The 56651-nt window shown below is 70.0% G+C and carries 51 protein-coding genes and 1 pseudogene (1 of these 52 running past the window's edge); 25 read left to right on the top strand and 27 right to left on the bottom strand.

The window, feature by feature from the left end; all coding sequences use genetic code 11:
* A protein-coding gene (locus tag ACWD3I_RS43085; protein ID WP_451084347.1) for a hypothetical protein crosses the window boundary here: on the top strand, positions 1-499 show its end. The gene continues 1169 nt to the left of window position 1, outside the view; the window shows 499 of its 1668 coding nt (coding positions 1170-1668); its start codon lies off the left edge, out of view; it ends in the stop codon at positions 497-499.
* Between the two features lie 95 nt (positions 500-594).
* Here ACWD3I_RS43085 and ACWD3I_RS43080 read toward each other — a convergent pair whose 3' ends face one another.
* The gene (locus ACWD3I_RS43080) at positions 595-1530 is read right to left on the bottom strand and encodes a helix-turn-helix transcriptional regulator (RefSeq protein WP_365400259.1); all 936 of its coding nucleotides are present in this window, start codon (positions 1528-1530) and stop codon (positions 595-597) included.
* A gap of 184 nt (positions 1531-1714) precedes the next feature.
* Here ACWD3I_RS43080 and ACWD3I_RS43075 point away from each other — a divergent pair, with 184 nt between their 5' ends.
* The 3 genes from ACWD3I_RS43075 to ACWD3I_RS43065 are packed head-to-tail and all read left to right on the top strand — an operon-like array spanning position 1715 to position 4591.
* Positions 1715-3115 carry an MFS transporter gene (locus ACWD3I_RS43075; RefSeq protein ID WP_365400257.1) on the top strand — a complete coding sequence of 467 codons (1401 nt, stop codon included), beginning with the start codon at positions 1715-1717 and terminating at the stop codon, positions 3113-3115.
* Positions 3112-3492, top strand: a complete 381-nt coding sequence (locus ACWD3I_RS43070) for a DUF2255 family protein (RefSeq protein WP_365400255.1) — start codon at positions 3112-3114, stop codon at positions 3490-3492. The genes ACWD3I_RS43075 and ACWD3I_RS43070 overlap by 4 nt, the downstream gene beginning before the upstream one ends.
* Positions 3493-3547: 55 nt before the next feature.
* Positions 3548-4591, top strand: coding sequence for an NAD(P)-dependent alcohol dehydrogenase (locus ACWD3I_RS43065; RefSeq protein WP_365400253.1), 1044 nt, complete (start codon positions 3548-3550; stop codon positions 4589-4591).
* Between the two features lie 91 nt (positions 4592-4682).
* Here ACWD3I_RS43065 and ACWD3I_RS43060 read toward each other — a convergent pair whose 3' ends face one another.
* From ACWD3I_RS43060 to ACWD3I_RS43035, 6 genes are all read right to left on the bottom strand, one after another.
* Positions 4683-6488: an RICIN domain-containing protein gene (locus ACWD3I_RS43060; protein WP_365400250.1), complete on the bottom strand. Its 1806-nt coding sequence runs from the start codon at positions 6486-6488 to the stop codon at positions 4683-4685.
* A 47-nt stretch (positions 6489-6535) separates the two neighbouring features.
* The gene (locus tag ACWD3I_RS43055; protein ID WP_365400247.1) at positions 6536-8662 is read right to left on the bottom strand and encodes a beta-galactosidase; all 2127 of its coding nucleotides are present in this window, start codon (positions 8660-8662) and stop codon (positions 6536-6538) included.
* 46 nt (positions 8663-8708) lie between these two features.
* Positions 8709-9650 carry a carbohydrate ABC transporter permease gene (locus tag ACWD3I_RS43050; RefSeq protein ID WP_365400244.1) on the bottom strand — a complete coding sequence of 314 codons (942 nt, stop codon included), beginning with the start codon at positions 9648-9650 and terminating at the stop codon, positions 8709-8711.
* Positions 9647-10543 (bottom strand): carbohydrate ABC transporter permease, encoded by an 897-nt coding sequence (locus ACWD3I_RS43045; protein ID WP_365400240.1) that lies wholly within the window; start codon positions 10541-10543, stop codon positions 9647-9649. Before ACWD3I_RS43045 ends, ACWD3I_RS43050 begins: the two co-directional genes overlap by 4 nt.
* Before the next feature lies 1 nt (position 10544).
* Positions 10545-11936 carry an ABC transporter substrate-binding protein gene (locus ACWD3I_RS43040; RefSeq protein ID WP_365400237.1) on the bottom strand — a complete coding sequence of 464 codons (1392 nt, stop codon included), beginning with the start codon at positions 11934-11936 and terminating at the stop codon, positions 10545-10547.
* 400 nt (positions 11937-12336) lie between these two features.
* Positions 12337-13452 (bottom strand): LacI family DNA-binding transcriptional regulator, encoded by a 1116-nt coding sequence (locus tag ACWD3I_RS43035; protein ID WP_365400234.1) that lies wholly within the window; start codon positions 13450-13452, stop codon positions 12337-12339.
* A gap of 326 nt (positions 13453-13778) precedes the next feature.
* Here ACWD3I_RS43035 and ACWD3I_RS43030 point away from each other — a divergent pair, with 326 nt between their 5' ends.
* A complete protein-coding gene (locus tag ACWD3I_RS43030; RefSeq protein WP_365400231.1) occupies positions 13779-14162 on the top strand; it encodes a nuclear transport factor 2 family protein in 384 nt (127 codons plus the stop codon).
* Between the two features lie 51 nt (positions 14163-14213).
* On the opposite strand, the gene ACWD3I_RS43025 is transcribed toward ACWD3I_RS43030, so the two are convergent.
* Positions 14214-15341, bottom strand: coding sequence for a sensor histidine kinase (locus tag ACWD3I_RS43025; RefSeq protein WP_365400228.1), 1128 nt, complete (start codon positions 15339-15341; stop codon positions 14214-14216).
* Entirely contained in the window at positions 15334-16029 is a 696-nt protein-coding gene (locus ACWD3I_RS43020) for a response regulator transcription factor (RefSeq protein ID WP_365400225.1), read from the bottom strand. The genes ACWD3I_RS43025 and ACWD3I_RS43020 overlap by 8 nt, the downstream gene beginning before the upstream one ends.
* Positions 16030-16157: 128 nt before the next feature.
* Here ACWD3I_RS43020 and ACWD3I_RS43015 point away from each other — a divergent pair, with 128 nt between their 5' ends.
* Both ACWD3I_RS43015 and ACWD3I_RS43010 read left to right on the top strand, forming a co-directional pair.
* Positions 16158-16769: a M15 family metallopeptidase gene (locus tag ACWD3I_RS43015; protein ID WP_365400223.1), complete on the top strand. Its 612-nt coding sequence runs from the start codon at positions 16158-16160 to the stop codon at positions 16767-16769.
* 23 nt (positions 16770-16792) lie between these two features.
* Positions 16793-17911, top strand: a complete 1119-nt coding sequence (locus ACWD3I_RS43010; protein WP_365400220.1) for an endonuclease/exonuclease/phosphatase family protein — start codon at positions 16793-16795, stop codon at positions 17909-17911.
* Here ACWD3I_RS43010 and ACWD3I_RS43005 read toward each other — a convergent pair.
* Positions 17901-18521, bottom strand: a complete 621-nt coding sequence (locus ACWD3I_RS43005; protein WP_365400217.1) for a hypothetical protein — start codon at positions 18519-18521, stop codon at positions 17901-17903. The genes ACWD3I_RS43010 and ACWD3I_RS43005 overlap by 11 nt on opposite strands.
* Positions 18522-18771: 250 nt before the next feature.
* On the opposite strand from ACWD3I_RS43005, the gene ACWD3I_RS43000 reads away from it, so the two are divergent.
* Entirely contained in the window at positions 18772-19908 is a 1137-nt protein-coding gene (locus ACWD3I_RS43000; protein WP_365400214.1) for a sensor histidine kinase, read from the top strand.
* On the top strand, positions 19905-20558 hold the full coding sequence (locus tag ACWD3I_RS42995) for a response regulator transcription factor (RefSeq protein ID WP_365400211.1): 654 nt from the start codon (positions 19905-19907) through the stop codon (positions 20556-20558). The genes ACWD3I_RS43000 and ACWD3I_RS42995 overlap by 4 nt, the downstream gene beginning before the upstream one ends.
* 24 nt (positions 20559-20582) lie before the next feature.
* Here the strand turns inward: ACWD3I_RS42995 and ACWD3I_RS42990 are convergent, their stop codons facing one another.
* Entirely contained in the window at positions 20583-21548 is a 966-nt protein-coding gene (locus tag ACWD3I_RS42990) for a GNAT family N-acetyltransferase (RefSeq protein WP_365400208.1), read from the bottom strand.
* A gap of 320 nt (positions 21549-21868) precedes the next feature.
* Complete coding sequence (locus ACWD3I_RS42985) at positions 21869-22600, bottom strand: HAD family hydrolase (protein WP_365400205.1); 732 nt, start codon at positions 22598-22600, stop codon at positions 21869-21871.
* A gap of 280 nt (positions 22601-22880) precedes the next feature.
* On the opposite strand from ACWD3I_RS42985, the gene ACWD3I_RS42980 reads away from it, so the two are divergent.
* Positions 22881-23192, top strand: a complete 312-nt coding sequence (locus ACWD3I_RS42980) for a hypothetical protein (protein ID WP_365400202.1) — start codon at positions 22881-22883, stop codon at positions 23190-23192.
* A 395-nt stretch (positions 23193-23587) separates the two neighbouring features.
* Entirely contained in the window at positions 23588-24004 is a 417-nt protein-coding gene (locus ACWD3I_RS42975) for a hypothetical protein (protein ID WP_365400200.1), read from the top strand.
* On the opposite strand, the gene ACWD3I_RS42970 is transcribed toward ACWD3I_RS42975, so the two are convergent.
* Entirely contained in the window at positions 23976-24941 is a 966-nt protein-coding gene (locus tag ACWD3I_RS42970; protein WP_365400197.1) for a phosphotransferase family protein, read from the bottom strand. The two genes, ACWD3I_RS42975 and ACWD3I_RS42970, sit on opposite strands and share 29 nt — an antisense overlap.
* A 12-nt stretch (positions 24942-24953) precedes the next feature.
* Positions 24954-26129: an acyltransferase family protein gene (locus ACWD3I_RS42965; protein ID WP_365400194.1), complete on the bottom strand. Its 1176-nt coding sequence runs from the start codon at positions 26127-26129 to the stop codon at positions 24954-24956.
* A gap of 394 nt (positions 26130-26523) precedes the next feature.
* Between ACWD3I_RS42965 and ACWD3I_RS42960 the strand changes: the two genes are divergently transcribed.
* A complete protein-coding gene (locus ACWD3I_RS42960; RefSeq protein ID WP_365400191.1) occupies positions 26524-30252 on the top strand; it encodes an nSTAND1 domain-containing NTPase in 3729 nt (1242 codons plus the stop codon).
* Positions 30253-30416: 164 nt separating this feature from the next.
* On the opposite strand, the gene ACWD3I_RS42955 is transcribed toward ACWD3I_RS42960, so the two are convergent.
* A complete protein-coding gene (locus ACWD3I_RS42955; protein WP_365400188.1) occupies positions 30417-31592 on the bottom strand; it encodes a cytochrome P450 in 1176 nt (391 codons plus the stop codon).
* Between the two features lie 113 nt (positions 31593-31705).
* On the opposite strand from ACWD3I_RS42955, the gene ACWD3I_RS42950 reads away from it, so the two are divergent.
* On the top strand, positions 31706-32224 hold the full coding sequence (locus ACWD3I_RS42950; RefSeq protein ID WP_365400185.1) for a P-loop NTPase family protein: 519 nt from the start codon (positions 31706-31708) through the stop codon (positions 32222-32224).
* A 26-nt stretch (positions 32225-32250) separates the two neighbouring features.
* Here ACWD3I_RS42950 and ACWD3I_RS42945 read toward each other — a convergent pair whose 3' ends face one another.
* The gene (locus tag ACWD3I_RS42945) at positions 32251-33585 is read right to left on the bottom strand and encodes a diacylglycerol/lipid kinase family protein (RefSeq protein ID WP_451084346.1); all 1335 of its coding nucleotides are present in this window, start codon (positions 33583-33585) and stop codon (positions 32251-32253) included.
* Positions 33586-33909: 324 nt separating this feature from the next.
* On the opposite strand from ACWD3I_RS42945, the gene ACWD3I_RS42940 reads away from it, so the two are divergent.
* From ACWD3I_RS42940 to ACWD3I_RS42930, 3 genes are all read left to right on the top strand, one after another.
* Positions 33910-34284: a roadblock/LC7 domain-containing protein gene (locus ACWD3I_RS42940; RefSeq protein ID WP_365400179.1), complete on the top strand. Its 375-nt coding sequence runs from the start codon at positions 33910-33912 to the stop codon at positions 34282-34284.
* Between the two features lie 205 nt (positions 34285-34489).
* Positions 34490-34849, top strand: a complete 360-nt coding sequence (locus ACWD3I_RS42935; RefSeq protein ID WP_365400176.1) for an ArsR/SmtB family transcription factor — start codon at positions 34490-34492, stop codon at positions 34847-34849.
* A gap of 210 nt (positions 34850-35059) precedes the next feature.
* Positions 35060-36070: a formylglycine-generating enzyme family protein gene (locus ACWD3I_RS42930; RefSeq protein ID WP_365400173.1), complete on the top strand. Its 1011-nt coding sequence runs from the start codon at positions 35060-35062 to the stop codon at positions 36068-36070.
* Between the two features lie 114 nt (positions 36071-36184).
* Here the strand turns inward: ACWD3I_RS42930 and ACWD3I_RS42925 are convergent, their stop codons facing one another.
* Complete coding sequence (locus ACWD3I_RS42925) at positions 36185-37384, bottom strand: serine hydrolase domain-containing protein (protein ID WP_365400170.1); 1200 nt, start codon at positions 37382-37384, stop codon at positions 36185-36187.
* 494 nt (positions 37385-37878) lie between these two features.
* Here ACWD3I_RS42925 and denD point away from each other — a divergent pair, with 494 nt between their 5' ends.
* Positions 37879-38889, top strand: coding sequence for a D-erythronate dehydrogenase (gene denD / locus ACWD3I_RS42920; protein WP_365400167.1), 1011 nt, complete (start codon positions 37879-37881; stop codon positions 38887-38889).
* On the opposite strand, the gene ACWD3I_RS42915 is transcribed toward denD, so the two are convergent.
* Positions 38865-39176, bottom strand: a complete 312-nt coding sequence (locus ACWD3I_RS42915; RefSeq protein WP_365400164.1) for a hypothetical protein — start codon at positions 39174-39176, stop codon at positions 38865-38867. The two genes, denD and ACWD3I_RS42915, sit on opposite strands and share 25 nt — an antisense overlap.
* The gene (locus ACWD3I_RS42910; protein WP_365400162.1) at positions 39173-39991 is read right to left on the bottom strand and encodes a phytanoyl-CoA dioxygenase family protein; all 819 of its coding nucleotides are present in this window, start codon (positions 39989-39991) and stop codon (positions 39173-39175) included. The genes ACWD3I_RS42915 and ACWD3I_RS42910 overlap by 4 nt, the downstream gene beginning before the upstream one ends.
* Positions 39992-40061: 70 nt before the next feature.
* Here ACWD3I_RS42910 and ACWD3I_RS42905 point away from each other — a divergent pair, with 70 nt between their 5' ends.
* Positions 40062-40847, top strand: coding sequence for an AraC family transcriptional regulator (locus ACWD3I_RS42905; RefSeq protein WP_365400159.1), 786 nt, complete (start codon positions 40062-40064; stop codon positions 40845-40847).
* 74 nt (positions 40848-40921) lie between these two features.
* Here the strand turns inward: ACWD3I_RS42905 and ACWD3I_RS42900 are convergent, their stop codons facing one another.
* Both ACWD3I_RS42900 and ACWD3I_RS42895 read right to left on the bottom strand, forming a co-directional pair.
* Positions 40922-41275, bottom strand: coding sequence for a VOC family protein (locus ACWD3I_RS42900; protein ID WP_365400156.1), 354 nt, complete (start codon positions 41273-41275; stop codon positions 40922-40924).
* A gap of 50 nt (positions 41276-41325) precedes the next feature.
* Positions 41326-42426: a hypothetical protein gene (locus ACWD3I_RS42895; RefSeq protein ID WP_365400153.1), complete on the bottom strand. Its 1101-nt coding sequence runs from the start codon at positions 42424-42426 to the stop codon at positions 41326-41328.
* A gap of 337 nt (positions 42427-42763) precedes the next feature.
* On the opposite strand from ACWD3I_RS42895, the gene ACWD3I_RS42890 reads away from it, so the two are divergent.
* Positions 42764-43552 (top strand): heparin lyase I family protein, encoded by a 789-nt coding sequence (locus ACWD3I_RS42890; RefSeq protein WP_365400150.1) that lies wholly within the window; start codon positions 42764-42766, stop codon positions 43550-43552.
* 96 nt (positions 43553-43648) lie between these two features.
* On the top strand, positions 43649-44104 hold the full coding sequence (locus tag ACWD3I_RS42885; RefSeq protein WP_365400147.1) for a hypothetical protein: 456 nt from the start codon (positions 43649-43651) through the stop codon (positions 44102-44104).
* 17 nt (positions 44105-44121) lie between these two features.
* On the opposite strand, the gene ACWD3I_RS42880 is transcribed toward ACWD3I_RS42885, so the two are convergent.
* Positions 44122-45054 carry a LacI family DNA-binding transcriptional regulator gene (locus ACWD3I_RS42880; protein ID WP_365400144.1) on the bottom strand — a complete coding sequence of 311 codons (933 nt, stop codon included), beginning with the start codon at positions 45052-45054 and terminating at the stop codon, positions 44122-44124.
* A 165-nt stretch (positions 45055-45219) separates the two neighbouring features.
* Here ACWD3I_RS42880 and ACWD3I_RS42875 point away from each other — a divergent pair, with 165 nt between their 5' ends.
* The gene (locus ACWD3I_RS42875; protein WP_365400141.1) at positions 45220-46173 is read left to right on the top strand and encodes an alpha/beta hydrolase; all 954 of its coding nucleotides are present in this window, start codon (positions 45220-45222) and stop codon (positions 46171-46173) included.
* Positions 46170-48617, top strand: coding sequence for a glycoside hydrolase family 2 TIM barrel-domain containing protein (locus ACWD3I_RS42870; protein ID WP_365400138.1), 2448 nt, complete (start codon positions 46170-46172; stop codon positions 48615-48617). The genes ACWD3I_RS42875 and ACWD3I_RS42870 overlap by 4 nt, the downstream gene beginning before the upstream one ends.
* 221 nt (positions 48618-48838) lie before the next feature.
* On the opposite strand, the gene ACWD3I_RS42865 is transcribed toward ACWD3I_RS42870, so the two are convergent.
* The 3 genes from ACWD3I_RS42865 to ACWD3I_RS42855 all read right to left on the bottom strand — a co-directional run bounded on the left by ACWD3I_RS42865 (position 48839) and on the right by ACWD3I_RS42855 (position 51125).
* Positions 48839-49585: a DUF6069 family protein gene (locus ACWD3I_RS42865; RefSeq protein ID WP_365400135.1), complete on the bottom strand. Its 747-nt coding sequence runs from the start codon at positions 49583-49585 to the stop codon at positions 48839-48841.
* 5 nt (positions 49586-49590) lie between these two features.
* On the bottom strand, positions 49591-50589 hold the full coding sequence (locus ACWD3I_RS42860) for an RNA polymerase subunit sigma-70 (RefSeq protein WP_365400132.1): 999 nt from the start codon (positions 50587-50589) through the stop codon (positions 49591-49593).
* Positions 50590-50744: 155 nt separating this feature from the next.
* Entirely contained in the window at positions 50745-51125 is a 381-nt protein-coding gene (locus ACWD3I_RS42855) for a winged helix-turn-helix transcriptional regulator (RefSeq protein WP_365400129.1), read from the bottom strand.
* Positions 51126-51265: 140 nt separating this feature from the next.
* Between ACWD3I_RS42855 and ACWD3I_RS42850 the strand changes: the two genes are divergently transcribed.
* Complete coding sequence (locus ACWD3I_RS42850) at positions 51266-51673, top strand: RidA family protein (RefSeq protein ID WP_365400126.1); 408 nt, start codon at positions 51266-51268, stop codon at positions 51671-51673.
* Positions 51674-51739: 66 nt separating this feature from the next.
* Here the strand turns inward: ACWD3I_RS42850 and ACWD3I_RS42845 are convergent, their stop codons facing one another.
* Positions 51740-52228: a carboxymuconolactone decarboxylase family protein gene (locus tag ACWD3I_RS42845; protein WP_365400123.1), complete on the bottom strand. Its 489-nt coding sequence runs from the start codon at positions 52226-52228 to the stop codon at positions 51740-51742.
* A 2-nt stretch (positions 52229-52230) separates the two neighbouring features.
* Positions 52231-53307, bottom strand: coding sequence for an NAD(P)H-dependent amine dehydrogenase family protein (locus ACWD3I_RS42840; RefSeq protein ID WP_365400120.1), 1077 nt, complete (start codon positions 53305-53307; stop codon positions 52231-52233).
* A 305-nt stretch (positions 53308-53612) separates the two neighbouring features.
* On the opposite strand from ACWD3I_RS42840, the gene ACWD3I_RS42835 reads away from it, so the two are divergent.
* A complete protein-coding gene (locus ACWD3I_RS42835) occupies positions 53613-56162 on the top strand; it encodes a discoidin domain-containing protein (RefSeq protein WP_365400116.1) in 2550 nt (849 codons plus the stop codon).
* Positions 56163-56531: 369 nt separating this feature from the next.
* A pseudogene (locus ACWD3I_RS42830) lies at positions 56532-56651 on the top strand (DNA-directed RNA polymerase subunit alpha); the annotation flags it as partial.

Here is a 56651-nt window from a genome sequence, read left to right as displayed (position 1 = left end):
GGCCCCGCACGTGCCACTGATGCGGGGCTGGAACCAGCAGCTCGACGTCGAGCGGGGGCGGCTGTTCTACGACGGTTCGCTGGACGGTCCGCGCTACCACGCCTGGCTGCGCCACTGGGCGGTCGGTTACGTCGTCGTGCACACCGGTACTCCCGAGAGGTCGGCGGTGGGCGAGACCGACCTGATCGCGGCCGGGCAGGACTGGCTGGAGCCGGTCTTTCACGACCGGTACTGGAAGATCTACCGCGTCCGTGACGCCCGCCCGCTCGTGTCCGCTCCGGCCCACGTCAGGCACGGGGGAGAGGCGGACCTGTCCCTGTGGATGCCGCGCGCCGGGACGGTGACCGTGCGGATCGCGTACTCGCCGTGGCTCCGTGCCGAGGGGGCCTGCGTGCGGGCGAACGGCCTGTGGACCGAGGTGACCGTGCACCGTGCGGGCGAGTACCGGCTGACGTCCGAGTACGCCAGCGGGCGCTCCGCCGAAAGCGGCTGCGGATGATCACGAACCAGCGGACCGTACAGGCTGTACGACGCGGTCCGGACTGCCCGCTTTCCCGAGGACTGCGGTCGATCGGCTGAACGGTCTCGGGAGGGTCAGGTCAGGGGAGAGGCGGGGTCGTCCTCCACGGCCGCCGACCGGTCGTCGTGCGTCGGCGTCCTCTTCGTGGGCTGGTCCTGTCCGAGCAGGTCGAGCAGGACCATCGCGTCGTGATCGGCGGTGCCGGGCTCGGCGTAGTACGTCACCAGGCGGTGGCCGGGGGTGCCTTCCAGTTCCATGGACTGGTAGCCGAGGGTGAGGTCGCCGACCTCGGGGTGGTGGAAGGTCTTGCGTCCGTGGGTGTGGCCCTTGACGTCGTAGCGCTCCCACAGGCGGGCGAACTCCGGGCTCTTGAGGAGGAGTTCGCCGGCGAGCCGGGTGAGGTCGGGGGCGTCGGGATCGGTGCCTGCCAGGGCGCGCAGGCGGGCGACGCAGCCGCGGACCTGGGTGTTCCAGTCGTGGAAGAGGTCGCGCGCGGCGGGGTGGAGGAAGAGGTAGCGGGCGATGTTGCGTTCCTTGGCCGGCCAGTCCTGGATGCCGGGGAGGAGCCGCATGCCGCCGGGGTTGGTGGCGAGCAGGTCGTTGGTGCGGCTGACGAGGTGCGCGGGGTGGGGGCGCAGGCTCTCCAGGAGCAGCTTCATGCCGGGCCGGACGGTACGGCTGGGAGGGGTGGGCGGCTCGGGCGCACTGCGTGCGGCGCGGGTGGCCAGGCTGCGCAGGTGCTCGTGCTCGTCGTCCTCCAGCAGCAGGGCGCGGGCGAGGGAGTCGACCACGGACGCGCTGGGCCGGGTCTCCTTGCCGCGTTCCAGACGGACGTAGTAGTCGATGCTGATCCCGGCCAGGGTGGCCAGTTCCTCGCGGCGCAGGCCGGGCGTACGGCGCAGGCCGGCGCCGGCCGTCAGGCCGACCTCCTCCGGGGCCACCCGGGCCCGGCGGGCACGCAGGAAGCGCCCCAGCTCGGTGCCCCCACCGTTCTGCTGCTCGCTGTTCATACCGTCCAGTCTGCGGGCCCCTCGGCCTGTGAGGCATAGGCGTGGGGGGCCCTGGCACACCCCCGAACAGCGCTCCCCGGCACAGCTCGCCCTGCCACGCGACGTCTTCGGCGCGCAGGCTGGATGCCGGTTGAAGAACACATTCCGTACCGAGAACTCGCTTCGTGATTCAGGAGATCCACCTGTGTCCAGTCCCGTCGCGTCGGCCAAGCCGTCCGCCGACACCGCCATCGAGCAGAGCGGCACCGTGAACGGTGCCCGGTGGGCGCTGGCGGCCGCACTGCTCGGCTTCTTCGTGATGACGCTCGACGCCCTGATCGTCAATGTCGCCCTGCCCGAGATCGGGCGCGGCTTCGGCGGCGGCATGACGGGGTTGCAGTGGGTGGTGGACGGATACACGCTGATGTTCGCCGCGCTGCTGCTGTCCGCGGGGTCTGTCACCGACCGGATCGGTGCGCGGCAGGCGTTCGGGGCGGGGCTCGTGGTGTTCACCGTCGCCTCGGCGGCCTGTGGCTTCGCGCCGAATCTGGGCGTGCTGGTCGTGGCGCGGCTGGTGCAGGGTGCGGGAGCCGCGGTGATCGTCCCGGCCTCGCTGGCGTTGATCCGCGAGGCGTTCCCCGACCCGGCACGGCGTGCCCGGGCGATCTCGGTGTGGGCGATGGGCGGCTCGGTGGGCGCCGCGGCCGGTCCGGTGCTGGGCGGTGTGCTGAGCGAGCTCAGCTGGCGGATGATCTTCTTCGTCAATCTGCCGGTGGGTGTGCTGGCGCTGTTCCTGCTCGCCCGGACCGCCCGCTCACCCCGCCAGGGCGACGCCCCGTTCGACTGGACCGGGCAGATCGCCGCGGTGGCCGCCATGGGCGGTCTGACCTACGCGGCCATCGAGGCCGGCGCCGTCGGCCCGGGCGCTCCGCGCGTGCTGCTCGCCCTGGCGGTTGCCGTGGTCGCGGCGGTGGTCTTCGTGGCGGCCCAGGCGCGCGGCCGCAACCCGATGGTGCCGCTGGAGCTCCTGCGCGCCCGGACGATGGCGCTCTCGGCGACCATCGGGTTCGCGCTCAACGTCGGCTTCTACGGCATGATCTTCCTGCTCGGCCTGTACCTCCAGCAGGAACAGGACCTGTCGCCGATGGCCACCGGTCTGGCGTTCCTGCCGATGACGCTGCTGACCGCGGTCGTCAGCCCCACCGCCGCCCGGCTGGCCGCGCGATTCGGTCCCCGGATGCCGATCGTCACCGGCCAGCTCCTGATGGCCGCCGGCCTGGTGGCGCTCTGTCTCCCGTCGGTATCGGCGCCCGCCTGGCTGCTGGTCGTGCTGATGATCCCGGTCGGAACCGGCGGCGGCCTCGCCGTCCCGTCGGTGACCTCACTGCTCCTCGACCGCGTCCCCGCCCAGCGCGCCGGCACCGCGAGCGGCGTACTCAACGCCTCCCGCCAGCTCGGCGGCGCCCTGTCGGTGGCTGTCTTCGGTGCCCTGGTCTCCCACCACGCGCAGTTCCTGCACGGGCTGCGGACCAGCCTCCTGATCGCCGCGCTGCTCGTGGTCCTGACCGCGGCGGCCTCCGTACTCCTCAAGGAGAAGACCTCATGACCTCACCCGCCTGGACGAGCCAGGAACTCGACAGCGTCGAACACGCGGAGGAACTGCAGATCGCGTCCCTGCGACGCGGCGGCGAACCCGGCGGCCGGCGAACCATCTGGGTGGTCCGGGTCGGCGACGGCATCTATGTCCGCTCCGTCGACGGCCCCGGCTCCGACTGGTACCGCGGCACCCGTGTCCGCCAGGAAGGCCGTGTCCAGGCCGGCGGAGTGACGAAGGACGTCACGATGATCGACGCCGCCGACGACATCAACGACGCCGTGGACGCCGCCTACCGGGCCAAGTACGGGCACTACGCCGCCTACATCGTCAAGGCCATCACCAGCCCCGAGGCGAGCTCCACCACGATGCGGCTCGAGCCGCGCTGACCAACCCGCCCACGGTCAACAGCAGTTGCACCAGAACCACCGGACCGGAGAAACCATGCTCACCGTCAACGCGTACGCCGCCACAGCCGCGACCGAACCTCTCGCCCCCACGACCATCGAGCGCCGTGACGTCGGCCCGCACGACGTCCTCATCGAGATCAAGTACTGCGGCATCTGTCACTCCGACATCCACCACGCGCGCAGCGAGTGGGGCGAGCAGAGCTACCCCATCGTGCCCGGCCACGAGATCGCCGGCATCGTCACCGAGGTCGGCTCGGAGGTCAGCCGGTACGGCGTCGGCGACCGGGTCGGCGTCGGCTGCATGGTCAACTCCTGTGGTGAGTGCGAGCCGTGCCAACAGGGCAGGGAGCAGTATTGCCTGAAGGGCAACACCCTCACCTACGGCTCGATCGACCGGGACGGCAGCCTCACCCAGGGCGGCTACTCCACCCATGTCGTCGTGAACGACGACTTCGTCGTCAGCATCCCGGAGGGCATCGGCCTCGACGAGGCGGCGCCGCTGCTGTGCGCCGGTATCACCACCTACTCGCCGCTGCGCCGCTTCGGCGCGGGCCCCGGCAAGAAGGTCGCCGTCGTCGGCCTGGGCGGCCTCGGCCACATGGCCGTCAAGCTCGCGCACGCGATGGGCGCCGAGGTCACCGTCCTGTCGCAGTCGCTGAAGAAGATGGACGACGGTCTGCGTCTGGGCGCCGACCACTACTACGCCACCAGCGACCCGGCCACCTTCGAGCAGTTGGCCGGCACCTTCGACCTGATCGTCAACACGGTCAGCGCCAAGCTCGACCTGGACGCCTACCTCGGCCTGCTGGCCGTGAACGGCGCCATGGTCAACGTCGGCGCCCCCGCCGAGCCGCTGTCGCTCCAGGTGTTCTCGCTGATCCTGCAGGGCCGGTCGTTCGCCGGTTCGCTGATCGGCGGCATCCGCGAGACCCAGGAGATGCTCGACTTCTGCGCCGAGCACGGCATCGGCTCCGAGATCGAGGTCATCCCGGCCGAGAAGGTCAACGAAGCCTACGAGCGAGTGCTGGCCTCCGATGTGCGGTACCGGTTCGTCATCGACACTTCGACGCTGAACTGACCGCACCGGCATGAGACCACCCCGTACGAGGAGCAGCGCCCCCTGGAGCCCTCGTACGGGGTGTCGCCGACCGTGAAGGCCGCGGGAACGCCTACTGGACGAGCTCCCAGTCCTGCGAGCCGTCCGTGGCCGCGTTCTGCAAGGTCAGAGGTGCTCCGTCGGAGGCGCCGGTCAGGTACAGGCTCGTGTTCTTGACCGACTGCAGCTTGTAGAACCCGTCACTCGTCTTGATCAGGTTCCAGCTGCCGGTGGCGCTGTCGTCGACCCATTGGCCGATCCGTTGGCCGGCCGTCGCGTTGCCCGTCCAGATGGCCGCCGCGCGGCCGCCCGACTTGTTCAGCAGGGTCGTGCCGCCGTTCGGTTCGGTCACCACGTGCCAGTACTGGGTGTCCGGGTTGGCCGCCGCGCCGGGGTCCTCCAGGACGACGTCGGGAACGTCGCCGTTGCCGAGGTTCGCGTCGTTGGAGTTGTTCCCGGTACCGATCACCTGGTCGGTCTTGCGGTTGACCAACCGGTAGTAGGCGCCGGCCGACCGGCCGAGGTCGACCTCGGCGTAGGCGATCGTCGAGGTGCCCTGGTTGTTGAGGATCGCGATGCGGCCGGTGCCCTCGACGTACTGCAGGTTGCGGCTGTAACCGGCCGGTGAGGTCGTCTGGTACTCCGTCCACACTCCGTCGCTGCGCCCGCTCTCGTTGACCCAGACGTCGCCGCTGTTCGACGCGTTGTAGGTCAGGCGTCCGTCGGGGAGCCGGATGATGACCGGGCTGCCGCCGCCCGTGAGCGGATGGGAACCCGCGACGACCGGCAGCGAGCCGACGGACATGCCTGTCTGTGTGCCGCGGAAGAACTTCAGAGGGTCGTCGGTGATCGCGTACCGTGTGTTGGCCCCGCCGCCCCAGTACTCGAACGTCAGCATCCACCGGCCGTCCGTCGTGGGGACGACATTGGTCATGCCCGGCCGGCCGCCACCGATCTCTGTCTTGCCGCCCCCCATGTCCTGGCTGGAACCGGAGATATCGACGACCGGGTCGCTCCACTTCCCGTCGCTGCCGTCCCAGGTCTTGTGGACGAGGATCTGACCGTGCGAGTCGACGGCGGTGTCGTTGGCGGGGTCGAGGGTGGGGACACCAGTGACCGGGTTGAAGCCCGTGTAGTCGTTCTCGTCGGAGTAGTAGCAGACGAGCTTGCCCTTGTGGACCATCAGGTACGGCTCCCACAGGGGATCGACCTGCTTGTTCGTGTTGGCGCTCGCGATGTTCTGCCCGATGGCGCCCGCGCTGCCGCCTTGCCACCCACCGGTGGCGATGACGTTGACCACCTTCCACGTCTTGCCGTCGTCACTGCTCGAATACAGGGCGATCGCCAGGTCCTTGCGGTCCCCGTCGTTGTTCGGCGTCCAGTTGGGGTCGGCCGCCTTGTGCTCCTTGTAGTAGTAGTCGTCGCCCGACACGACACTCGCCAGGAGCAGCGTGCCCTTCTTGAGGCTGCCGACCTTCTGAGGAAGGACGTAGAGGTAGGGGTTGGTCCAGTTGCTCGTGTACTTCGCGTACTTGGAGTCGCTGGAGAGGTACGCGGGAGCCTTGACCTCCGACAGCGGCTGCCACGACGTGCCGTGGTCGTCGCTCTTGTACACGGGGAGGGTCTGTCTGTCGGCGCTGCCCGTCGCCGACACGACCGTGGACTTCTCGAACGACGCGACCAGACGCCCGCTCGGCAGCTGCGCCGACTTCGGGTAGACCGCGCAGTTGCCCCGCCCCTTCAGACACGGTTCGTTGCCGAGCTGGTAGAGGATCCCGCCCGTCGGGTTGTACGCCTGCGCACTGGAGGCGGGTATCGCCAGCATCGCTGATGCCGCGACGAAGGTTCCCAGCGCTTTTCCTGCTCTTCTTCTGTGCATTGCCGCTCCTCGGGGGATGACCACGGTGGTGCCGGTAAGGGGTCGGATCAGGAGACGAGTACGCGGACGTCCCAGGCGCCGAGCTCCAGCGCCGTGCCCGCGGGGAGGGAGGCGCCGGTCAGCGCGTCGGAGAGGTCCACCGGGGCCTGGGCGCGGGCGGGCTCCCAGCTCCAGTTGTGGACGATGTGGACGCGGCGTCCGTCGGGTGAGGTGCCGGTCGTGGCGGTGACGGATTCCGGGAGGTCCGTCCACGCGTCGCGGGACGCCGGTGTCATCCAGGCGGCCAGTGCCCGGGCGAGGTCGCGGCCGGGGACGGTGCCGACGGTGGTGACGCGGCCCGCTCCGTGACGGCGGGTGGTGACGGCGGGCCAGCGGCCGAAGTGCGGGTGGTCGTACTCGACGAGGACGTCGGCGTCGGTGACGGTCAGGCCTTCCGCCCAGTGGGTCGCCGTCGCGCCCTCGGGCAGGTCCAGCGGTCCGTCGGACGCCGAGCGCACGGGGACCTCTCGTACGAGGTTGCTGAACTCGTCGTACTGGACACCCGCGGCGCCGACCAGCCGTCCAGGTGCGGGCTCGTGCCGGGCCCGCGCCTCGTGGTCGGCGTAGCCGGTGCGCGGGCCCAGGACGAGGTGGCCGCCGGCTTCCGCGTAGGCGGCGAGCCAGTCGAGTGTCGAGTCGGCGGCGATGTACAGCGCCGGGACGACGAGGACGGGGTGGCGCCGGGCGGCTTCCTGCGGCGTCATTCCCTCCCGTTCGCCGCGCGGGTCGTGCAACTGGCGGGCGTGGACGATGCGGACCTGGCGGCCGGCGTCGAAGGCGCCGCGGTAGAAGGGGTCGAAGATGCGGTGGTAGGCGGTCGGGTCGGGCTCGCCGTCCGGCTTGGCCAGCGGCGGGTACTTCTGCATCAGCCACTTGCTCGGCGTCGAGTACACCATCGTGATGTCGGCGTCCGGTTCGAGCCCGGCCACCAGCGGGCCCGCGGCGTCGAACTCCGCGCCCAGCCGGGCCAGTTCCGCGTAGGTGCGGCCGGGCTGTCCGGTGTGGGGCAGGATGCCGCCCCAGTAGGTCTCCGCGCCGAAGTGCAGCGTGTGCCAGTGCCAGTACTCGATCATCCGGGCCCCGCGCCCGACCAGGGCCCAGGCGGCCTGGCGCCACTGGCCGTCGTAGGCGGGGCGGTTGTCCCACGGCATGCCGATGGAGCCGGCGTTGGTCTCGGTGACCAGGAAGGGCTCCTGGCGGGAGGAGTACATCCAGTCCGCGGTCTGGTAGAGCGCCCAGACGCCGGTGGTCTGCCACATCTGCTCGAGACCGTCGGGCGTGGGGTCGGGGAGCAGCAGATCGTCCTGCATGCCGTAGTACGCGTTGCCGGTGGCGATGTCGAGCCGGTCGGTCAGCTCGTCGTCCTCCACCCCGGGGCGCTTGTAGGAGATGCAGGTGGTGACGAACTGCTCGGGCTGGGCGTACTCGCGGACGAGGTCGGCCTGCCAGCCGATGAACTCGGTGACCTGTCGGGCCTGGAACTCCCGCCAGGCGACGTCGTACTGGGGCTGGGCGTTGCCGTCCGGGGTCCACAGGTCGGCCCAGGTCGACAGCCGGTGCGACCAATAGACCAGTCCCCACTCGCGGTTGAGGGTCTCGACGTCGCCGTACTTGGCGCGCAGGTGGTCGGTGAAGCGCTGGAAGACGCCGTGGTTGTGGAAGAGCTCCAGGCCGGGTTCGTTGTCGACCTGGAAGCCGATGACCGCGGGGTGGTCGACGTACCGGGCGACGATCTTGCGGATGATCCGCTCGGCGTGGAAGCGGAACGCGGGGTGGGTGAAGTCGACTTCCTGGCGGGCACCCCAGCCGATGCGCTCGCCGGTGCGCCGCTCGCCGGTGATCTCGGGGTACTGGCGGGCGAGCCACGGCGGGACGGCGTACGTCGGGGTGCCGAGGACGACGGAGATGCCCCGCTCGTGGGCGCCGTCGAGGACCGGCTGGAGCCAGTCGAGGTCGAACCGTCCGTTCTCCGGCTCCCAGGTCGACCACACCGACTCACCGACCCGGATGACGGTGACATGCGCCTCGGACATCAGGTCCAGGTCGGTCTTGAGGCGTTCGTCGGGGCGCTCGTAGGGCTGGTACTCGTGGTAGTACGCGGCACCGAAGAGGACGCGGGCAGGCAGAGCCGCCATGAAGGAAACCTCCGGGGATGGGGGAGTGGTACGAGGGCTGCGTGCCCTACTGCTTGACGCCGCCGGCGGCCAGGCCGCTCTGCCAGTACCGCTGCAGGAGCAGGAAGGCCACGACGAGGGGCAGGATCGAGATGAGGGAGCCGGTCACGACGAGCGCGAGCATGTCGCTGCTGGAGCCGGCCCCGCCGTTCTGTGCCTGGGCGGCCCACGAGGACAGGCCGACCGTGATCGGGTACAGGTCGGGGTCGTTGAGCATGATCAGCGGCAGGAAGTAGTTGTTCCAGGTCGCCACCAGCGTGAACAGCAGCACGGTCACCAGGCCCGGTGCGAGCAGTCGCAGGGCGATGGTGAAGAAGATCCGTGCTTCCCCGGCGCCGTCTATGCGGGCGGCCTCCAGGATGCTGTCGGGTACGGCGTCCTGGGCGTAGACGCGCATGAGGTAGAGGCCGAACGGGTTGACCAGGGAGGGCAGGATGATCGCCCAGGGGGTGTTGACCAGGCCCGCCTCCGCGAAGAGCAGGTAGGTCGGGATCGCCAGGGCGGTGGTCGGGACCATGACGGCGCCGAGGACCAGGTTGAAGCCGAACCGGTCGCCGCGGAAACGGAACTTGGCGAAGCCGTAGCCGGCCGCGGCCGCGAGCAGGGCGGCACCGACGGAGCTCACCACGGCGTACATCACCGTGTTGAGCAGCCAGTGCACGAAGACCCCGTCGTCCTGGGTGAAGGTCGCCTTGATGTTCGCCAGCAGCTGCGGGGCGTCCGAGAACCACAGACCGAAGCTGTTGAACAGGTCCTGGGTGCTCTTGGTCGAGGCGATCAGCAGCCAGAACAGGGGGAGGAGGAAGTAGGCCAGGGCGGCCAGCATGGCGATCGTCAGCGGGGTGCTGCGGCGCCCGGAGGACGGACTGCGCCGACCGCGGGTCGCGGACTTCCGGCCCTTGGGCGGGGCGCCCGTGGTCCCCGGGGGCAGTGCTGTGGTGGTCGTCACGGGGTCCTCCTGCGGTTCGCGGTGAGCAGGATGGCGTAGGAGGCGATCACGATGACGAGGCCGAGAAGGAAGGACACCGTGGCCGCGTAGTTGACCTGCTGGCCGGTGAAGGCGAGGGAGTAGGCGTAGAGGTTGGCGGTGTAGGAGCTGCTGATGACGTCCGGGGCGACCTTCATCAGCAGGTTCGGTTCGTTGAAGAGCTGGAAGCTGCCGATGACGGAGAACAGCAGGGTGAGCATCAGCGCCGGCTTGAGAGCGGGGAGTTTGACGGACCAGGCGATTCGCCAGGCGCCGGCGCCGTCCATGGCGGCCGCTTCGTACAGCTCGGTGGGGATGGTGCGCAGGGCGGCGTACAGGATGATCATGTTGTAGCCGACGAACTCCCAGGTCACGATGTTCGCGAGGCTGCCGAGCATCCAGCCCTCGCTGAGGAACTGCGGGACCGGCAGGTCCAGGTCCCGGCTCAGCTGGGCGAACGGGCCGAAGTCCGGGCCGTACAGATAGCCCCACATGAGCGCGGCGACCACGCTGGGTACCGCGTAGGGCACGAAGATGCCCAGCCGGATCACCCGGGACAGCCGCAGCAGCCCGCTGTCCAGCGCGAGGGCGAACACCAGGGCGAGCAGCAACATCACCGGGACCTGGATCACGAAGAACAGTGCGACGCGTCCGACGCCATGGATGAGCTGCGGGTCCTGGACGGCCTTGATGTAGTTGTCCAGCCCGACGAACGCCGTGCCGCCGATGAGGCGTTCCTGGAAGAGGCTGAGGTAGGCGGCGTAGCCGAGCGGGGCGAGGAAGAGCAGGAGGAAGAGCACCATGAACGGTGCGACGAACAGGGGCCCTGCCGCACGGCGCTTGCCCTTGGCGGGGGCCGCGGTGGTGGCAGCCATCTCAGCTCCCCTTGACGGTGAAGCCCTGGCCCTTGGCGTACGTCGTCAGTCGTGACTGCCACGTGCCGAGCGCGCGGACGGTGTCCGTCTTGTCGGCGAGCGACTTGCCGACCGTCTCGGTCCAGTCGGTGGCCGCCTGGTCGAGGAACGGCGGCCACTGGAAGGAGGAGTTGACCGTGGAACTGATGTCGGCGAACAGCTGGTTGACCTTCTGGCCGCCGTAGAACGACGGCGCCTGGCCGACGAACTCGGCGTCCGTGAGCAGGGCCTTGGTCGCCGGGAAGAAGAACTGCTCGGTGGCGAACATCCGCGCGCTTGCCGGGTCGGAGTTGAGGAACTTGGCGAACTCGGCTGCCGCGATGGGGTTCTTGGTCGAGCGGATGACGGCAGTGGTCGAGCCGCCCCAGTTGCCCGAACTGGGCTTGGCGGCGTCCCACTGCGGCAGCGGGGCCGCCCGCCACTTGCCCGCGGTGGCCTTGGCGGAGCCGGAGAGGAAGACGGGCCCCCAGGCCGCGGTGAGCCAGGTGGCGTACTTGCCCTTGTTGAGGGCCGCGTACCAGGAGTCGGTGAAGTCCGGCTCGACGCCGATGACTCCCTCCTTCGCGAGCCCGCCCCAGTACTCGCCGAGCTTGCGGGAGACGGCGTCGTCGACGCTGATGGCGATGTCGCTCTTGCCGGAGGTCACATAGGGCTTGGCGCCCGCCTGCCACTGAAGGCCGTGCCAGGCCGCGGGCTGGTTCGCCGCGAGGTTGGTGAGGTAGACGTCGGGGTCGGCCTTGTGGAGCTTGCGGGCCGCCGCGGCGAACTCGTCCCAGGTCCCCGGGACTTCGATGCCGTGCTTGTCGAAGATGTCCTTGCGGTACAGCATGCCCATCGGGCCGGTGTCCTGGGGGATCGCCCAGACCTCGCCGTCGCTGCCGCTGACCTGGCCCCAGGTCCAGTCGACGAACTGGCCCTTGAGCGCGGAGGCGCCGTAAGGGCGCAGGTCCAGGAGGCTGTTGGTGATGGTGAAGGTCGGGATGGCCTGGTACTCGATCTGCACCATGTCCGGGGCGCCGCTTCCGGCCTTCAGCGCTGTACGCAGCTTGGTGTACTGCGGGGTGCCCTGACCGGCGTTGACGATCTTGATCTTGACGGCCGGGTACTTCTTCTCGAAGAGGGCGACCTCCTTGGCGATGTTCGGGACCCAGGTCCAGAACGTCAGCTCGGTCGGCGTCTTCATCGCCTTGTCGATGTCGGCCTGGCTGACCGGCTTTGCGGCCGCGGAGGAACCGCCGGAGTCGCTGCCGCCGCACGCGGTGAGGGCGGCGCCGAGCGACAGGGCGCCCGTCGTGGTGAGGAACAGACGACGGTTCATGGAGGAGGAGCTGGCGAAGGATCCGGATGTGGGCATGGTGAACTCCCGCCGATGGCGAAGGGGACAGCACGCCGGGGGAGGGCGTGCGGAACGGGGATGGCGAAGGCGAATACAGGTGTGGGCGCGACGATCTGGACGTCGAAGCCGACGGGTTCGGGAAGCTTGGTTGTGCGGGTTGCGCCCGGTGCATGGCACGCAGGTGGGTACGGGACGGGCCGCAGCACGCCGCGGCTGCGGCTCGAGAGCCGCTGGGCGGAGGGGCGATGCGCGCGTCGTCCGGGTGGCGGGGTCGTCCGCAGTGGCGGGGACGCGGTCGGGCTGGGCAGGGGCTGAGTCGGGGCCGGTACGGCCGTCAGCGCCTGGGCTCATGCGCCGGGTCCGGGCTTGCAGGCCCGAACTGATCGGCGCCGTTCAGCGGCGGGTGGACGGGCCTTTCTCAGGGAGCGAGTGAGGGGACCTCTCCAGGGGATCGGGAGGTGCTATGTCGTCGGCGCCCCGGTGGTGTCCGGGGCGGCGGGGGCTGGGTGGAAGCACGCACGATGAGGTCGACCGGTGGAGCGCTCGTCGGCAGAGGTTCTGCCTGCGGGTTCTCGATGGCGTGCACGAGTCGCTTGAGCCCTTCCTGCGCCACCGCGTCGAACGGCTGTCGCACCGTGGTCAGGGGAGGAGTCACATAGGCGGCGACCGGGATGTCGTCGAAGCCGACGACGCTGACGTCCTGCGGCACACTCCGGCCGGCTTCCGTCAGAGCCCGGATCAGCCCGATGGCCATGTCGTCGTTGGCGGCGAACACGGCCGTCACCTCGGGGTCGGCGGCCAGCTGTCGGCCCGCCGCGTAGCCGGAGGCGGCCGACCAGTCGCCCTCGATGACCGGCGGCTCGTCCCTGCCGTGTGCGGCCAGTGCCGACCGCCATCCCTCGAGACGGTCCTTGGCGGCGTACCACCGCTGGGGGCCGGCGAGGTGATGGACCGTCGGGTGTCCCAGGTCCAGCAGATGCTCGACGACCGCCCGTGCCATCCGGTCGGCGCCGCGTCCCCCGAACAGCACGGTGGAGGCCGCCAGGGGCTGCGGTGAGCCGAGAACCAGAACCGGCACGTCGACGGGGACGGAGAGTTCGCCGTCGCCGTCGTCCTCGTCGATCGGCTCGGAGATGACGATGCCGTCCACGCCCTGGTCGAGGAGTGAGCCGACGGCGCCGGCGAGGCCCGTCGGCTCGCCTTCCATCGTGTTGACCACGCGGAGTGCGTAGCCCGTGTCCCGGACGACCCGCTCCACGCCCATGAGCAGTGAGGCGGGACCGTACAGGGCCGTGCCCAGTGTCACCACGCCGATCGAGCGGGTCCGCCCGGAGGCCAGTGCCCGGGCGGCGTTGTTGCGCCGGTAGCCGAGCTGTTCGGCGGCGTCGAGGACGCGCCGGCGTACGTCGGCGGAGACATACGGCTCGTCGTTGAAGACCCGCGACACCGTCTTCTGCGAGACCCCGGCCACACGGGCCACGTCCACACTGCGCGGCGCGCCGGGGCTTCCGTCCCGTCCAGTACCTCGCGTCATGACGTCTCCCGATGGCCGCACGATCGAGCCCGATCCAGCCAGACGCCATTCATCTGACTGCGCGGTCATGTCTACGCAGTCATACGGTGGCCGTCAAGAGCTCGGAACGTATCCGTAACGTTCCGCCGGGCCGCGCCGCCGTCAGGATCGGGGGCCGTGGCGGCGAACAACCGGCGCCGACGGCGGCGTGGGGGGACCTGACACACCCTGGAACGCCGACTTCCGGCATGGCACGGTCTGCCGTGATGCGAGAACTCTGACCAGGCCTGACGCTCGCTGTCCCGACGCCGATCCGTTGAATGACCCTCACCCGGACAGGAGCCACCATGCCCGCATCCCCCGACGAGAGCGCACGCGAAGCGGTCCTCGCGGCCTACCGCGCCCACTTCCGGGCGATGACCGACGGCGACACGGATGCCCTGGACGACCTGCTCGACGACGGCTTCACCCTCACCCACATCACCGGCTACCGGCAGCCCAAGGCCGAGTGGCTGTCCCAGATGCGAGCCGGCCGGTTCCTCTACCACGACGTGATCGAGAAGAACGTCACCGTCGACGTGGAGGGCGACACGGCCCGCCTGGTCGGCCGCATCGTCACCGAGGCAACGGTCTACGGCACCCACGCCGACTGGCCGCTGCGATTCACCATGGACTACGCCCGAGACGGCGAAACGTGGACCGCGGTGCGCTCCGTGGCAACGACCTGGTGACACCTGCGCGGTCACCACGCTGCCGACCGGAGGAACGCCGTACGCGGCGCGTCAGTGCGCTGACTCGTCACCTGTCGGCGTGCGGGGAGACCGGGGTAGTTCCACGCTGACGCTGATCCCGCCCGCGGAGCGCGGAGTGAGGGTGAGCGTTCCGTCGTGTGCCCGGGTGATGGTGTGGACGATGGCCAGGCCGAGGCCGACGCCTGCGTGGTCGGTGTGGATGCGCTCGGTGCCGCGCTGGAACGGTGCGGTGAGCGTGGAGACCACCTGTGGGGTGAGCTTCTCACCGGTGTTCTCGACAGTGAGCACCACAGTCTTGGTGCGGACGCCGGTGTTCACCGACACGGTGCCCTGTCCCGGCAGGTTGTGGACGATCGCGTTGTGCACGAGGTTCATGCTCAGCTGCAGCAGCAGTGCGTGTGAGCCGTCGGTGGGGGCGATGTCGCCGGAGGTCTCGACGGTGACGCCGAGCTTTTCTGCCAGGGGGAGGAGCGTCTCGGTGGCTTCTTCCGCGAGGAGGGACAGGTCGACCCGTTCGCGGGTGAAGGACCGTTGGCCGGCGCGGCTGAGCAGGAGCAGCGCCTCGGTGAGGTCGATCGCTCGGGTGTTGACGGCGTGCAGGCGCTCGATGATCTCGCCGGTGTCGTGTGTCGGATCGGTGCGCGCCACGTCGAGAAGCGACTTCGAGACCGCGAGCGGGGTGCGCAACTCGTGAGAGGCGTTGGCTGCGAATCTGCGCTGTTCGGCGACGTGTTCCTCGAGACGGGCGAGCATGGTGTCGAAGGCGTCGGCGAGCTCGCGGAACTCGTCCTTACGGCCCGGCAGCCGGACCCGGTGGGAGAGCGATCCGGTCGAGGCCAGGCGGGTCGCTTCGGTGATGCGGGTCAGCGGGGCGAGCATCCGGCCGGCGAGGAGCCACCCTCCCACGAGACCGAACACCAGGAGGAACGCCAGCACCGCGACCGCCCTCGGAGCGAAGACGTGCAGAAGGACGGACCGGATGGGAAAGACACCACCCGTGGGCCGGTCGTCGGGGTTGATGAGCATCGCGCGGTCGGGGACGTAACGGAGGAGGAAGACCCACACCGCCGTGAGCAGCAGGGCGCCGGCGACCATGAGGAATCCGGCGTAGCTGAGGGTGAGCTTGAGGCGAACGCTCACACCAGGCGCTCTATCCATGGTCTCGCCCCTCGTGTCCGGCCTCTGGTCGGGTGTCGATGCGGTAGCCGACGCCTGGCACGGTGGCGATGATCCAGGGTTCGCCGAGACGCTTGCGCAGGGCCGAGACGGTGATGCGCACGGCGTTGGTGAACGGGTCGGCGTTCTCGTCCCACGCGCGTTCCAGGAGTTCCTCGGCGCTGACGACACCGCCGTCGGCGGCGACGAGGACCTCGAGCACCGCGAACTGCTTCCTGGTCAGCGCGACATAGCGGCCGTCGCGGTAGACCTCTCGGCGGAACGCGTTGAGCCGCAGCCCTGCGATCTCCTGCACGGGAGGCCTGTTGTGGGCACGTCTGCGGTCCAGCGCTCTGAGCCTGAGCGCGAGTTCCTGGAGTGCGAAGGGTTTGGTGAGGTAGTCGTCGGCGCCGAGTTCGAAGCCGGAGGCCTTGTCGTCGAGCCGGTCGGCGGCGGTGAGCATGAGGATGGGCATGCCGCTGCCGGAGGCGACGATGCGTTTGGCGATCTCGTCACCGGACGGTCCGGGGATGTCGCGGTCGAGGACGGCGATGTCGTAGGTGTTGATGCTCAGCAGTTCCAGTGCGGTGTCGCCGTCGCCTGCGAGGTCGGCCGCGATCGCTTCCAGCCGCAGGCCGTCGCGGATGGCCTCGGCCAGATAGGGCTCGTCCTCGACAATCAGCACACGCATGCTCCGAGGCTACGAGGCGGCGCCTATCGTCGGCATATCGAAAACCGCATACGTGCCGACAACGCCGTGCTGCCTTGACTGTCGGTATGACGCGAACCCCACCATCAGTGCGAACACCGACCCGCCGGATGCGATGGCTCCTTGTCGTCGGCCTGGTCGTCGCCTTGGCGGGGCTCACCGCAGCCCTCGGCCATCAGGTGACGAAGTCCTCGTCCTCCTCGCCCCTCTTACCTCCCTCGACCGCATCACTCACGAGTCCTCATCGCAGTGAGCACCGTGGTGCGCTAGGCGAGACCGGCGGTGTCGTCCCCGACGGCGTGACGGTCTTCGACGACGCGATTCCGGCCGTGTCCAACCTCGATCCGGATCTGCTCAAGGCCGTCCGCGAGGCTGCGACGGCTGCCGCCGACGACGGCGTGGCGTTCTACGTCAACAGTGGTTGGCGTTCCCCCGAGTACCAGGATCACCTTCTTCGTGAGGCGGTCTCCGAGTACGGATCCGAAGCGGAAGCCGCTCGATGGGTGGCCACCGCGGCGACATCTCCCCACGTGTCGGGGGACGCCGTCGACATCGGGCGCTCCGATGCGACGGCGTGGCTGTCCACGCACGGCGCCGAGTACGGGCTGTGCCAGATCTACGAGAACGAACCCTGGCATTACGAACTGCGTACCGAGGCGATCGACCGGGATTGCCCCCGCATGTACGCCGACCCCACCCAGGACCCCAGGATGCAGCAGTGACCAGCAGTGAGCGAGGACGGACGATGGCGCAGGTGGACACCGCGGAGCCCGGACAGGGCGGCGCCGGCAGCCAGGGAGCCGACGCCGGTACCCGGCCCGTGGGCATCCGCCGGGACCCCGGCGCCAGGACCTGGCGCGCGGCCGTCCACCGGGCGATCCGTGTCAGCTCCCGGCCTGAGCCGTGGAAGCGCGGCCTGGTGCTCGCGGCGCCGGCGCTGCTGCTGGGCCTGCTCATGCTGCTGCACGCGAAGATCCCGAACCGGACCGGGGGCCTGGGCAGTCTGGTGGAGACCTTCCTGCCGTGGTTCGGCCTGTTCATCCCTGTGCTGCTGGCCGCTGCGCTGTGGCGGCGCTCCGCCTCGGCGGTGGTCGCGCTGCTGCTGCCGGTCATGGTCTGGCTGAACCTCTTCGGCGGGCTGCTCGGCGACAAGTCCCACGCGGGCGGTGACCTCACCGTGGCGAGCCACAACGTCGGCGCCGACAACCCCGACCCGGCCGGCACCGCCCGCGATCTGGCCGCCTCCGGTGCGGACGTGCTGGCGCTGGTGGAGCTGACCGCGCAGGACCGGGGCACCTACGAGAAGGCGCTGGCGAAGACGTACCCGTTCCACACGGTCCAGGGCACGGTCGGGCTGTGGAGCAAGCTGCCGCTGTCGGACACTCGGGCGGTCGACACCGAGATGGACGCCGGGCCGCTGGGCGACGCCAAGCCGGACGACGTCAAGAAGGCCTACAACCGGGCGCTGCGCACCACGGTCGCCACCGACAACGGGCCCCTCGCCGTGTACGTCGCCCACCTGGGGTCCGTACGCGTGACTCCCAGGACAGGCTTCTGGACGGACTCGCGGGACAGAAACGCGCAGGCCCTCGCCAAGGCCCTCGCCGCCGAGCAGAACGAGCGCGTGGTGCTGCTCGGCGACCTGAACGGCACCATGGACGACCGCGCGCTCGCCGGCATCACCTCGCAGCTGCACTCGGCACAGGACACGGCCGGGGACGGCTTCGGCTTCACCTGGCCGGCGAAGTTCCCGGTGGCACGGATCGACCAGATCCTGGTCCGCGGCGTGGAGCCGGACAGCTCGTGGGTCCTGCCGGCCACCGGCAGCGACCATCTGCCGGTGGCGGCCGGAATCAGCTGGTGAACGCCGAGACAGCGGTTCGGTCGCCCGACGAGGCGGCTCGCCACAGGGCGGTCGAGAGCCATACCAGGACGATGCCGACGACGATGTGCAGGGCGCTCGTCAGCACGGAATCGGGCAGCGCGATCAGGAACGCGAACAGGGGCAGTGCGACGGCGTACCCACACGCCGGAACCCTCGGCACCATGCGGGCACGGATCAGAGCCGCCCCGAACAGCGCGCAGCCCACAGCGAAGGCGACCGCTGAACAGAGGAGTGCCGGAATGGTGGGACCCGTCAGTTCCGCTTCGATGACGTCGTCGTCCAGGTAGTAGAGCACCAGGTTCGCGGCGAACGCGGCCCCACCGAACAGGCCGAGGCCGATGAGGTTCACGAGGTAGGCGATTTCTCCGAAACGGCCGGTGGCAGAGCTCTGCCACCGGTGGAGCGCGGTGAGGAACGGCAGAGCCAACGCGGGGGAGAGGGCGAGGAGGAGGCTGGTCACGGCGGTTTCGCCGGTGAATGCCTCGACGGCGGCGGGCAGTGCGATGAGCAGGCCGGACAGCACCCCGCACAGGGCGCCGAAGCGGGGGAGCAGGGCGGGGGTGGGCACAGAGCCGAACGCTGAGGACATGAGAGCCAACTCCGGTGTGTCGAAGGGCAGGTCAGGCCGAAACCGTAGGAAGCGAGCTGCCGGTCCAGGCAGGTGCCGAGCGGCGACATCCGAGGCTGGAGGTCACCGGCGCCCGCGGTCGTGGGAGTGCCGTTCGGCATGTGCCGTTCGTCCACACTCCGCGGCTCCCGACCGGAGTTCTCCCGTCGGTGTCGCCTGGCCCGCGCGTCCGGCCTAGCCTGGGCGGTGGCGTCGGGGGGTGGGGGTGTGCATGTCGGCGTATGTGCCCGTGCCGTGGGTGTCACCGCTGCTGTACGGCGCGGTCTTCGTCGGCGGCATCTACTACCTGGCGGCGGATCTGGGTGCCGGCCCCGGGCTGCTGTCCTGGCGCACGGCCGGCTTCGTCGCCGGGCTCGCCGCCCTGTGCGCGCTGGACGTGGCGGGGCGCCGGCGGAACCTGCCGCGGGTGCCGATGCTGCTCGCGCGGTGCGCGCTGACGGGTGCGGTGGTCGCCGCAGACGCCTCGGAACTGTCCCAAGTGCTGTTCGTGCTCCTGCCGTTCACCGCCTACTTCGCGTTCGGCCGCACGACGGCGCTCGTACTGGGGGCGCTGTGCCTGGCCGGACTGCTCACCGGCTTTCTCCTGACGGCCCCCGCCTGGTATCGCGACATGGAGTACGTGTCCGACCTGCTGATGGTCGGTGTCGGCCTGGTGCTGGCGATCTCGATGGCCGCCGTCGCCGTCGGCGAGCAACGGGCCCGGCGAGAACTGCAGGAGTATGCCGCGCGGGTCGCGGAGCTCTCCGCGGCGACCGAACGCAACCGGCTGGCCCGCGACATCCACGACAGCCTCGGCCACCATCTCACCGCGATTTCCGTGCAGTTGGAGATCGCATCCGAGTTCCGCGTCCTGGACCCGGACGCGGCCGGACGGGCGATGGCCGAGGCCAGACAGTCGGTGAAGCTGGCCCTCGGCGACGTCCGGCAGTCGGTGCGCGCGCTGCGCGACGACGCGCGCCCGTCGCTGTCGGCCACGCTCGCGGGGTGGGCGCGTGAGGGCGGTTCGGGACCGTGCGTCAGCGTGGAGGTGACAGGCGAGGAGGACGGTTACGCCACGGCCGCACTGACCGCGTTGTACCGGGCCGCACAGGAAGGGCTGACCAACGCGCTGCGCCACGCGCGGGCCTCGCGGGTGTCCGTGGCGGTCCGGCTGACCGAGGACACCGCACGCCTGGCGGTGACCGACGACGGCTGCGGCTTCACACCGGACCGGGCCACGGCCGGATTCGGCCTGACCGGCATGCGCGAACGGGTGCACCTGGTCGCGGGGAGCGTCGACATCGACAGCAGGCCGGGCGAGGGCACACGCCTCACGGTTGTCGTCCCGCGGCGGGAAGGCGAGCGGTGAGCCAGGAGCCGACGGCGGTACGGGTGCTGGTGGTGGACGATCAGCAGCTGATCCGGGACGGCATCGCCTCACTGCTCTCGATCCGGCCGGGCATCACCGTCGTCGGTACGGCCGTCAACGGGCGGGAGGCCGTGGAGAAGGCGGTGGAACTGGGACCCGACGTCGTGCTGATGGACGTACGGATGCCGGAACTGGACGGCGTGGAGGCCGTCGCCGTGCTGCGCGGCCGGGCACCGGAGTGCCGGGTCGTGATGCTGACGACGTTCGACGACGAGGAGTACGTCGTCCAGGCGCTGCGCGCGGGAGCCAGCGGCTATCTCCTCAAGGATCTGCCGGCCGAGGAACTCGCGCAGGCGATCCGCCTGGCGCACGCCGGAGTCACCCAGCTCGACTCCTCGGTGGCCGCCCGGCTCGCCGCCGCCCTGCCCCGTGCCGCTCCCGATCCGCCCGCGGTCACTCCCGCCCTCAGCCCGCGCGAGATCGACATCCTGCGGCTCGTGGCGCGCGGCCGCACCAACCGGGAGATCGCCGCGCAGCTGTACCTCAGCGAAGGCACCGTCAAGAACCACATCTCCCGCATCCTCAGCCGCCTCGCCCTGCGCGACCGCACCCAGGCCGCACTGCGCGCCCGCGACCTCGGCCTGCTGTGAACCCGTGGACGGGCGTGCCTGCCGCTAGAGCGGTCGCACGTAGCCGATCCAGGTGTGCAGGGTGCGGAACCCGCACCGCTCGTACAGGCTCAGCGCACCGTTGGCATTGGCGCTGTCCACGTTCAGACCGGCTCTGCGAAGGCCCTGCTCCTGGCCGGCCCGCAGACAGGTGGTGAGCAGCGCGGTGGCCACGCCGCTGCCACGCCAGCCCGGTCGGGTGCCGAGCCGGTCGATCCAGCATTCGCGGATACCGGTCATCGCGGTCTCGGCGTCGTACTCGTGGCTGATGAGATACCCGGCGACCTCGTCCCCGTCCAGCGCCAGGAACGACACGTCAGGCCGGAACGACCGGGCGCCGGTGGTGCCGTGACGCCACCGGTCCGCAGCGGTCGGGGTGTGACCCCAGTGGTCGCGGAACGCTTCGTTGTGCGCCAACCGGGTCGCCTCGTCGTACGCCGCGGTGAAGGGTACGACGCGCAGCCCACCCGCCGGGGCCGTCACCGGGATCTCGCCGCCGTCCAGCGGCCGACGCATGTCGAAGAACCAGCGTCGCGCCTGGAACCCGGCTCCCTGATACAGGTCCCGTTTGGCGGTGTTCGGCGCGTGGATCTGGATGTGTGCCTCGCCCGGCAGGTCGGGAAACCGCTCGCGATGCAGTTGCGCCGCCCGGGTCACCTGCCATGTCACCAGCTCGGCGCCCACGCCCTGGCGGCGTGCGTCGGGCCGCACCGCCCCCTCGACGTACACCAGGTGCACGTCGGTCGCGTCCGGCAGCCCCGTCGCCTTGGCGTAACCGATCAGTTCGCCGCTCGACCACACCGCCACCGAGTCGTGGGGCAACTCCAGGCGTGGGTCGCCCAGTTCATCGGCTAGGTCCTCGGCGTCGTAGTGCTCGTCGGTGCCGTCGGTCGCCTCCACCGCGGCGAACAACTCGGCCAGGGCCGGGGCGTTCTCGAGCGTGAGTGGCCGGTGGGTCGGCGTCGCATGCATGGGCGGCACGATAGGTGTCACTGAGGCCGGACGCACTTCAGTTTCGGAGCGCGGCAGCCCTGTCACGACGTATTCGGCGGGCCTGGCGTGTGGTGAAGACCGCCCCGTGCATGCGCTAGAGTTGATCACGAGCCGGTCGCCGCAACTCTGGTTGGCTGGCAGTGCGTTGGTGGTCCAAGGAAAGACGCCCCGCTTCCTGCGGGGAGATGCAGGTGCAAGGCCTGCCCGGCGCTCAATACGGGGCCTGTCCGCAAATGCGGACAGGCCCCGCACGTTTTTCGGCTCACCCCGGACAGGGAAACGGCGGCCGTGAGTGCCGGTCAGACGTTCGTACGGGACACGTGGTCGGGGAGATCGGTGAGCTTTTCGATGCGGAGCACCGTCTGGTCTGCCGTCGGCGAGGGCCCACCGGTGACGAAGTCGATGCCCCGGTCCAGCCAGATGCCGGTGAGTCCGGCGAGGGCGGCCGCGTTCACGTCGCTTTCCAGCATGTCGCCCACGTTGACCGCCTGGGCGGGGTCCGTACGCATCCATCGGCAGGCGGCGGCGTAGGCGACGGGTTTGGCCGCACCGAGTTCGGTCGGGGTCAGGACGGCTTCGAAATATTCGAGGAGGCCGAAGCGGGCCAGCTTGGCGCGCTGTTGGTCCGGATCCCCGTTGGTGAGAACGGCCAGACGTGGTCCTCGGGGCAGCCGTTTGAGGGTCTCCAGGCATGGCTGGACATCGGGATAGCACCGCCAGGCCTCCTCGAACACGGTGAGGTACCGCTCGGAGATCCAGGCGTCCAGCAGGCCGGGACTTTCTGGAACCGGCTCGCCGAGCGTCGGCAGGAAGGAACGGACCCTGCGCCGGTGGTGCTCGGCGAAGGAGCACTGACCGGCAAGGTATTCCCGCGTGTGGAGTGCCTCCAGCGTCCACCACAACGCCGCCAGCTCCTCCGGTGGTGCCGTCGCGTTCGGCGCGGCCTGGACGATCTGGCCGATCGTTTCCCAGACGGCGCTTCGATGATCGACCAGGGTGCCGTCCAGGTCGAAGAAGATCACATTCGCCATGAGGTGATCATCTCGTGGGCCTGCCCCCGAGGCCAGGGGGAGCACCTCTTCCGTACGGCGGGCCAACTCGTCGACATGGCAGGGCTGTTCCAGGCTACGACGCCCAGGCCTCTCGCCCCGCTCCGAGGGCGTGGGCCGTGGCAGAATGCCGACATGAATCTGATCAGAAAGGGCCATGCCGCGTAGGCGCCCGAAGGCCGTCCGCGCCGAGCGGTGGCGGCCACCGAAGCACATGCCGGTCCGTCGGATCCCAGGCGTATCAGCCCGAACTCGGGCAGCGGTGCGACGTGTTGAGGCCGAACAACTCTGGCCGGACGCGGTCGCTGCCGCTCTCAGCCGGTTCGAGTGGGCCTTCAAGGAGCCGGGACGATATCTGACCGGCCCTGCCGAGAGCCCCGGTATCGAGATCGAGGACGGCCGAGACGACCTGGAAGTGGCTCTGCTGTATCTGCCCACAGGAGCCCGAGCAGATCTGGGCCGCTTGGTGGAGCGGATCGACGTGGAGTTCGAACGTCGTACCCTTCCCAACCCCGGTTGGGTGAGCGCATGGACGGCGGGTCGATGGTGGTGGTGGCGCATTCGGGAACGGTGACCTCGACGTCGGAGACGTGGATAGCCTCGTGCCGTGACGCACGAGCATGTGTTGCAGGATCACGCTCACCGGCAGGTCGTGCGGATCGGCGACACGGTGCGCCGCCCCGTGCAGCCCTGGACCGGGACGGTGCACGCGCTGCTGCGGCATCTTGAGGCAGTGGGCTTCCCCTGTGCTCCGCGCGTCCTGGGGTTCGACGAGGAAGGCCGTGAGGTCCTCAGCTACATCGACGGCGAGTCGGGGTTGCTGGGGTGGGCGAAGGTCGTGCACGACGACGGCCTGGCCGCCTTCGCCAGGCTGCTGCGCGACTACCACGACGCCACCACCGGCTTCACGCCTCCCGGCAACGCCGCCTGGGCGGTCCGTGGAACGTGGTCTGGCAGGGACCACGCCCCGTGGGCCTCATCGACTTCGACTTCGCCCGCCCGACAGCGCGTCTGCACGACATCGCCTACGCGTTGCAGTACGTCGCGCCGTTTCGGGACGACACCGAGTGCACGCGCCGGCTGCACCACCCGCAGCCTCCCGACCGCCGCCGACGCCTGGAAAGGTTCTGCACGGCCTACGGTCTTTCCTCCGACGATGGCGTCGTTGACGCCGTCCTCCGCGAACAGCAGGACAACATCGAACGGGTACGCCTACTGGCCGAAGCCGGGCACGAACCTCAGGCGAGCTGGGTGGCCGGAGGCTACCTGCTGGACCTCGGACGCAAGCCGGCATGGAGCCAGGACCACCGGCACCTCTTCGGCCAACGCCTCATCCCAAGCGGTCACCAGATCGAGCTCAGCCCAGCGTGTCCATCAGATCGGTGACGTAGGCATCGAGCCGCTCCTCGACGGCCCGCGTCGTCAGCTCCGTCCTCCCCGCCTCCCGCCACGGCCGCGCGGCCCACTCGACGCCCGGCGCGAAGGCCAGCGCGTCCAGCAGCCGCCAGTACAACCGCTCGCTCATGGTCGCGGCCAGCACCCCGCCGGCCTCCACGTACGCCTCGGCGAACCGCGAACCCCACGCCGGACCGTGCAGCAACGCGAGATTGGTGGAGCAGTGCGCCACGTCGAGATCCGCCGGGCCCCAGGAGGTCTGTACCCAGTCGACGACGCCGCTGATCCGGGGACTTGCCGGGCCTGGTGCCGGCGGCACGTGGAACAACACGTTGCCGGGATGGAAGTCCCGGTGCAGGAACCGCCCTTCATAGGACGGCGCAGGCTCGCGGATCACATTGATCGCCGCGGCCCAAGCCGCCGCATCGGCGCAGTCCGGAGGGACGACCGCGTCGGCGGTCGTCCACGCCTTGTACTCCTGGAGGCGTTCGGCGGGTCGCAACGCGTGGATCGCCACGAGCTGACGGGCCAGCAGGGGGACCCGCGCCTCCACCCCCTCGTCGTCGAGGACCGTCCGGCCCGCCAGATGTGTCATCAGGAGCGACGGATACTCGCAATGCGTGGCGGTCGGATCAGTCGCGACCGGTCCGGGAGCGGGCACACCGGTCCCCGCAAGCAGGGTGAGGACCCCGGCCTCGCGGTTGAGCAGATTCTCGGCGTGCTCCACGAAGTGCGGGTCGACGAAGGTTCGCAGGACCAGATCGCGGGTGCCTCCGTCCCGCGTGCCGATGGTCAACCGTCGCATCTCGGCGGTGATGCCGCCGTACAGCACCTCGGTTCCGACGATCCGTTCGCCGGTGTTCAGTTGCCGGCCCACCCAAGCCAGGGTCAATGGTCGGACGGTCGCCGCCTCATCGTGGTCGATCACCGTGCCACTCCATCATCCGGAGAGCGGCCCGCGCAAAGACTTTCGGCCCCACCTCTGGCTGGGCGCTTCAATACAGCGGTAGGTCAGCAGGCACAGCGGCAACAGCACGGCGAAGAACGCCACTTCGAGCAGCAGACTGTCCTGCCGCCGTCGGCCGACCGTGCCGTCGATCACCGCCAGCAGCACCGGATGCACCAGATAGACCGAGTAGCTGATCGTGCCCAGCCCGGTCAGCAACCGCGGTATGCGCCGGCGCCGCGACAACAGTCCGGCGCCGAAGGTGAGTACGGCCATCAGGAACGCGACGATCCAGCCGCGCCGTACGAAGTGGTCACCGTCGCCGTACCGGAACGCGCTCCCCACGGCAAGGACGACCACGGTGACAGCAGCGGCAGCCGTACCGCGCCAGGTGCTCTGACCGTTCTCGGCACGGTAGACGGCGGTGCCGAGGAACATCACGGCGAGGATCACCAGGCCCTCCCACTGCGGGACCGTGCCGTTGAAAAGGACGAGGACGAGCGCCAGCACCCCGCCCAACACGCCTCCGAACCCCCGGAGTACGGGTGACCCGGCGCTCGCGCAGCTGATCGCGACCGCCATGGCGACCGAGGTGAACACGATCAGTGGACCGGTGCCGACCAGGCCGGACAGGGCAGAGGCCGGCAGCATCACCCCTGCCGTCACGCTGACCGCGGCGAGCGCGGCCAGGACGGTTGCGACCGCCGCGGACCGTTGGTGGAGGCGGACTGTGAAAAGAGCGACGACCAGCAGGTAGAAGGACATCTCGTAGGAGAGCGTCCACAGGACGAGCAGGAGATTGGGTGTGCCCAGTAACTCCTGGAGCATGGTGGCGTGGGCGACGATCACGGGGGCCGCGCTCTGCCGGTCGAAGTCACGGATCTCCGCAAGGCCAACGAAGTCGGCGGCGAGGAGCAGGGCGATGACAGCCGCCGCCAGCGGGTACACACGGCGGATCCGTCCGATCCAGAACGTCCGGACGCAACCCCGGCGTTCCAGCGAAGCGGGGATGACGTAGCCGCTCACCAGGAAGAACACCATGATGGCGTAGCGGCTCGTGTTGAACTGCGGCATCAGCTCCCGCCGGAAGTCGGCCATGAAGGTGTACGAGGAGTGGTCGAACACGACGACGAGTGCGGCGATGCCGCGCAACGCGTCCAGCCAGCCCAACCGTGACGGACCGACTGTCGTGATGGCGTTCAGTGATCGTGAAGTGATGGAAAGTGAACGGGTCGAGGTAGGGGCTGGGGGTCGGGATTCCATGCGTGGGCGAAGTCCTCTTCGACGACGTGGGCGTTGGGCTTGTCGTGCGGCGGTCGAAAGGCGGCACGAGCCAGGTCCGCAGGCTCACGCGGCGATCGCCTTCACCGGCCGTCGTGGAGTCGGTTCCTGGGCACTGCCCCCGCGCCGCTCACAGCACTGAGTCCAGCGGCCGGAGCATTGTTCGGCAGTACCGTTCTGGCGGCCGAACAATGAAGCGGGGCGCGCGAGCCTTCGGGTGTCTTCGAGGCGAATGCATCGGCTGCCCCCGCGTGATGCGGGAGCGGCTGAAGGGGGTGAAGGTGTGGCGGGGCGTCGTGAGGTGCCGTTGGATCCGGCGGTGGGTCCGGTGCAGCGGTTCGCGTTCGAGTTACGCAAGCTGAGGGCGGAGGCGGACGGGATCACCTACCGGTCGCTGGCGCAGCGGGCGGGCTACTCGGTGACCACGCTGTCGCAGGCGGCGGCGGGCGAGCAGTTGCCGACGCTGCCGGTGGCCCTGGCCTATGCGGGGGCGTGCGGCGGCGACCTGGCGGAATGGGAGGCCCGGTGGAAGGAGGCGGTGGAGGAGTCGGCCGGTGACGGCTACGGGGACGACGACGGATCACTCACGCCGTACCGGGGCCTGACACGGTTCGAGACCGGGGACAGCGGCCTGTTCTTCGGCCGGGACCAGCTCACCGCCGACCTGGTCGAGCTGCTGCGCCGCCGACGGTTCGCCGCGGTCTTCGGCCCCTCCGGCAGCGGCAAGTCCTCCCTGCTGCGGGCCGGCCTGATCCCCGCTCTCCGGCGCGCTCAGGAGCCCGGCCAGCGCCCGGCCGCGATCCGCATCCTGACACCGGGCGAACACCCCGCCCGCAGCCACGCACCCCTCCTCGTACCCGCACCGGCCCGCGACGGCAGCGCCGAAGCGGACACGTTCGTGATCGTCGACCAGTTCGAGGAGGTCTTCACCCTCTGCCACGACGCGGCCGAGCGCGCTCGCTTCGTCGACCTGTTGCTGACAGCCCGGCAACCGGACAGCCGCCTGCGGGTGCTGTTGGCGGTCCGCGGCGACTTCTACGGCCGCTGCGCCGAGCACCGCGACCTGGCCGACGCACTGCGCGACGCCAACCTCCTGGCCGGCGCGATGAATCAGACGGAACTGCGCGACGCCGTCGTCAAGCCGGCCACGGCCGCGGGGCTGACCGTGGAACGCGCCCTCACCGCGCGGCTGGTCAAGGAGGTCACCGACGCGCCGGGCGGATTGCCGCTGCTGTCACACGCGTTGCAGGAGACCTGGCGCCGCCGCCGCGGCAAGACACTGACCATGGCGGGGTACGAGGCGGTCGGATGCCTGGACGGAGCGATCGCCAAGACCGCCGAGCAGGTCTACGACCGGTTCACCGAAAGCCAGGCGACCGCCGCCCGCCGGGTGTTGCTGCGCTTGGTCGCCCCCGGTGACGGCACCCCCGACACCCGCCGTCCCGTCCGGCGCGCGGAACTGCCCGTCACCGGCCCGGACGACAGCGCAACGGTGGTGGAGGCACTCGCCGGGGCGCGGCTGCTCACCCTGGACGGCGACACGGTCGAGATGGCCCACGAGGCCCTGATCACGGCCTGGCCCCGGCTGCGCGGCTGGATCGAGGAAGACCGTGAACGCCTTCGTGTGCACCGGAACCTGACCGAAGCGGCCCACGCCTGGCAGGACTTGGGCCGCGAGAAGGGTGCTCTGAGCCGGGGAAGCAGGCTCGCCGCAGCCCAGGAACACTTCGCCGGCGCATCGCGCGAGGACCTGACCGACGTAGAACACGCCTTCCTCGACGCCAGCCGTGACCACGAGCAGCAGGGCCGCCGCCGATACCGGCTGGTGCTCACCGCGGTCACCGCCGCCCTGTGCCTCGCCCTCGTCGCCGCCGGCCTGGCCGTGGGGCAGTGGCAGAGCGCGGTCACCGCCCAGCACATGGCCCAGTCCCGGCAACTGGCCGCCCAGTCCAGCGCGTTGCTGGACTCCGACCCCGACCTCGCCGCACTGCTCGCTGTGCACGCCTACCGAACCAGCCCGACCCGCGAAGCCACCGCCGCCCTCTACGCCGCCGCGGCGCTACCGCTGCGCAAGCGCCTCACCAGCGGCACCGAGCCCGTGGATGCCATCGCCCTCAGCCCGGACGGAAAGACCCTCGCCACCCCCAGCAGAGACGGCAAGATACGGATCTGGGATCTGCCCGCGGGCCGGCTCCGAGACACCTTCACCGGCCTCACCGGCAGCCATGAAGCCAGCCAGGCCGCGGTGTTCAGCCCCGACGGACGCATCCTGGCCGTCGCCACCCCCGGTGGCACCGGCACGAGGGTGACCCTGTGGGACCCGGCCCGCGGCAGGAAGATGAGGACCCTTTCCGTTCCCGACGGTTCGGTACGCGGGTTGGCCTTCAGCCCTGACGGTCGTACCGTGGCCGCCTCCTCCCCGGGCGCCGTACGGGTGTGGGACGTGGCCACCGGCCGCACGCGCCACAGCTTCACCGACCACCCCGACCCGCAGGCGGTCGGCTTCGGTCCCGGCGGACGCACCGTCGCCGCGGCAAGCGCCGACGGAGGGGTGCGGGTGTGGGACGTGACGACCGGCCGCACCCGAACCTCCCACGACAGCCGAATCACGGGCAGCGAGGTGGCTTTCAGCCCGGACGGCCAGACGTACGCGGTCGTCCGCACCGACGGTTCGGTGCAACTGCGGGAGACGGCCACCGGCATCGTCCGGCGCACCACCAAGGACGTTCCTGTCGGGTCGCGCGGGATGGCCTTCGCCGCGGACGGGCGGACCCTCGCCATCCCGGGTCCAGGAGACACGGTGCGACTCTGGGACACCGCCACCGGTACGGCGCCGACCACCGTGACGGCCGGCCTCCAAGGGCGGGGAGTCTTGAGCGTGGCCCTCAGCGCGGACGGCCGCACCCTGTTCACCAGCAGCAACACGGGCCCCACCGTCCGCGTGCATCGCCTGTTCGCTGATCACCCGCGCACCACGCTGCCCGGCCAAACAGGCACGTACATCGCCGACATGGAGTTCAGTCCCGGCGGACGCAGGCTGACCACGGTCCGTCAACGGATGCTCGGCCGTGGGTCGGTAGAGCTCTGGGATGCCAGGACCGGCGAACCCGAAGCCACCCCGGCACCCGACACCGACCTGGCCCGTCAGGGACAGCGGCCCGTCACAGGTTCCCGCCCCGTGGCCGCGGGGTTCAGCCCGACCGGGCGCGCCCTGGCAGCCGAGGCCGTCAACCGCAGGGTCATCGAGGTCCGGGATACCGCCACGGGCAGCCTTCACCGAAGCCGTGACGTGGGCGCCGTTCTCACAGCGGTCTTCAGTCCCGACGGGACACGGCTCGCCATCGTCGGCGAGAAGGGGACGGTGCGCGTCTGGCACCTGACGACGGGCGAACTGCGAACCGTCCACACCAACTCCGGCCAATCCGTGAGGACGGTGGCCTTCGCCCCGGACGGCCACACACTCGCCGTCGTGGACATCGAGTCCGGCGGCGACCGGATCACGCTGCTCGACGCCGCGACCGGCCGCACACAGCGCACCATCGACCCGGGCCCCCGGAGCCTGCTGACCCTCGCGTTCAGCCCGGACGGGCACACCCTGGCCACCGCGAGCGGCAGCAGCGGACGCGTGAAGACGTGGGACACACGTACCGGTCAGCTCGAAGACACCTTCAGCCTGAGCGCTCAAGTGTCGTCCCTGGCTTTCACCCCCGATGCACGCACCCTGGCCGCAAGCACCGTAAGAGGAGTCCGGCTGTGGGACCTCGCCACCAGCCAGAGCCGCATCACCCTGCCGACCCGCTCGCCCGGCGCACTGGCCTTCAGCCCGGACGGACGGACCCTGGCGATCGGCACGGGCAGCTCCGTCGGCCTGTGGGACGTCGACCTGCCCGACCTGACCCGCGCGATCCGCACCATCTGCGAGGCCGTCGACCGCACCCTCACCCCGGTGGAACAGGCCCGCTACCCGGACACGCGGTCAACTGAAACCGGCTGCCGGGAGCACGCGCGCTAGGAAGTCCGGTGCGGCACCGCGCCCCGCGAGGGGCGCGGTGAACTGCGCGAGCGGCCCCACCGGCCCGCAGGTCCATCACCGCAGTTCCACCAGAGCGCTCAGGCGGCGCGGCGAGGCAGATCCGCAGTGTGGCCCGACCGACCGAAAAACCCGGTGAGGTCCGCTCAGGCCGCTCGATCCCACCGCACGTGCAGCGCGGTGGGCTTGCGGAAGACCAGGCCGTACGGGGCCGCGGTGTGGTCGGGGTCGAGGCGCAGCGCGGGGAGGCGTCGGAGCAGGTGCTGGAGGGCGATACGGGTTTCCAGGCGCGCGAGATGGGCGGCGAGGCAGTAGTGCGGGCCGTGTGCGAAGGCGAGTTGGAGACGCGCGTTCTCGCGGCGGACCTCGAACCGGTCGGGGTCGGCAAAGACGGCCGGGTCGCGGTTGGCGCCGGTGAGGGAGACGGTGACGAGGTCACCACGGCGGATGGTGACCGGGCCCAGCACGGTGTCGCCAGTGGCGTAGCGGTCCACGACGGCCGCGCCGGGTTCGAGGCGCAGCGATTCCTCGATCGCGCCGTCCAGCAGACCGGCGTCGGTCCGGACCAGGGCGAGTTGGTCGGGGTGCCGCAGCAGGTGCAGCAGTGCGTTGGTGATCATCGCCTCAGTGGTCTCGATGCCTCCGAACATCAGCACCGCGGCATTGGATGCCACCTCGGGCACGGTCAGCTGCCCGGCGGCCGCCGCGAGGAGGGAGGATGTGCCCCGGTCGGCGACGGTGGCTTCCACCGCGGAGCGCAGCTGCGCGTACGCCGTGACACCCGCCGCTCCCGCCTCCAGGCCGGCGGTGATGGCCGCGACCGACTGCACGATGGCGTCGTACCAGGCGAGCACCGTGTCCACGGTGGCGCCGGCCAGCCCCAGCGCCTCGGTCACCACCGTGACCGCGAGGGGTCCGGCGAAGGAGCGCCGGAGTTCGGCCGCGCCCGCCGGCTCCAATGCGCTGATGAGCGTGTCGGTCTCCCGCTCGATGAACGCGGCGAAACCCTCACGCACGGCCCGGGGGCGGAAGGGCGCGCTGAAGGGCTCGCGGTGCCGGGCGTGCCGGTCACCGTCGAGGGACAGCATGCTGGGGCCGACCACTTGCGCGGTGGAGAACCGGGGGTCATCGACGGTGAACGTCTCGGCATCCCGCATCACACTCAACGCAAGATCACGCCGGGTCACCAGCCAGCCGCCCAACTCGGGCACCCACGACACCGGTTCCCGCGCCCGGAGCAGTGCCAGGCGCGGATGCGGATCCTGGGCGAGCTCGGCCAGCGTGGTCGCGGCGCCGAGCGGGCAGGACTCGACGACGCTCATCGCGAGCTCTGGCTTGGGGGCTGGGAACCGTTCACGCGGCTGACGCTAACAAAGCGCTCCCATGGCGAGGAGATGAGGGGACTGCGCTGCGGCGCCGGGCATAGAGTGCACCCGTGGAACGGATCTTGGTGGTGGGTGTCACCGGCGCAGGCAAATCCACGCTCGCCCAAACCCTGAGCAGTCGTCTGGGCCTGACGTACCACGAGATGGACGCGCTCTACTTCAACGGCCCCAACTGGGCCATCAACGACAAGCTGACCGAGGACGTATCCAGGCTCACCGCCGAGCCTCGCTGGATCATCGACTCTGTCGGTTACCCGGAAGTCCGAGACCTCCTCTGGGATCGGGCCGACACCGTGATCTGGCTGGACTACCCCAAGCACGTCATCATGCCCCGTGTTCTACGCCGCTCCATCCGGCGCACCGTCACCCGCGAGTCCTTGTTCGGCGGGAACAGGGAGACCTGGACCGGCTGGCTGAGCCGGGAACATCCCGCCTGGTGGGCCTGGTCGCAACACGGGGTCCGCCGCCGCGAAATCGAGCGCCGCGTGCGCGATCCCCGCTTCGCCCCTCTCGACACCCTCCGCTTCGGCGATCCCAAGGACACGGCGGGCTGGCTGGCATCCCTGTGATCCCGGGGCCAGGTCGACGCTGACCGTCAGGTACGGCGTGGGGCAGCCGTACGGCCGACCGTCGCCGCCAGCTTCCGCAACCGGCGCCAGTCCAGGCGGGGTGGACGCTGCACCACCCCCGGCCGCTTCCGGGGGACTCGGACGGCGAGTGCGCCGGGCGCGATGCGGCAGTGGACGGGTGAGGGAAGGACGAGGGCCTCGCCGTCGAGACCCACCTGCACCTCCGAGCCGTCGGCTTCGACGACGACCTCGCGGACGGTCAGGACGGTGAGCGCGGCCGGTTCCGGGTCGAGCAGCAGCGCGGCGGCGTCGGCCGCGCTGTCCACTCGTACGCCGAGGACACCCAGCACTCCGGTGTCGAGGCGGTCGCGACGGCCGAACCCGAAGGGATCGCCGGTCCGATAAGGGTTGTTGCTCACCAGCACCGCCTGAGGGGAGTCGAGTGTGGTGTCTCCCGCCTTTGCGGTGAGCCGGGCACCTTGCTGACCGGTGAGCAGGTCGGGCAGCAGGTCCAGGCTGGTGCCGATCTTGTCGTTGCGGTAGGAGGGGCTCTGCACGATCGCCGCGTACGCCCCGAAGGAGGCGTTGTTGACGAAGGGACGGTCACCGGCGAAGCCGAGGTCGACACGGAGTTCGACACCGTCCCTGAGCGCGTCGAGGCAGGCGCTCGGGTCGTCGCGGTCGAGACCGAGGTCCAGGGCGAAGTGGTTGCGGGTGCCGGCGCTGATCACGAGAAACGGTATGCCGTGCTCGGCGGCGACGGCCGCGACCAGGGCCTGGGTTCCGTCGCCGCCCGCGGCACCGAGCAGATCCGCACCCTCCGCGACCGCGGCCTGGGCCAGCGCCGTGATGTCCTGCTGTTCGTCCGGGTCGAGCAGGACGACACGTGCGCCGAGCCGCTCGGCCTTCTCCTTGAGCCCGAAGCGGTCCACCTTGCCGCCGCCCGAGCGTGGATTCATGATCAGGAACGGCCGTTGCGGCGGGGGCGTGCGGTGCTCCTTGCTCCGCACCCGATGGCTTCCGGTGCCGCGCAACGCATACCGGCCGCTCCACACGGCCACGCCCCACAGCGCCAAGGACACCGGCAGTGCCCAGAGGAGGGTGGCGGCGAACAGGGCGACGATTCCGGCGGGGACGGCCAGGGCCAGCACGCCCGCCGCCCAGCGCAACGGTCCCCGCAGGGTCAGCGTCCACCACGCCGCAGCCGCGGCGACCGCCAGGCCGACAGCACCGCACACCAGAAGCAGCACGCCGGCCAGGCCGTCGTAGCCGAGAGGCACCAGGACCGCGAGAGCGGCAGCGGCCAATGCCACCCTCGCCGCCCACCGTTGTCCTCGATACGCCCGTCTGCTCACGTCCATGGCCAACTGTTCTCTCCGTCCGGGAAACCCGCCTCGACCTCGCACGACCGAACTCTGGCAGATCCCTGACAGAACCGTCGTCCCCTGCCGTCCGGCCCACCGGTCGCCGGGGCGTCGCTTGCCCAGAGGGCAGGGGCGTCAACTTCATGGCCAGTCACGGCACTTCCGGTCTGTCGAACGGTCCGGGCATGCCGTTGTTCGGTCGGCACAGATCAGTCTCAAAGACCCGGTCGTGGTGTGCGGACGGCGTGCATACCGTCCGGAGACCGAGGCGGGTCGGGAGCATCGGTCCGCCGCAGTCAACGGCATGCAAGGGGAGGCGTTGTGGCGAGTGTGGAAGTGTCGCTGAAGGAGATGATGGCCGGGGTCGAGGGTTCTTTGGGAGCCGCCGTCGTCGACTACACCAGCGGAATGGCGCTGGGCACACTGGGCGGGGGCAAGGACCTGGACCTGACGGTCGCGGCGGCCGGCAACACGGATGTGATCCGGGCCAAGGTGCGCACGATGGAGCAGTTGGGTCTCAACGGCCGGATCGAGGACATCCTGATCACGCTGGACTCCCAGTACCACCTGATCCGCCTGGTCACCGGTCGCACCGGCAACGGATTGTTCCTGTACCTCGTCCTGGACAAGGCCCGCTCGAACCTGGCGATGGCCCGCCTTCAGCTCAAGCGGGTGGAGGAGGCGATCGAGATCTAGCGCGGCCGAAGACCCTGGGCCACGTATGCCCGTCATGTGAAGACTTCTTCAAGTCACCACATCAACATGGTTCCAATGTGCGGTCGTGGCGGGCCCGGGGCATGAAGGATCGGCATCCGAGGGCGGCATGCGGTGCGGCGGCGTCCTCGGATGCCGCCGCACCTCGCCAGCCCCGTCGCCCCCACCCGACCAGGAGCGAGCAGACATGCAGGCCCCCCTCTATCAAGTCAAGGCGGAGTTCTTCCGCATGCTCGGTCACCCCGTACGCATCCGGGTCCTGGAGCTGCTCCAGGACGGTCCGGTGTCCGTCCGGGACCTGCTCGCCGACATCGAGATCGAGCCGTCCAGCCTCTCGCAGCAACTGGCCGTTCTGCGTCGCTCCGGCATCGTCGTGTCCATACGAGAGGGCTCCACCGTCCGCTACGCCCTCGCCGGCGGCGACGTCGCCGAACTCCTGCGCGCCGCCCGCCGTATCCTCACCGAACTCCTCACCGGCCGAAACCAGCTCCTGACAGAGCTGCAGCAGATCGACGCCCCGCCCGAACCGCTGCATCCCACCAGGTGACGGCAACCGGAGACGAATCCGACGGCCGCACCGGTTCGTTTTGGTCTTGGCGCACCAGAAAGTCATGCAGTCGACACTGTCGACGCTCCGCGCCCCATAGGCCGCTCTCGGTTTAATTTCGCCGTCAAAGTGTCGACAGGCTCCGGGAGTTGATGGAGTATCAGCCGTGCGTCAGGGACACGCGCGAAGCCATCGCCCACAGGAGCCGTCATGCAGACGACCGCCCCCGGCATCGGCAGAAGAACCCTCCTCGCCCTCCTCACCCTCACGGGCGCGGCCGCCCTCGTACGGCAGCCCGAGGCCGCCGCCACGAACGCCACCGTCGCGGGCCAGGAGCTGACCGCGATCGCCGCCAACCCGTCCTTCACCTTCGCCACCGACCTCGCCGGCGCGGCGGGCTCGGGGGAGACCTCGCCCATCGACACCGCGTACCGGCTGGGAACGTATGAGGTCACCAACGCCCAGTACCTGGAGTTCATCACCGACTCCGGCAGGGACGCCCCCTCCTACTGGGACGGCGGCACCTACCCGGACGGCAAGGCCGACCACCCCGTACTGGAAGTCTCCCTCGACCCCGCCACCGCCTACTGCGCCTGGCTCACCGGCCGGGTGGACACCGACGCCCTCACCTACCCCTGGGGCGACACGGCGGGCACCACGTACGTGGACCTCGTGCTGACCAGCAAGTACAACTGCACGGCGGTGTGCGCGGCCTGCGAACTCGCCGTGTACGGCGACGAGTCGGCGACATACACCGCCGCCGGCTCCGACCTGTACGGCGACGAGTCGGCGACATACACCGCCGCCGGCTCCGACCTGTACGGGCAGAGCTTCCCGATCTCCGAGATCCTCTCCATCGGCAGCACCGGAACCGTGTCCGGCCGGAACGTCACGGTGAGCCGGACCGGGTTCGTCCACACCGACGTCTACGACGCCCTCACCGACACCGGCGGCTGCACCACCCCCGTCACCGCCTACCCCGGCGGGATCAGCGCCGACGGCGTGTGGGACCTGTGCGGCAACTGCTGGGAATGGATCACCTCCGTCATCACCGCCACCCACGGCGGCGAGATGGACCAACAGGTCGACGCCATCCGCGGCGGCTCCTGGTACGCCAACCTCAACAGCTGCACGGCGATCCACCGGGGCGAGGGCCGGGATGCCTCGGGCCGCTGTGCGACCGTCGGCTTCCGCGTCGCCGCCACCCCTCGGACGGGATGACCACACCCGCGCCGGAGCAGTACTCATCCGGCACACGGCAACAGGTCACTGACGACGGCCGTCCCAATGAGGCGGCTCGATCCTGGTTGCCGTGTGCGCGGCGGGAGTTGGGCGCTAGCTCGTGGGGAGAGGCCGGTCGTAGACGTTGTCCGGCGTCACGATCTCGGTGATCGCCCGGGCGAGCAGCGAGGACGGCTCCTGGCCCTGGTACGAGATGTCGGTGTTCAGCATCAACACCAAGGTGGCCTTCTTCGAGGGCAGGTAGACGGTCACGGTCTGGTAACCCGGGATGGAGCCGTTGTGCCCGATCCAGCCGTCGCTGTTGAAGATGCCCAGGCCGTAGCTGGTGCCGGGGTGGCCGGTGGGCAGCATCTTGAGTCGCTGCTCCTGGGTCTGCGGCCGCAGCAGCGTGCCCGTGGCGACGATCTTCGCCCAGCGGCGCAGGTCGTGCAGGTCGGAGATCATCGCTCCGGCCGCCCAGGCCCAACTGGGGTTCCAGTTCGTGCTGTCGGCGACCTCACCGGTCAGCGTCTGGTTGGTGTAGCCGCGGGGGTGCGGCCGAGGGAACTCGAAGTCCCGCGGGAACAGCGTGTGGGACAGGCGGGCGGGGCGCAGTACCCGCTTCTCGATGAAGTCGGCGAGGCGGCGCCCGCTCACCTTCTCGACCACCAGGCCGAGCAGGACGAGGTTGGTGTTGGAGTACTCGAACTGCTTGCCAGGCGCGAAGGTGTTCTTGTGCTTGTAGCCGTACGCCAGCACCTCCCGCGGCGTGAACGAGCGCTTGGGGTTGCTCAGCAGATCGTGCACGAAGCCGGCGTCCTCGGTGTAGGGGAAGAGGCCGCTGCGCATCTCGGCGAGATGACGCAACGTGATCCGGTGCCCCTTGGGTACGCCGTGGATGTAGTCGGAGATCGGGTCGTCGAGTCCGACCAGGCCGTCGTCGACGAGCTTGAGCAGCGCGGTGACCGTGAAGGTCTTGGTCTCGCTGCCGATCCGGACGAAGACGTCGGAGGTCATCGGCTTGCGGGTGGCGGTGTCGGCGACGCCGGTCGCACGCACGTAGCTGCCCTTGCCCGGCATCCACAGCCCGGCGACCACGCCGGGGATGCCGGCCTGCTCACGGACCTTCTCGATGGCCTTGTCCAGACGCGAGGCCAGCTCGGGGTCGAGCTCGTGCGCCGGGCAGTCGTCCGGCCGGGATTGGTGGGAGGTGACGGCCTGTGCCGCCGTGGCGGGAGCAGCCGCCATCGGGGCCAGCACGGACGCCACGAGCAGCGCTGCGGCGAAGACACGTCGGGCGGAGGTACGTTTCACGACTCGGTGCCTCTTCCAGGTCTGGGTCGGGGCAGCCACGTCACCATCCGCGCCCTTGGAGCCGGTCCCGCGCGCGGCCACCCTCCGTACAAGTCCACCCGTTCGGCGCCGCGCAGGTCGCTGGGACGCACTACGACGTGGCACGTCGGCGGCGCGTCGGGTCGGCCTGCTCGCCAACCCCTTTCCGGCAGGGGGCCAGCGGTCCTTCCGCCTCGTTGACCGCGGCACTGGCGGCCCCGAAAGCGGGAGCGGATCGAGGGGCGGGCATAGTCGACGGCCATGGCGTACCAGCGAGGGCCACGTACGGATCGCCGAAGCCGTGCGCGTCGGACCGCGTACGGCCGCGCCGGTTCGCTGCGACGGCGTGTGGTGCCGGCTGATCGACCGCTGCCGGCCAGATTTCCGTACACGAAAGCAGCCGGGGTGCGGTGTCGCGAAGCGGCCGGGTGCGCCATCGTGAGACGTGCCGGTTGTCTGGTGAGGGGGAGTGGCGGGTGAGGGTCGTCGTGACGGGGGCGTCCGGGTTCCTGGGACGCCTGCTGGTGAGGGAACTCCTACGGACGCGGTCCTTCGCCGCGGCCCCGGTCACCCGGCTGGTGCTGGTCGACCGTGTTGCCTGGCCCGATGGTCCGCCGGTCGTGGATCCTCTCGTCGAGACGGTCAACGGCGACCTGGTCGACCACCTCGGCGAGGTGTTCGCGGAGCCGGTGGACGTGGTCTTCCACCTCGCGGCGGCGGTGTCCGCCGAATGCGAAGCCGACTTCGACCTCGGGATGCGCGTCAACGTGGACGCCACCCGTGCGCTGCTGCAGGCCGCGCGGGGCCAGTCGGCGAGCGGCGGACCGGTGGCGCGGGTGCTGTTCACCAGCAGCCTCGCCGTCTACGGGCCTCTGCCGACGGGAGGGCTCCCGCCGATGGTCAGCGAGACGACCTTGCCGGCACCACGATCGAGCTATGGCACACAGAAGCTGATGTGCGAGCACCTCATCGCGGACATGACCCGTCGCGGCTTCGTCGACGGGCGTGTGGCCCGGCTGATGACCGTCGCGGTACGGCCGGGCAGGCCGAACGCGGCCGCCTCGGGTTTCGTCTCCGCCATCATCCGCGAGCCGCTCGCCGGACGGCCGACCGTCTGCCCCGTCGCCCCCGAACTGAAGGTGGCCCTGGCCTCGCCGCGGGGCACGATCGAGGCCGTGCTCCGCATCGCGGAAGCCGAGCGCGGCAGCGGGCCAGGACGAGTGGAGGGAGCGACGCCGGTCAACGTGCCCGGTCTGACCGTCTCGGTGGCCGACATGCTCGCCACACTGCGGAGAGTGGCGGGCGCCAAGACCGCCGATCTTGTGACCCTCGCACCTGATCCGGCCGTGGAGGCCGTCGTCGGCTCCTGGCCCGCTGTCTTCGACAACCGTCGCGCGGCGGACCTGCGCCTGCTGCCCGACGAGAGCTTCGAATCGGTGGTGCGGGAGTACCTCGCGGCATCTCAGAGGTCGACGAGCTTCTCGTAGAAGAACTCATGCTTGAGGAAGGACGTTTCGTGTTCCGCCCCCGGATACGGAGGGATGAGCTGGGCGGCCTGGAAGAGCCGCCAGCCGTCCTGGAGGGCGGCGACGCCGGTGCGGTACGGGGGTTCGTCGCTGTCACCGGTGGTGGGGGAGGTGGTGCCGGTGCCGTCGTAGCGGGCCCAGCCGACCACGTTCGAGTCGAGGGCGGAGGTGGCCAGGTACAGGACGAGCACCTGCTGGCGCGTGGTGTGTGCGGTGGTCCCGGTCGTCGCGCTGTCGGCGATGGTCATGCCTGGCTCCTCAGGGCGGGCCGGTTGGCGATACGGGTGGCCCAGTGGTCGATGTCGAAGCTCGGGTCGCCGGTCAGGGTGCGCCACAGCTGGATCCGGTTGTGGATCTCCAGTCGGCCGGTGGCCGGTTCGTACCAGGGGAAGGTGCGTCCCAGTTCGGAGGGCACGGCGGGGGAGTCCAGATCCGAGACGTCCCACAACCGAACCTGGGGCACGGTCGGGTTGAAGCGGATCTTGTACATGTGGCGGACGGTGTCGCTGTCGTTGCGACGCCCGCCGTGCCAGATGCCGTGGTGCAACAGCATGACGGTGCCGGCCGCACAGGTCAGCCGGGTCTGGCCGAGCAGGTTCTGGTAGCGGCCGGTGTCGGACTCGTTGGTACGGCGCAGATGGCTGCCCGGTACGACGAGCGTGCCGCCCATGTCCGCGGTGACCTCCTGCGGGTAGTACATGAGCTGCACGTCGAACGCGTCGGGCCGCACATCGATGAGCGCGTCGGCGTGCAGCGGCTGCGCGCTGCCCTCGTGCGGTTCGCGGGTGTGTACGAAGTGATGGTCGACGCTCGGGTCCGCCCCCACCAGACTCTCCAACGCGCCTGCTACAGCGGGGAGTTCGACGAGCCGGCGGGTGAAGGAGCCCTCGGGGAACGCCTTCGGCACGGGAGCGCCGTACGGCACGGCGGGCAGCCCGGTGGCGAAGACGCCGAGCGCCTCCTCGTTCATCTCCCGGGGCACGATGCCGTCCAGGCGCAGGAAACCGTGGGCCACGAACCGCGCCACCTCGGCGGAGTTCAACAGCTGTCGTGTGGTTGACATACGACGAACGTAAAAGTCACCGCCGTCCCTGTCGTGGGCTGTAATCAGCGAGCACTGGTAATTTTCCACCATGCAGCAGCAGGTGGAGCTCGCCCTCGATCAGCCGCCCCACGTGGCGAACGCGGGCGTGGGCGTGCACGGGTCGGCCGGCCCGCACGAGGTCTTCCGGCTGCCCAGGCTGTGGCAGCTCCATCTGTACAGCTACTCCGGCACGCTGGAGTTCGGCGGCGTCTCGCACCGGATCCGGCCTGGCCATGTGAGCCTGGTGCCACCCGACACAGAGGTCCACTTCCACTACGACGCCCCGCGCTGCGAGCATCTCTACGCCCACTTCCGGCTGCCCGGCGACGGGGAACGGCGCCGCCTCCCGGCGATGCAGGATGCCGGTGCGGAGGCGGCCGCGCTGAGCGGGCTGCTGAGGCAGACGGTCGCGGCGGGCACACAGTCCCCGTCGCGCGCCTCCGCGGAGCTGTGGACGGTGCTGTGGCGCACGACCACCCTGACCGGCTCCGCAGACGACAGACCAGGCCCTCGGCATCCCGCCCTGCGCACGGCCGTCGCCCATATCGAGGAGCACCTGGCCGGCCCCCTGGACATCCCTGCCATCGCCCGCGCCGCAGGCGTCTCCCACACCCACCTCACCCGGCTGTTCCGCGAGGACACCGGGTCCACCGTCGTCGGCTACATCAGACACCGCCGCATGGAGCGCGCCCGGCACCTCCTCATCGCCTCGACCCTGGCCATCCCGGCGATCGCGGCCGCGGTCGGCATCTCCGACCTTCAGGCGTTCAACAAGACCTGCCGCAAGGAACTGGGTGCCTCACCGCGGGCGGTGCGGCAGGCGGCGAGTGGGTGAGCGGAGCGGGCCCGGGGGAGCCGGCATGGTGGGACAGCCTGCGACAGCACGTCACCGCCTGGATGACGACGAGGTCAGACGGGCTGCCACAGCTCGACCCGATTGCCCTCGGGATCGGTCACCCAACCGAATCGGCCGACGCCCTCCATGTCCTGCGTCTCTTCGGCCACATCGGCTCCCCTGGCGCGCAACTGCGCGAGCATCGCATCCAGGTCGCGGACCCGGAAGTTGAGCATGGTTCGCTGCGTCCGGGACCCGAAATACTCGGTCCCGGACTCGAAGGTGGCGAACACCGTCACTCCGGCATCCTGACGCCACATACCGTGCTCATCGGCGTCCAGGCCCAGACAGTCGCGGTACCACGTACTCAGGGCCGCAGGGTCAGCCGCTCGCATGAAGTAGCCACCGATACCAAGCACACGTTCCATACCGCCATCTTGCCAGGACGGCTCTTGTGAGGGCCGGTACGGCTGTGCTCCTACCGGCGCTCCTTGTACTGCTGCCACTCGCGCCCGCCGTCATGGGAGATCCACAGCCCTTCGCCCTTGACCAGGCCGTACGTCGCCGTCGTCGAGTCGGCGATGCCGTAGAGCGTGGTGCCGTCGACGGCGAACGACGTGAATGCTGCCGGTGTCCTCAGCTCGTGGAAGGCGCGGTTGGTGCGGTCGTCGGCGAGCCAGTAGCGGCCGCCTTCCTCGCCGACGAGCAGCCGCCCGTCCGCGAGCAGCTCCAGGGCCAGCGACACCGGGCCACCCTTGAGGGTCTTCCAGGGAATGCCACCGTCGCGGACCGTCTGCCAGTGTTCGCCGTCGTCCGTCGTCACCAGCAGGCCGCGTACGTCCTCGCTCTGGGTGAGGGACAGGGCCGCGGTGCCGCCCCCCGCGACGAGGATGCCTCCCGCGTCGGAGTACGTCTTCGGGACAGCCCTGGAGCCAAGGGTGCGACCGTCGCGCTGCCATACGACACGGTTGGGCTCATCGGTGAGGAACTGTTCCAGGCTCCAGACCGTGCCCCGCTCGTCGACGGCGACGAGGATGGCGTCGTCCGGCACCCCGGCCGGGGGCGCCACGGTGCGCGTGGCCGGGCGGTGGACGAGGGTGGGTTCCAGCTCGGAGAGCAGGACGTCGCCGGGCCGGGTGCGCATGGGCGTATCGGTGGTGACGACCTTGTGCCGCTTGCCGCGTACGTCGAGCAAGTACGCTCCGTCCGCCCCCTCTCCGGACGGCACTCGCACGAAGCCCTCGCTCACCCCCTTGAACGCGGGCCGCACCGCCTCCGCATTCCCGTGCTCCGCGTGCTCGGCGACCGTACGGCCGTCGGGTCCGACGATGCGCCAGGCGAAGGCGGCCGGCCCCTCGTCGTCCTCGACGTTGAGGACGTCGTACGACAGGAGCAGCGAACCGTCGTCCGCCCGGACCACGCCGGTGGGCGCGCCGGCCGCCTCGATGACGTCGGCGGGCTTCGGGTGAGGGTCCTCGATGACGCGCCTGTACTTCGCCTCACGGCCCCCGGAGTCCCCGTCGTCGATGCCGGCGGCACCGCAGGCGGCCACCGCGACCGCCGCACTCACCGCGGTCACGAGCCTGAGCGTCCACGTCCCACGTCTTTTCAGCCAGACCATTGCCGCATCCTGACACGAGTCGACGGCTGCCGTGGCGATAGATCAGTCAGGTCACCCGAGACTCCGTCGCAATGACCGAACTCGGCAGCCTGGCCGGAAACCGTCCTGAGGGCTCGGGCTTATCGGTCTGGACCATTGACCCGGCATGGTCGGGGCGTCACCCTGTACTCCGCTGGCAGATGCGTGAGTGAACAATGGTCATATCCATGAACCGATGTGAACTGACTGCTGTGCTCACGACCCCCGCCATGCCTCCGCGCATGCCCACCCCCCACTCACGACGAGGTGAACGGTCATGAGCACCACGCGCAGAACCCTTCTCGGCGCCGCGCTCGGCGGTGCGGCCGCCGCAACGGTCGGTCTGCCCGCCTCCACCGCGCACGCCGCCTCCTGGCAGCTGAAGTGGTCCCCGTCGGCGAGCAGCGGCGGACTCGGCGCCTTCGAGACCATCGAGGACGACCGCGCCGACTCGCACACATCCGCCGCGCCGCACATCTACGCCACCGGCAACAACTGGCGCTTCAACATGCACACCGTCGACCGGGACACCTCCACCGACCGTCAGCGCCACGAGGTCACCGGCCTGCGCAACGGCAGCGGCAGCAACTACCTCAAGTGGACCGAGGGCCAGACCTGGCGGGTCACGTACTCGATGTACATACCGAGTTCCCTGAAGGCGACCACCAGCTTCACCCACATCATGCAGATGAAGCAGCCGGGCACCGGCTCCTCGCCCGTCGTCGTACAGTCGCTGCGCCGCGTGAACGGCGTCCAGACCATCGAGTTGAAGCAGTTCACCGACGACATCCTCATCGGCCGCACCGAACTGGAGCCGCTGCACGACAGATGGATCGACGTCGACTTCCAGATCAAGGTCGGCAACGGCTCGGCGGGTTCCCTGCGCTGGATCCTCAAGAACGGCTCGACCACGGTCATCGACAAGTCCCGCACCGGCATCGACACCTTCCTCGCCGACCGTGTCCGCCCGAAGTGGGGCATCTATCGCTCCCTGGGCGACACGTCAGGCTCCCTCCAGAACTGCTACCTGCTGCTCAGCAACATGCGCGGCTATCAACTCCTCTGACGGGCACGTACTCTCCTCCAGAGCCTGGAAGCGTGCTCCCGCCCAATGGCGTGTGGCCGATTCCGTGGACGGGTCCGGCAGGGAAGGGCGGGGCGTGTGGACCAGGGCGAGGACCAGATTCTGGCTGACGAGCTTGCTGCACTGGGTGCCCAGAGCGGGGGCAGCGGTCGCTTGACCGGACTTGTGGCCAAGCTGATGAGGAAGAACGTTCACGAGATCGACCTGGTCGTCCCGTTGCCGTTCGGCGATGCCGTGGAGCGCGTCGCCGGAGTGCTCGGAGGGGGAGGACGGCCGGTGGTGTCCATGCGTGTCGAGGACGGCGGGGACCAGGAGATGATGCGTGTCGTCGTCGGTGGTGGTCTCGGCGGCCTGAATCCCGTGGTGGTCACTGTGTTGGTGACAAAGGGCACGGAGGACGGCTCGACGGTGAGGCTTCGCGCGGCTGCCAAAGAGGGCTTGGTCAAGCAGCGGGCGGGAGAGAAGACCGCCGCCCGCCTTGAGGCATTGCTGTCTGGATCTGATGGCGAGTTCGGCACGACCCGCCAGGCGTAACTCCCGCCCCTGATGCCTCAGCCGGACTGTCTGACGATGATGTGAGCCGGTTCGAGGGTGGCGTCGGCGGCCGGCAGGCCCAGGGCGGTGCGTGCGGCGATGCGGCCGAGGGCTTCCGCGTCGATGTGCACGGTGGTCAGAGCGGGCGAGAACAGTGCTCCGTGCGGGGTGTCGTCGAACCCGATGACGGCGAGGTCCTCCGGTGCCCGCAGGCCCATGTGCCGCATCGCGGCGAGCGTGACGAGGGCGATGTCGTCGTTGTAGGCGGCGAGCGCGGTCACCTCGGGATGTTCGGCACGGAAGGACCGCAGAAGTTCCGCGGCGGCGCCGAGGTCGCCGGGAAGGACGAGGGTCGGGCACTCGGGCAGGCCCGCGGATTCAGCGGCCCGCCGCATCAGCCGCTCGCGCAGACCGGCGAGGGACTGGAGTTCAGGGGTGTCCGGCAGGACGGTCGCGATGTGCCGGTGACCTCGCCCGGCGAGGTACTCGACCGGGACGTCGGCCTGCGCGGAGAACGCGGTGAGGGACGTCGCCGTGTCGGCGGCGATGGCGTCCGCGCGGCCGGAGTCGCCGAGGTCGATCACGGCCCGCGCGGAGACGGCCTGGGCCACGTCGGTCAGGGCCTGCGAGGAGAGGTGGCCGTGCAGCACCAGCAGCACGTGATCGTGCGCGGCGAGCTCCGCGTCGAGGCCGCGGATGTAGTTGCCGAGGCTGCTGCCGGTGGGAATGCCCTCGACGTTGAGCAGGACGATGCGTGACGCCCCTTTGCGCAACGCCTGCGCCGACCCGTTGGGGACGTATCCGAGGTCGCGAGCGGCCTGCCGGACCCGCTCCCGCGTCTCCTGGGAGACGTGCCCGGCCGCGCCGTTGAGGACGAAGCTCACCGTGGTCTGAGAGACGCCACTGGCCCGGGCGACGTCCTTGGCCGTCGCGCGCGTGGACTTGCTCACTGACTCGCTCCTCGGGGCGGAGGCCGGCGGTGGGCCTCCTGCGTGCGGTCTGGTCTGGGGCTTGTGCGGCGCGGGATGCGCTGGATACCGTACCGCAGACAGTTGGTAATACGATTTACCACTTGTGGGACGCGTGCCCCGGACCGCATGCGAGGAGAGGCGCCCATGAAGCTCGACCTGGTCGACCCGGAGCTGCGCCGCAGTGTCGCGCGGATGCCACGGCTGCCCGTCCGCCGGAAGTGGGGGCGGCGCCTGGTGCGCGCCCTGGTGGTCCGGCACGGGACGGGCGAGCCGGTCGAGGGTGTCGACGTGCGCATCCTCGGCGAAGGCCAGGGCCTGCGCGTGTACACCCCGGTCGGCGGTGGTTCGGGGGCGGCACTGCTGTGGGTGCACGGCGGCGGGTACCTCATCGGCGACGTCGTCCAGGACGAAGCCTTCTGTGCCGCGACGGCCCGCGAGCTCGGCGTGCTCGTCGTCTCCACGAACTACCGCCTCGCACCTGAACACCCCTTCCCTGCCGCGCTCGACGACGCCCTGGCCGCGTGGCAGTGGCTGCTGGCATCGGCCGGGGACCTCGGGATCGACCAGGAGCGTGTCGCTGTCGGGGGTTCCAGCGCCGGCGCGGGGCTGGCCGCCTGCCTGGTCCAGCGGCTGTACGACGACGGAGGGCGCCGGCCGGCAGCGCAATGGCTGTTCTCCCCGATGCTCGACGACCGCACCGCCGGGCGTCGTGAGCTCGACCGGATGCGGCACCGGGTGTGGAACAACTCCGCGAACCGGATCGGCTGGGGTGCCTACCTCGGCGCCGAGCCCGGCGGCCCCCGGACGCCCGACCACGCGGTCGCGGCCCGCCGCACCGACCTCGGCGGTCTGCCCCCGGCCTGGATCGGCGTGGGCGACATCGACCTGTTCGCCGACGAGTGCCGCACCTACGCCGACCGGCTGCGCGCCGCGGGCGTGGACTGCACGTTCGACCTCGTCCCCGGCGCTCCCCACGGCTTCGAGACGTGGGCTCCCGACACACGCGTCTCCCGCGCGCTGCTGGGGCGCGGCCGCGCCTGGCTGGGCGCACAGCTGACCGGGGCGGCCTCGCAGATCCCCGGAGGGGAGATCGCATGATCCGCACGTCCTTCAACGACGGCTGGCAGACCCGGCCCAAGGTCAACCCCTTCGCCGAACTGTCCGGCACGAAGGTGCCCTTCCGGCCGGTGACACTGCCGCACGACGCGATGATCGAGCGGGATCGCGTGGCCCGGGGCGGCGAGGCCACGATGGAGGGAGGTGCCGGCGCGTATTTCCCGGGCGGAGCGTACGAGTACCGCAAGACGTTCTTCGTGCCCGAGGAACAGCGGGGCAAGCGGATCCTCTTCGAGTTCGAGGGCGTCCAACGGGATGCCGTCGTGTTCGTCAACGGTGACTACGCCGGGCAACGGCCCTTCGGCTACTCGCACTTCGTCATCGACGCGGACCGTTTCCTGCGCTTCGGCGAGGACAACGAGATCCGCGTCGAGGCGCGAACCCATCGCGACTCGCGCTGGTACACCGGCGCGGGCATCTACCGGGACACGTGGATGCTCGTCGGCGACGTGGTCCGCATCGCGCCCGACGGGGTCCGTGTCACCACCCCGGACGTCGACGACGAGCGGGCGGTGATCGAGGTCGCGACAAGGGTCGAGAACGACTCGATCGCGGTCCGCACGGCCGACGTCGTCACGGAGATCCGCGATGCCGGCGGAAGCGTCGTCGCGAGCGGCATGTCGAAGGTGACGGTGCTGCCGGGCGAGCCCGCGACCGTACGCCAACGCCTGTACGTCCGCGCCCCGTTGCTCTGGAGCCCGGACACCCCGACCCTCTACAACGCCACCGTGACCCTCGAGGACCTGGACGCCGAGACCGTCACCTTCGGCATCCGTACCCTGCGTCTCGACCCCGAGCGCGGCCTGCGGATCAACGGCGAGACGGTCAAGCTGCGCGGCACCTGCGTCCACCACGACAACGGAGTGCTGGGCGCGGCGACCTTCGCGCGTGCCGAGGAACGCCGGGTCCAGCTCCTCAAGGCGGCCGGGTTCAACGCGATCCGCATGTCCCACAACCCCATGAGCAAGGCGATGCTGGACGCGTGCGACCGCCTCGGCATGCTCGTCGTGGACGAGGCGTTCGACGTGTGGACCTCCGGCAAGAGCGAGTTCGACTACAGCCTGAGCTTCCCGGATTGGTGGGAGCGCGACATCGAGGCGATGGTCGCCAAGGACTTCAACCACCCCAGCGTGATCCTGTACTCGACAGGCAACGAGATCCCCGAGACCGGCACGCCCTTCGGTGCCGCGTGGGGGCGCCGACTCGTCGAGAAGGTCCGATCGTTGGACAGCACGCGCTACGTCACCAACGCGGTGAACGGCATGCTCGCCGTCATGTCCGACCTGGGCAAGCTGCGCGGGCAGTCACAGGAGAGGACGGGCGAGGACGCGGACAAAGGCATCAACACGCTGATGGCCGACGCGGGCGACATGATGAACGCGATCAGCGCCTCCGACCTCGTCACGCGGAAGACGGCCGAGTCCTTCGCCGTCCTCGACGTCGCCGGCATGAACTACGCCGAAGCCCGCTACGCCCTGGACCGTGACCTGTTCCCCCACCGGATCATCCTCGGCACCGAGACCTTCCCCACCCGCATCGACGGCAACTGGCGCCTGGTCCAGCAACACGGCCATGTCATCGGCGACTTCACCTGGACCGGCTGGGACTACCTGGGCGAGGTCGGCATCGGCCGCCCCCAGTACCTCACCCCGGGCGCCCCGCGACCCTCGCACACCGCTGCCCACCCCTACCTGGTCGCGGGCTGCGGCGACCTCGACATCACCGGCCACCGCCGCCCCGCCTCCTACTACCGCGAGATCGTCTACGGTCTGCGGGCCGAGCCCTACCTCGCGGTCCGCCGCCCCGAACACCACGGCAGGACCTGGGCCGGCACGCCATGGGCCTGGAGCGACTCGGTCTCCAGCTGGACCTGGCCCGGGTCCGAGGGCAAGCCGGTCGCCGTCGAGGTCTACGGCGACGCCGACGAGGTCGAACTCCTCGTCAACGGCCGCTCGTCGGGGCGGCAGCCGGTGGGCGAGGACCACCGATTCCGCACCGAGTTCGACACGACGTACGAGCCCGGCGAACTCCTCGCGATCGCCTACCGCGACGGCATCGAAACCGGCCGCCACACCCTGCGCTCCGCGACCGGCCCGATACGGCTGCGCGCCAACGCCGACCGCCCGGCCATCACCGCGAACGGCCGCGACCTCGCATACGTCACCCTCACCCTGACCGACCCTGACGGCACCCTCCACACCGCCGCCGACCGCCCGGTGCGCCTCGAAGTCACCGGCACGGGCGTCCTGTCGGGCTTCGGCAGCGCGGACCCGTCCACCGACGAACGCTTCGACGCCACCGAACGCCGTACCTACGAAGGCCGCGCCCTGGCCGTCCTCCGCCCGACCGGCCCCGGCAAGATCCGCCTCCTCGCGTCCGCACCCGACTGCGACCCGGTCGAAGTCCTGGTCGTCGCCGAACCGTAGCGACCCGACCGATGAGGCTCCCCGGGTGCCCTGCCCGGGGGGATTCCGGTCGGCACGGGTGCGGCGGGTGGGCTGATCCAAGCTGCCCGTCTCCGGGCGGCGTCCCGGCTGACCAGCGACGCCGCGTGCCGCGCGGTGTGGAGCCAGAGGGCCGCCAACGCCCTGCGGCGACCGGTCGTGGCGAACCGACGTACCGGAGAGTTCGAGGTGTTCGTGACGGGTCAACGGTGCAGGGCGCGGAGGCTCCGCGCCAAGGCGGGGATCATCACCGTCGCAGGGACGAGGTGGAGCCCGATGAGGGCGGTGGTGGTGGCGGTGTCCGCCCCGGCGAGGAGGGGCGGGACCCACGAGAGCGCGGTCAGTGGCACTGCCGTCCAGACGAATCGCTTGGCGGGACGAGCGCTCCAACGCAGAAGAGCGGCGGCGATGACGATGCCCACGACCGAGAAGAAGCCGGTCACCACCGCGAACCCGGACAAGGGGATCCTCTCGCCACCATCGGGGACCTCGAAGTCGACGCCGACGGCCTGGGCGAGCGCTGCGACCAGTGCGGTGGCCACCATCGCCGCGAGCGTGGCAAGGGAGCCGATGCCCGCGAGCCTGGCGAGTCGGTGGGTGTGGCTGGTGGGGCCCGCCGCCGGGCCTGCGACGACCCCGGTGTCATCCATGCTGTTCACGCTTCTCCTCCATCCTTCGGTGGCCGGCGTACGGGGGTGCCGACTGGCATGCGACGGTCCTGGTCCAGAGGTGACGACGCGCACCCTGGCCGTGCGACGGCCGGGGTTCCGCAGGGCGCGGACGCCGGTGCCGCGGAGCCAGAAACCGGAATCGCGTCCCAGGACCGGCCCGGGCTCGCCGTCGCGCAGCTCCAGCTGCACCCGCCCGCGGGTGACGACGCCGAACGCGTCGTACCACTGCGCCGCGACCACCGTGACACGCGCGCCACCGCGCAGCGTGAGCGTCCGCACCGGGACTACTCCGTACCGTCCGCAGGCAGGCGCTCCGGCAGCCCGAGCCGCGGGAACTGGTCGTCGTGGAACGTGACGATCTCGGCGATCGCCCCTCCGGTGATGCGCAGGACGTCGAGCGTCAGTGGCAGGTACGCGCCCTCACGCTTCTGCCAGAGGTAGAAGGCGACGGCGGGCTGCCGGTTCACGGACGTGAGGACGGCGCGCAGGCCCTTCATGCCCTCGAAACCGCTCTCGACCCAGTCGTTCACCACCGCGTCGCGGCCGACGTACAGGCCCGGCGTCGGCGGCATCGAGCAGCGGACATCGTCCCGCAGCAGCGCTGCGAGCGTCGGGATGTCCGTGGCCACGCTGGCGTCGGTGAAGCGGCGCACCAGCTCGCGCGTGGCGGCGTCCTGTTCGCCGCCGGTCCAGTCCTGCCGCTCGGCGGGCAGGTGCTGCCGCATGCCGGCGCGGGCTCGCTGCAGCGCGCTGTTCACGGAGTTGACGGAGTCCCCGAGGATCTCCGCGACGTCCTTCGCGGGCCAGCCGAGCACGTCCCGCAGGACCAGCACGGCACGCGGGCGCGGGGCGAGGTGCTGGACCGCGACCAGGTACGCCAGTTCGATCGTCTCCCGCGCGACGGCGAGGCTCTCCGGCTCGTCCGTGTCGCCCGCGGGCAGCTCGTCGAGCAGCCGGTCCGGGTAGGGCTGCAGCCACAGCACCTCGCCGCCGGTCGCGGGCTCCGGGCGGCGTTTGGCGAGCAGGTCCAGGCAGGCGTTGGTGGCGATCCGGTACAGCCAGGCCCGGAATGTCGACCGCCCCTCGTAGGTCTCCCGCCGCCGCCAGGCACGCAGGAACGTCTCCTGCACGGCGTCCTCGGCGTCCTCGAACGAGCCGAGCATCCGGTAGCAGTGCACGTGCAGCTCCCGCCGGTGCCGCTCCGCCAGCCCAGAGAAGGCCGGCTCGTCGACCTCGCCCAGCCCGCTCCCGCCCAGCTCCTCCGGCCGCGTGTCCGCACTCATCACGTCATCCTTCCGCCTCGTCGTGTCCCGACGTAGGTGTGACGGGTGCGGTCACGAAAACTCATCACCAGGGTCGGTCGGCAGGGCTGGGCGCTTCTCATCCTTGGTTGATTGCTGGTCCTATGGGGAGCCTCACCTGATCCGGCTACCGACCGTCAGCTTTCGAAGCGCTGCCGGGCGGACTCGATGTGCCGGAAGTAGCGGTAGGTCCACTCGCACATCCCGTCGACCGTCGCCCGCAGTCCGTGGCCCGCTTCGGTGAGCGTGTACTCGACACGGGGCGGGACGGTGGGGTGGACGGTTCGCTCGGCCAGGCCGTTGCGCTCCAGCATGCGCAGGTTCTGGGTGAGCATTTTGTGGCTGATGCCTTCGACCCGGTCGCGCAGCTCGCTGAAGCGCAGGGTGCCTTCCCCCAGGGCTTCGATGATCAGGAGTGCCCACTTGTTGGCGACGTCGGAGAAGATCTCCCGCGCGAGGGAGTCGGCGAGACGCAGGTTGGCATCATCCGTCGAGCCGCTGAGCTGCTTGGTCACCATGAGGTTCCCCAGTCACCGAAAAGTGCGTTCTTCCATGTCATCGCTCACTCTCCTACGGTTCCTTAGTAACTACAAGAGACCGCATCGGGCCGGTCTGGCGAACACGGGCTCGCAGGAGCCCGGACGAGGAGACGGACAGCATGACCATCACGCTGAAGAACCCCGAGAGCCTGCCGAAGATCGATGTCTACCGGCAGGTGGCGATCGCTTCCGGCTCGCGGCTGGTCTTCGTCGCCGGGCAGGTTTCGTGGGACGCGGAAGGGGTCACGGTCGGCGAGGGCGACCTCGCCGCGCAGGTCGAACAGTGCTACCTCAACGTCGCCGCCGCACTGGGCGAGGCCGGCGGTTCCTTCGACGACGTAGCGAAACTGACCTTCTACGTCGTCGACTGGACCGCCGACAAGATGCCCTTGCTCCTGGAGGGAATCTCCCGGGCGAACGCGACGCTGGGACTCACTCCGGTGCCGCCGGCCACACTGATCGGCGTCGCGGCTCTGGACGTTCCCGAGCATCTGGTCGAGATCGAAGCCACCGCAGTCCTCGACTGAGCGCGTGTCACAGAGGACCGACGCGGTCGGCTGTGGCTGTTCCGGTCCGGCCGGAGGCCACAGTTGTCAGGGATGCTTAACCGACGGCAGTGTGCAGGCGGTGTCGAGCCCCAGGACGTGATTGAGTCGGCCGAAGGCCAGCCATGAGCCGATGCACATGCTCAGCTCCACGATCTCCGCCTGGCTGTAGTGCGCCTTGAACCGCGCCCAGAAGTCCTCGTCCAGGCCGTGATGGTCGAGGGCATAGCGCTCGGCGTACTCGGCGGCGAGCCGGGTCCGTTCGTCGAAGGCGCCCGTGGTGCGCCACTGCGTGACCGCGTCGAGGAAGCCCTCCTCGACCTTCTCCCCGCCGCGTTCGGTGCGCCAGTCCAGGCAGAACAGGCATCCGTTGATCTGGGCGATACGCAGGCGGGCGGCCTCGAACTCGCGCAGTCCGAGGGTCGTGTTCTCGTAGACGGCCAGGGAGAACGCGCTGGCTGCCGGGCCGATCCCGGGCACCAGGTCGCCCCAGACATGCAGGATGGGGTCGGCGCCCTGGGGGATGTCGATCTGCATGATCACTTCTTTCCCAGTCTGCCCACCGCGGGGCGCAGCGGGACGTCGAGCGCGTCGAAGAGGCCGGGTCCGGCCTCGACGAGCCAGTCGATGGCGTTCACCAGACGGCCGGCCGCCGTCGCATTGCCGCCGGCGGCTCTGTTGTCCCCCTCGTCCGTGGCCTCGACCGTGACCTCGATCCGGGGGCGGCCTTCGATGATCACGCGGTGCGCGCCCGCCCCACCGTCGGGTGGCGCCGGCCAGTCCGGGGCACAGGCGGCATGGATGCGGGTGACGTGCTCGATGACGATGCGGGGTTCGCCCGCCACCATGCCCTGCACCTCGAGGCGCACCGCTCCCTGAGTGCCGGCCGCGAACTCGCCCATCGCGTCGGTGACGACGGCCGTGTCGAGGGGGCGGCGTTCCAAGGTCTCCTCGATGGAGTCCAGTTCGGCATCCAGGGCCCGGGCCATCATGCGCAGCTGTCCGCCCCAGATCATTGTCGGAATGCCCTCGGCGAGCATCAGCGGCTGGTAGTTGAGGGGATGCCCCATACCGATCAGATCGCGGACGGCTGACTCCTGGTCGTAGGTCGAGTAGTCGAAGATCTCCTGGCAGCGGACGGCCTCGATGGCGGACCCCAGCCCGCTCACCAGCAGCGGGAGCACGTCGTTGGCCCACCCCGGGTCCACGCCCGACACGAACAGCGAACCGCCGCCGGCCTTGATGGACTCCAGCAGCACGTCGCGAATCTCGGCAGGCGCGTGCGTGCAGTCGTACATGCCGTACAAGGACGGCGTGACCACCACCGCGCCGGTGCGCAGCGCACGGCTGATGTCCTTGATCGCGCCGTCCGGGCGCACGTCACCGGAGGCCGCGTACACGACGGCGCGAGGGGCTCGGGAGAGTGCCGCGGCCACATCGTCCGTTGCCGCCACCCCGAGGCGCCGGCCGAGTCCGCTGAGCTCGCCCGCGTCCTTGCCGACCTTGGCGGGGTTGGACACCAGTACGGCCACAAGGCTGAGCTCCGGGTGCGCCGCGACGGCCCGAATGGCGGCGCGCCCGACGTTGCCTGTGCCCCAGACCACCGTGGGAATCATGGGCGGAGGGTAACGAGGCACCCCAAAACTTCCCATAGTCGTGCGCGAGGAAACGGGTGTCGGGGCAGACGCCCGTGTTGGACCCGAACGAGCCCACCCCGGCTCGGGGCTTGTCGTCAACCTGTCAAGGGATACGGCGGAGATGGGCCCGGAAAGATTTCAAGTTTCGAAGGCTTGCCGAGACTTGGAACTCATCAGTTAAATCAAGACGTGAACTAAGCGTCGAGGCGGTGGCGTCGGTATGCAGCCACGCCCGCTGTCGGCGCGCCCTCATGTCCTTTCCCGACGCACCCGCAGGGACCTCCATGAGACTCAGATCCCTGGGTGTCGCGCTCGCCGCCACGGCAGCGCTGATCACCCTGCCCACCATCCAGCCACCGGTGGCCGCGGCCGCCGACGCCAACCTGTCCCAGGGCAGAACGGCGACGGCGTCCTCCGACGAGAACGCGGGCACCCCCGCGCCCTACGCGGTCGACGGCGACACCGGCACCCGGTGGTCCTCGGCCGCCACCGACGATCAGTGGATCCAGGTCGACCTCGGAACCGGCGCCACGATCAACCAGGTCGTCGTCAACTGGGAGACGGCCTACGGCAAGGACTACAAGATCCAGTCCTCGTCCGACGGCAGCACCTGGACCGATCTGCACACGGTCACCGGCTCGGACGGCGGCACCGACACGCTCGCCGTCTCCGGCCAGGGCCGGTACGTACGTCTGCAGGGCGTCCACCGGGCGACGCAATGGGGCTACTCCGTCTGGGAGTTCCAGGTGTTCGGCACCACCGGGACATCTCAGCCGGGCACCTGCTCGACCGCCGACTCGGCGCAGGGCAGGACCGCTTCCGCGTCCTCGACGGAAAACGCCGGCACCCCCGCCTCCGCCGCGGTCGACGGCAACGACTCCACCCGCTGGTCCAGCCAGGCCTCGGACCCGCAGTGGCTGCGTGTCGACCTGGGCTCCTCCCAGGACATCTGCGGGATCGACCTGAACTGGGAAGCCGCGTACGGCAAGGACTTCCAGCTCCAGGCCTCCGCCGACGGCCAGAACTGGATCACTCTCAAGAGCGTCACGGGCGCCACCGGCGGCCGCGCCTCCTACGACGTGAGCGGCACGGGCCGCTACGTCCGTGTCCTGGGGACGGCTCGCGGGACGGTCTACGGATACTCGCTGTGGGAGGTCGCCGTCCATGCGACGTCCGGCGGCACCGGAGGCCCGGTCGAAGGCGGCGGTGACCTCGGCCCGAACGTGATCGTCGTCGACCCGTCCACGCCGAACCTCCAGCAGAAGTTCGACCAGGTCTTCGCCCAGCAGGAGTCCGCCCAGTTCGGCTCCGGCCGCTACCAGTTCCTGCTCAAGCCGGGCACCTACAACGGCATCAACGCCCAACTCGGCTTCTACACCTCCGTCTCCGGCCTCGGAATCAACCCCGACGACACGCAGATCAACGGCGACATCACCGTGGACGCGGGCTGGTTCAACGGCAACGCCACACAGAACTTCTGGCGTTCGGCGGAGAACCTCGCGATCACGCCGTCCAACGGCACCGACCGCTGGGCCGTGGCCCAGGCCGCGCCGTTCCGCCGCATCCACGTCAGGGGCGGTCTCAATCTCGCCCCCAACGGCTACGGATGGGCCTCCGGCGGCTACATCGCCGACTCCAAGATCGACGGCACGGTCGGCCCGTACTCCCAGCAGCAGTGGTACACCCGGGACAGCTCCGTGGGCGGCTGGACCAACGGTGTGTGGAACATGACGTTCACCGGCGTCCAGGGCGCCCCGGCGACGAACTTCGACACCGGGCCGTACACCACGCTGGACACCACCCCGATCTCCCGGGAGAAGCCGTTCCTGTATCTCGACGGCAACGACTACAAGGTCTTCGTCCCCGCCAAGCGCACCGACGCCCGCGGTGTGTCCTGGCCCGCCAACGCCGGGACCTCGCTGCCGCTCAGCCAGTTCTACGTCGTCAAGCCCGGCGCGACAGCCGCCACCATCAACACCGCACTGGCCCAGGGGCTGAACCTGCTGTTCACGCCCGGCGTCTACCACCTCGACCAGACGATCAACGTCAACCGCGCCGACACCGTGGTGCTCGGGCTCGGCCTGGCGACCATCGTGCCCGACGGCGGCATCGACGCCCTGCACGTCGCGGACGTCGACGGCGTACGGCTGGCCGGCTTCCTCATCGACGCCGGCGCCACCCGCTCCGACACCCTGCTCCGGATCGGCCCCGCCGGAGCGGGCGCGGACCACTCCGCCAACCCGACCACCATGCAGGACGTGTTCATCCGCATCGGCGGCGCCGGCCCCGGCCTGGCGACGGACTCCGTCGTCGTCAACAGCGACGACGTCGTCATCGACCACACCTGGATATGGCGAGCCGACCATGGTGAAGGCGTCGGCTGGGAGACCAACCGGGCCGACTACGGACTGCGCGTCAACGGCGACGACGTCCTGGCCACCGGCCTGTTCGTGGAGCACTTCAACAAGTACGACGTCGTATGGAGCGGTGAGCGGGGGCGCACGATCTTCTTCCAGAACGAGAAGGCTTACGACGCCCCCGACGCCGCCGCCATCACACACGACGGCATGGTCGGCTGGGCGGCCTACAAGGTCGCCGACACGGTGGCCGTGCACGAAGCGTGGGGTCTGGGCAGCTACTGCAACTACACCTCCGATCCCTCGATCGTGCAGCACCACGGCTTCCAGGTCCCGGTCAAGGCAGGCGTCAAGATGCACCACCTGCAGGTGATCTCCCTGGGAGGCAAGGGCCAGTACGCCCACGTCATCAACGACACCGGCGCCCCGACCTCGGGGACGGACACCGTGCCGTCGAAGGTGACCTCGTTCCCGTGATCCACTGATCCACGGGCGATGCGGTGCATCGCGCGCCGCGTCGTCACCTGTCAATCGGGTGGTGCGCCCTCGTGGTGCACCACCCGCTCTCGTTGACCGTGTGATGAACGAGACAGACAACCACCTGTCATCGCTCGACACACGGGACGAGGTAACCCGTTCTTGCTGCGTGGGATCCGGCTGCGCGTTGACTCTCCGGGGCAGAAGCAGCAGTTCGTCGGGGTCCACGCCAGGTGGATCGAGGCCGCCGACTGGCTGGTAGACAGCCGGAGTCGGGGGGTTCGGTGTCATCGATGGCCGGATCGCCCGTAGGCTTCTGGGGTCTAACGGCGTCACATAGCGGGCGTCAAACCTTGGAGGACACACCTCGTGCTCATTGCTCAGCGTCCGTCTCTGACCGAAGAGGTCGTCGACGAGTTCCGCTCCCGGTTCGTGATCGAGCCGCTGGAGCCGGGCTTCGGCTACACCCTCGGCAACTCTCTTCGCCGT

The organism is Streptomyces sp. NPDC002817 (assembly GCF_053592055.1).
This window is presented reverse-complemented; position numbering and strand designations above follow the sequence as displayed.

Excerpts from the sequence above, each read along its gene's own strand:
- ACWD3I_RS42930 (WP_365400173.1), top strand. The coding sequence starts at position 35,060 with ATGCAGACGACCGCCCCCGGCATCGGCAGAAGAACCCTCCTCGCCCTC.
- ACWD3I_RS42860 (WP_365400132.1), bottom strand. The coding sequence starts at position 50,589 with ATGAGTGCGGACACGCGGCCGGAGGAGCTGGGCGGGAGCGGGCTGGGC.
- ACWD3I_RS42990 (WP_365400208.1), bottom strand. The coding sequence starts at position 21,548 with ATGCATGCGACGCCGACCCACCGGCCACTCACGCTCGAGAACGCCCCG.
- ACWD3I_RS42935 (WP_365400176.1), top strand. The coding sequence starts at position 34,490 with ATGCAGGCCCCCCTCTATCAAGTCAAGGCGGAGTTCTTCCGCATGCTC.
- ACWD3I_RS42900 (WP_365400156.1), bottom strand. The coding sequence starts at position 41,275 with ATGGAACGTGTGCTTGGTATCGGTGGCTACTTCATGCGAGCGGCTGAC.
- ACWD3I_RS43035 (WP_365400234.1), bottom strand. The coding sequence starts at position 13,452 with ATGACGCGAGGTACTGGACGGGACGGAAGCCCCGGCGCGCCGCGCAGT.
- ACWD3I_RS43070 (WP_365400255.1), top strand. The coding sequence starts at position 3,112 with ATGACCTCACCCGCCTGGACGAGCCAGGAACTCGACAGCGTCGAACAC.
- ACWD3I_RS43030 (WP_365400231.1), top strand. The coding sequence starts at position 13,779 with ATGCCCGCATCCCCCGACGAGAGCGCACGCGAAGCGGTCCTCGCGGCC.
- ACWD3I_RS42870 (WP_365400138.1), top strand. The coding sequence starts at position 46,170 with ATGATCCGCACGTCCTTCAACGACGGCTGGCAGACCCGGCCCAAGGTC.
- ACWD3I_RS43080 (WP_365400259.1), bottom strand. The coding sequence starts at position 1,530 with ATGAACAGCGAGCAGCAGAACGGTGGGGGCACCGAGCTGGGGCGCTTC.
- ACWD3I_RS43000 (WP_365400214.1), top strand. The coding sequence starts at position 18,772 with ATGTCGGCGTATGTGCCCGTGCCGTGGGTGTCACCGCTGCTGTACGGC.
- ACWD3I_RS42985 (WP_365400205.1), bottom strand. The coding sequence starts at position 22,600 with ATGGCGAATGTGATCTTCTTCGACCTGGACGGCACCCTGGTCGATCAT.
- ACWD3I_RS43065 (WP_365400253.1), top strand. The coding sequence starts at position 3,548 with ATGCTCACCGTCAACGCGTACGCCGCCACAGCCGCGACCGAACCTCTC.
- ACWD3I_RS42915 (WP_365400164.1), bottom strand. The coding sequence starts at position 39,176 with ATGACCATCGCCGACAGCGCGACGACCGGGACCACCGCACACACCACG.
- ACWD3I_RS42835 (WP_365400116.1), top strand. The coding sequence starts at position 53,613 with ATGAGACTCAGATCCCTGGGTGTCGCGCTCGCCGCCACGGCAGCGCTG.
- ACWD3I_RS42845 (WP_365400123.1), bottom strand. The coding sequence starts at position 52,228 with ATGCAGATCGACATCCCCCAGGGCGCCGACCCCATCCTGCATGTCTGG.
- ACWD3I_RS43060 (WP_365400250.1), bottom strand. The coding sequence starts at position 6,488 with ATGCACAGAAGAAGAGCAGGAAAAGCGCTGGGAACCTTCGTCGCGGCA.
- ACWD3I_RS43020 (WP_365400225.1), bottom strand. The coding sequence starts at position 16,029 with ATGCGTGTGCTGATTGTCGAGGACGAGCCCTATCTGGCCGAGGCCATC.
- ACWD3I_RS42840 (WP_365400120.1), bottom strand. The coding sequence starts at position 53,307 with ATGATTCCCACGGTGGTCTGGGGCACAGGCAACGTCGGGCGCGCCGCC.
- ACWD3I_RS43015 (WP_365400223.1), top strand. The coding sequence starts at position 16,158 with ATGCGATGGCTCCTTGTCGTCGGCCTGGTCGTCGCCTTGGCGGGGCTC.
- ACWD3I_RS43010 (WP_365400220.1), top strand. The coding sequence starts at position 16,793 with ATGGCGCAGGTGGACACCGCGGAGCCCGGACAGGGCGGCGCCGGCAGC.
- ACWD3I_RS42850 (WP_365400126.1), top strand. The coding sequence starts at position 51,266 with ATGACCATCACGCTGAAGAACCCCGAGAGCCTGCCGAAGATCGATGTC.
- ACWD3I_RS42905 (WP_365400159.1), top strand. The coding sequence starts at position 40,062 with ATGCAGCAGCAGGTGGAGCTCGCCCTCGATCAGCCGCCCCACGTGGCG.
- ACWD3I_RS43040 (WP_365400237.1), bottom strand. The coding sequence starts at position 11,936 with ATGCCCACATCCGGATCCTTCGCCAGCTCCTCCTCCATGAACCGTCGT.
- ACWD3I_RS43005 (WP_365400217.1), bottom strand. The coding sequence starts at position 18,521 with ATGTCCTCAGCGTTCGGCTCTGTGCCCACCCCCGCCCTGCTCCCCCGC.
- ACWD3I_RS42875 (WP_365400141.1), top strand. The coding sequence starts at position 45,220 with ATGAAGCTCGACCTGGTCGACCCGGAGCTGCGCCGCAGTGTCGCGCGG.
- ACWD3I_RS43025 (WP_365400228.1), bottom strand. The coding sequence starts at position 15,341 with ATGGATAGAGCGCCTGGTGTGAGCGTTCGCCTCAAGCTCACCCTCAGC.
- ACWD3I_RS43045 (WP_365400240.1), bottom strand. The coding sequence starts at position 10,543 with ATGGCTGCCACCACCGCGGCCCCCGCCAAGGGCAAGCGCCGTGCGGCA.
- ACWD3I_RS42910 (WP_365400162.1), bottom strand. The coding sequence starts at position 39,991 with ATGTCAACCACACGACAGCTGTTGAACTCCGCCGAGGTGGCGCGGTTC.
- ACWD3I_RS43055 (WP_365400247.1), bottom strand. The coding sequence starts at position 8,662 with ATGGCGGCTCTGCCTGCCCGCGTCCTCTTCGGTGCCGCGTACTACCAC.
- ACWD3I_RS42955 (WP_365400188.1), bottom strand. The coding sequence starts at position 31,592 with ATGAGCGTCGTCGAGTCCTGCCCGCTCGGCGCCGCGACCACGCTGGCC.
- ACWD3I_RS42890 (WP_365400150.1), top strand. The coding sequence starts at position 42,764 with ATGAGCACCACGCGCAGAACCCTTCTCGGCGCCGCGCTCGGCGGTGCG.
- ACWD3I_RS42855 (WP_365400129.1), bottom strand. The coding sequence starts at position 51,125 with ATGGTGACCAAGCAGCTCAGCGGCTCGACGGATGATGCCAACCTGCGT.
- ACWD3I_RS42945 (WP_451084346.1), bottom strand. The coding sequence starts at position 33,585 with ATGGACGTGAGCAGACGGGCGTATCGAGGACAACGGTGGGCGGCGAGG.